This window comes from Musicola paradisiaca NCPPB 2511 (assembly GCF_000400505.1).
GTDB lineage: Bacteria > Pseudomonadota > Gammaproteobacteria > Enterobacterales > Enterobacteriaceae > Musicola > Musicola paradisiaca.
The window spans coordinates 2,751,805-2,809,475 of sequence record NZ_CM001857.1 but is presented as its reverse complement, the minus strand read 5'-3'; the positions used below and the strand labels follow the sequence as shown (position 1 = coordinate 2,809,475).

The 57,671-nt window shown below is 56.0% G+C and carries 49 protein-coding genes, 1 tRNA gene and 2 pseudogenes (2 of these 52 only partly in view); 28 read left to right on the top strand and 24 right to left on the bottom strand.

Annotated features, from left to right (window positions below; genetic code table 11):
- Positions 1-500, top strand: a pseudogene (locus tag DPA2511_RS21700) (helix-turn-helix domain-containing protein); it begins 377 nt to the left of the window's first position.
- Between the two features lie 71 nt (positions 501-571).
- On the opposite strand, the gene pepT reads toward DPA2511_RS21700, so the two are convergent.
- Positions 572-1,822 (bottom strand): peptidase T, encoded by a 1,251-nt coding sequence (gene pepT, locus DPA2511_RS12410; RefSeq protein WP_023638359.1) that lies wholly within the window; start codon positions 1,820-1,822, stop codon positions 572-574.
- Positions 1,823-1,946: 124 nt separating this feature from the next.
- On the opposite strand from pepT, the gene DPA2511_RS12405 reads away from it, so the two are divergent.
- From DPA2511_RS12405 to pbpG, 5 genes and pseudogenes are all read left to right on the top strand, one after another.
- Positions 1,947-3,542, top strand: coding sequence for an ABC transporter substrate-binding protein (locus tag DPA2511_RS12405; RefSeq protein WP_015854100.1), 1,596 nt, complete (start codon positions 1,947-1,949; stop codon positions 3,540-3,542).
- A gap of 115 nt (positions 3,543-3,657) precedes the next feature.
- On the top strand, positions 3,658-4,620 hold the full coding sequence (dusC, locus tag DPA2511_RS12400; protein ID WP_015854099.1) for a tRNA dihydrouridine(16) synthase DusC: 963 nt from the start codon (positions 3,658-3,660) through the stop codon (positions 4,618-4,620).
- 72 nt (positions 4,621-4,692) lie between these two features.
- Positions 4,693-5,106: a VOC family protein gene (locus tag DPA2511_RS12395; RefSeq protein WP_015854098.1), complete on the top strand. Its 414-nt coding sequence runs from the start codon at positions 4,693-4,695 to the stop codon at positions 5,104-5,106.
- Between the two features lie 946 nt (positions 5,107-6,052).
- On the top strand, positions 6,053-6,592 hold the full coding sequence (cyaB, locus tag DPA2511_RS12385; protein WP_015854096.1) for a class IV adenylate cyclase: 540 nt from the start codon (positions 6,053-6,055) through the stop codon (positions 6,590-6,592).
- A gap of 199 nt (positions 6,593-6,791) precedes the next feature.
- A pseudogene (gene pbpG / locus DPA2511_RS21695) lies at positions 6,792-7,738 on the top strand (D-alanyl-D-alanine endopeptidase).
- 128 nt (positions 7,739-7,866) lie between these two features.
- Here pbpG and DPA2511_RS12375 read toward each other — a convergent pair.
- Together DPA2511_RS12375 and DPA2511_RS12370 are read right to left on the bottom strand one after the other, a co-directional pair.
- Positions 7,867-8,550: a glutathione S-transferase family protein gene (locus tag DPA2511_RS12375; protein WP_015854094.1), complete on the bottom strand. Its 684-nt coding sequence runs from the start codon at positions 8,548-8,550 to the stop codon at positions 7,867-7,869.
- A 280-nt stretch (positions 8,551-8,830) separates the two neighbouring features.
- Positions 8,831-9,607, bottom strand: a complete 777-nt coding sequence (locus tag DPA2511_RS12370) for a DeoR/GlpR family DNA-binding transcription regulator (protein WP_015854093.1) — start codon at positions 9,605-9,607, stop codon at positions 8,831-8,833.
- A gap of 533 nt (positions 9,608-10,140) precedes the next feature.
- Between DPA2511_RS12370 and DPA2511_RS12365 the strand changes: the two genes are divergently transcribed.
- Positions 10,141-11,484, top strand: a complete 1,344-nt coding sequence (locus DPA2511_RS12365; protein WP_015854092.1) for an aspartate aminotransferase family protein — start codon at positions 10,141-10,143, stop codon at positions 11,482-11,484.
- Between the two features lie 474 nt (positions 11,485-11,958).
- On the top strand, positions 11,959-14,268 hold the full coding sequence (gene bglX / locus DPA2511_RS12360) for a beta-glucosidase BglX (RefSeq protein WP_015854091.1): 2,310 nt from the start codon (positions 11,959-11,961) through the stop codon (positions 14,266-14,268).
- 219 nt (positions 14,269-14,487) lie between these two features.
- Here the strand turns inward: bglX and DPA2511_RS12350 are convergent, their stop codons facing one another.
- Both DPA2511_RS12350 and DPA2511_RS12345 read right to left on the bottom strand, forming a co-directional pair.
- Positions 14,488-15,132 (bottom strand): LysE family translocator, encoded by a 645-nt coding sequence (locus DPA2511_RS12350; protein WP_015854089.1) that lies wholly within the window; start codon positions 15,130-15,132, stop codon positions 14,488-14,490.
- 48 nt (positions 15,133-15,180) lie between these two features.
- Positions 15,181-16,014: an AraC family transcriptional regulator gene (locus tag DPA2511_RS12345; protein WP_015854088.1), complete on the bottom strand. Its 834-nt coding sequence runs from the start codon at positions 16,012-16,014 to the stop codon at positions 15,181-15,183.
- A gap of 143 nt (positions 16,015-16,157) precedes the next feature.
- Between DPA2511_RS12345 and dinG the strand changes: the two genes are divergently transcribed.
- From dinG to DPA2511_RS12325, 4 genes are all read left to right on the top strand, one after another.
- Positions 16,158-18,305 (top strand): ATP-dependent DNA helicase DinG, encoded by a 2,148-nt coding sequence (gene dinG, locus DPA2511_RS12340; RefSeq protein ID WP_015854087.1) that lies wholly within the window; start codon positions 16,158-16,160, stop codon positions 18,303-18,305.
- A gap of 183 nt (positions 18,306-18,488) precedes the next feature.
- The gene (gene ybiB / locus DPA2511_RS12335) at positions 18,489-19,457 is read left to right on the top strand and encodes a DNA-binding protein YbiB (RefSeq protein WP_015854086.1); all 969 of its coding nucleotides are present in this window, start codon (positions 18,489-18,491) and stop codon (positions 19,455-19,457) included.
- A gap of 29 nt (positions 19,458-19,486) precedes the next feature.
- Positions 19,487-21,346: a M3 family metallopeptidase gene (locus DPA2511_RS12330; protein WP_015854085.1), complete on the top strand. Its 1,860-nt coding sequence runs from the start codon at positions 19,487-19,489 to the stop codon at positions 21,344-21,346.
- A gap of 543 nt (positions 21,347-21,889) precedes the next feature.
- Positions 21,890-23,170 carry an acid phosphatase gene (locus DPA2511_RS12325; RefSeq protein WP_023638357.1) on the top strand — a complete coding sequence of 427 codons (1,281 nt, stop codon included), beginning with the start codon at positions 21,890-21,892 and terminating at the stop codon, positions 23,168-23,170.
- A gap of 115 nt (positions 23,171-23,285) precedes the next feature.
- Here the strand turns inward: DPA2511_RS12325 and DPA2511_RS12320 are convergent, their stop codons facing one another.
- The 5 genes from DPA2511_RS12320 to rhtA form a co-directional block, all read right to left on the bottom strand.
- Positions 23,286-24,914 carry a fibronectin type III domain-containing protein gene (locus DPA2511_RS12320; protein ID WP_023638356.1) on the bottom strand — a complete coding sequence of 543 codons (1,629 nt, stop codon included), beginning with the start codon at positions 24,912-24,914 and terminating at the stop codon, positions 23,286-23,288.
- 371 nt (positions 24,915-25,285) lie between these two features.
- Positions 25,286-26,008 carry a glutamine ABC transporter ATP-binding protein GlnQ gene (gene glnQ, locus DPA2511_RS12315; RefSeq protein WP_015854082.1) on the bottom strand — a complete coding sequence of 241 codons (723 nt, stop codon included), beginning with the start codon at positions 26,006-26,008 and terminating at the stop codon, positions 25,286-25,288.
- Positions 26,005-26,664, bottom strand: a complete 660-nt coding sequence (glnP, locus tag DPA2511_RS12310; protein WP_015854081.1) for a glutamine ABC transporter permease GlnP — start codon at positions 26,662-26,664, stop codon at positions 26,005-26,007. Before glnP ends, glnQ begins: the two co-directional genes overlap by 4 nt.
- Positions 26,665-26,749: 85 nt before the next feature.
- Positions 26,750-27,496 (bottom strand): glutamine ABC transporter substrate-binding protein GlnH, encoded by a 747-nt coding sequence (glnH, locus tag DPA2511_RS12305; RefSeq protein WP_015854080.1) that lies wholly within the window; start codon positions 27,494-27,496, stop codon positions 26,750-26,752.
- A 418-nt stretch (positions 27,497-27,914) separates the two neighbouring features.
- A complete protein-coding gene (rhtA, locus tag DPA2511_RS12295) occupies positions 27,915-28,781 on the bottom strand; it encodes a threonine/homoserine exporter RhtA (RefSeq protein WP_015854079.1) in 867 nt (288 codons plus the stop codon).
- A 372-nt stretch (positions 28,782-29,153) separates the two neighbouring features.
- Here rhtA and ompX point away from each other — a divergent pair, with 372 nt between their 5' ends.
- The gene (ompX, locus tag DPA2511_RS12290) at positions 29,154-29,669 is read left to right on the top strand and encodes an outer membrane protein OmpX (RefSeq protein WP_015854078.1); all 516 of its coding nucleotides are present in this window, start codon (positions 29,154-29,156) and stop codon (positions 29,667-29,669) included.
- 117 nt (positions 29,670-29,786) lie between these two features.
- Here ompX and DPA2511_RS12285 read toward each other — a convergent pair whose 3' ends face one another.
- The gene (locus DPA2511_RS12285) at positions 29,787-30,281 is read right to left on the bottom strand and encodes a MarR family winged helix-turn-helix transcriptional regulator (protein ID WP_015854077.1); all 495 of its coding nucleotides are present in this window, start codon (positions 30,279-30,281) and stop codon (positions 29,787-29,789) included.
- 84 nt (positions 30,282-30,365) lie between these two features.
- Between DPA2511_RS12285 and DPA2511_RS12280 the strand changes: the two genes are divergently transcribed.
- Complete coding sequence (locus DPA2511_RS12280) at positions 30,366-31,520, top strand: MFS transporter (RefSeq protein WP_015854076.1); 1,155 nt, start codon at positions 30,366-30,368, stop codon at positions 31,518-31,520.
- Here the strand turns inward: DPA2511_RS12280 and DPA2511_RS12275 are convergent.
- Positions 31,517-32,431 carry a LysR family transcriptional regulator gene (locus tag DPA2511_RS12275; RefSeq protein ID WP_015854075.1) on the bottom strand — a complete coding sequence of 305 codons (915 nt, stop codon included), beginning with the start codon at positions 32,429-32,431 and terminating at the stop codon, positions 31,517-31,519. The genes DPA2511_RS12280 and DPA2511_RS12275 overlap by 4 nt on opposite strands.
- A 124-nt stretch (positions 32,432-32,555) precedes the next feature.
- Between DPA2511_RS12275 and DPA2511_RS12270 the strand changes: the two genes are divergently transcribed.
- The 8 genes from DPA2511_RS12270 (at position 32,556) to DPA2511_RS12235 (ending at position 39,880) form a co-directional block, all read left to right on the top strand.
- Positions 32,556-33,350, top strand: coding sequence for a 5-oxoprolinase subunit PxpA (locus DPA2511_RS12270; protein WP_015854074.1), 795 nt, complete (start codon positions 32,556-32,558; stop codon positions 33,348-33,350).
- 18 nt (positions 33,351-33,368) lie between these two features.
- Positions 33,369-33,617, top strand: coding sequence for an acetyl-CoA carboxylase (locus DPA2511_RS12265; RefSeq protein ID WP_015854073.1), 249 nt, complete (start codon positions 33,369-33,371; stop codon positions 33,615-33,617).
- Between the two features lie 45 nt (positions 33,618-33,662).
- Positions 33,663-35,051 (top strand): acetyl-CoA carboxylase biotin carboxylase subunit, encoded by a 1,389-nt coding sequence (locus DPA2511_RS12260; protein ID WP_015854072.1) that lies wholly within the window; start codon positions 33,663-33,665, stop codon positions 35,049-35,051.
- A 1-nt stretch (position 35,052) separates the two neighbouring features.
- The gene (locus tag DPA2511_RS12255; protein ID WP_015854071.1) at positions 35,053-35,934 is read left to right on the top strand and encodes a 5-oxoprolinase subunit B family protein; all 882 of its coding nucleotides are present in this window, start codon (positions 35,053-35,055) and stop codon (positions 35,932-35,934) included.
- A complete protein-coding gene (locus DPA2511_RS12250; RefSeq protein WP_023638354.1) occupies positions 35,924-36,901 on the top strand; it encodes a 5-oxoprolinase subunit C family protein in 978 nt (325 codons plus the stop codon). The genes DPA2511_RS12255 and DPA2511_RS12250 overlap by 11 nt, the downstream gene beginning before the upstream one ends.
- Positions 36,902-37,054: 153 nt before the next feature.
- Positions 37,055-38,353, top strand: a complete 1,299-nt coding sequence (locus DPA2511_RS12245; protein ID WP_015854069.1) for a purine-cytosine permease family protein — start codon at positions 37,055-37,057, stop codon at positions 38,351-38,353.
- A gap of 274 nt (positions 38,354-38,627) precedes the next feature.
- Complete coding sequence (locus DPA2511_RS12240) at positions 38,628-39,110, top strand: Hsp20 family protein (protein WP_015854068.1); 483 nt, start codon at positions 38,628-38,630, stop codon at positions 39,108-39,110.
- A 425-nt stretch (positions 39,111-39,535) separates the two neighbouring features.
- Positions 39,536-39,880, top strand: coding sequence for a GlpM family protein (locus DPA2511_RS12235; protein ID WP_015854067.1), 345 nt, complete (start codon positions 39,536-39,538; stop codon positions 39,878-39,880).
- 27 nt (positions 39,881-39,907) lie between these two features.
- Here the strand turns inward: DPA2511_RS12235 and DPA2511_RS12230 are convergent, their stop codons facing one another.
- Positions 39,908-40,438: a hypothetical protein gene (locus DPA2511_RS12230; RefSeq protein WP_015854066.1), complete on the bottom strand. Its 531-nt coding sequence runs from the start codon at positions 40,436-40,438 to the stop codon at positions 39,908-39,910.
- Positions 40,439-41,280: 842 nt separating this feature from the next.
- Here DPA2511_RS12230 and DPA2511_RS12220 point away from each other — a divergent pair.
- Entirely contained in the window at positions 41,281-41,592 is a 312-nt protein-coding gene (locus DPA2511_RS12220; protein WP_015854064.1) for a hypothetical protein, read from the top strand.
- A 601-nt stretch (positions 41,593-42,193) separates the two neighbouring features.
- On the opposite strand, the gene DPA2511_RS12215 is transcribed toward DPA2511_RS12220, so the two are convergent.
- A complete protein-coding gene (locus DPA2511_RS12215; RefSeq protein ID WP_015854063.1) occupies positions 42,194-42,682 on the bottom strand; it encodes a hypothetical protein in 489 nt (162 codons plus the stop codon).
- A gap of 68 nt (positions 42,683-42,750) precedes the next feature.
- Positions 42,751-43,359, bottom strand: coding sequence for a hypothetical protein (locus DPA2511_RS12210; RefSeq protein WP_015854062.1), 609 nt, complete (start codon positions 43,357-43,359; stop codon positions 42,751-42,753).
- Between the two features lie 912 nt (positions 43,360-44,271).
- Here DPA2511_RS12210 and DPA2511_RS21690 point away from each other — a divergent pair.
- Both DPA2511_RS21690 and DPA2511_RS21685 read left to right on the top strand, forming a co-directional pair.
- The gene (locus DPA2511_RS21690) at positions 44,272-44,901 is read left to right on the top strand and encodes a reverse transcriptase family protein (RefSeq protein WP_071597674.1); all 630 of its coding nucleotides are present in this window, start codon (positions 44,272-44,274) and stop codon (positions 44,899-44,901) included.
- Positions 44,902-45,061: 160 nt separating this feature from the next.
- Positions 45,062-46,426 (top strand): AAA family ATPase, encoded by a 1,365-nt coding sequence (locus tag DPA2511_RS21685; protein ID WP_015854060.1) that lies wholly within the window; start codon positions 45,062-45,064, stop codon positions 46,424-46,426.
- A 517-nt stretch (positions 46,427-46,943) separates the two neighbouring features.
- On the opposite strand, the gene DPA2511_RS23705 is transcribed toward DPA2511_RS21685, so the two are convergent.
- The 3 genes from DPA2511_RS23705 to DPA2511_RS23485 all read right to left on the bottom strand — a co-directional run bounded on the left by DPA2511_RS23705 (position 46,944) and on the right by DPA2511_RS23485 (position 50,707).
- Positions 46,944-47,273 carry an HGGxSTG domain-containing protein gene (locus DPA2511_RS23705; protein ID WP_015854059.1) on the bottom strand — a complete coding sequence of 110 codons (330 nt, stop codon included), beginning with the start codon at positions 47,271-47,273 and terminating at the stop codon, positions 46,944-46,946.
- A 410-nt stretch (positions 47,274-47,683) separates the two neighbouring features.
- Complete coding sequence (locus DPA2511_RS12185) at positions 47,684-50,320, bottom strand: TOPRIM and DUF927 domain-containing protein (protein ID WP_015854058.1); 2,637 nt, start codon at positions 50,318-50,320, stop codon at positions 47,684-47,686.
- Between the two features lie 87 nt (positions 50,321-50,407).
- Entirely contained in the window at positions 50,408-50,707 is a 300-nt protein-coding gene (locus DPA2511_RS23485) for a host cell division inhibitor Icd-like protein (protein WP_226376596.1), read from the bottom strand.
- Positions 50,708-50,896: 189 nt separating this feature from the next.
- On the opposite strand from DPA2511_RS23485, the gene DPA2511_RS12170 reads away from it, so the two are divergent.
- Positions 50,897-51,088 carry a YlcI/YnfO family protein gene (locus DPA2511_RS12170; RefSeq protein WP_015854055.1) on the top strand — a complete coding sequence of 64 codons (192 nt, stop codon included), beginning with the start codon at positions 50,897-50,899 and terminating at the stop codon, positions 51,086-51,088.
- A gap of 190 nt (positions 51,089-51,278) precedes the next feature.
- On the opposite strand, the gene DPA2511_RS12165 is transcribed toward DPA2511_RS12170, so the two are convergent.
- The 6 genes from DPA2511_RS12165 to DPA2511_RS12140 form a co-directional block, all read right to left on the bottom strand.
- A complete protein-coding gene (locus DPA2511_RS12165; RefSeq protein WP_015854054.1) occupies positions 51,279-51,491 on the bottom strand; it encodes a helix-turn-helix transcriptional regulator in 213 nt (70 codons plus the stop codon).
- Positions 51,492-51,678: 187 nt separating this feature from the next.
- On the bottom strand, positions 51,679-52,281 hold the full coding sequence (locus tag DPA2511_RS12160; RefSeq protein ID WP_226376595.1) for a hypothetical protein: 603 nt from the start codon (positions 52,279-52,281) through the stop codon (positions 51,679-51,681).
- A 211-nt stretch (positions 52,282-52,492) separates the two neighbouring features.
- Positions 52,493-53,743: an integrase domain-containing protein gene (locus DPA2511_RS12155; protein ID WP_015854052.1), complete on the bottom strand. Its 1,251-nt coding sequence runs from the start codon at positions 53,741-53,743 to the stop codon at positions 52,493-52,495.
- Positions 53,744-53,930: 187 nt separating this feature from the next.
- Positions 53,931-54,007: transfer RNA gene (locus DPA2511_RS12150), tRNA-Pro, on the bottom strand.
- Positions 54,008-54,085: 78 nt separating this feature from the next.
- Positions 54,086-55,858, bottom strand: a complete 1,773-nt coding sequence (yejM, locus tag DPA2511_RS12145) for an LPS biosynthesis-modulating metalloenzyme YejM (RefSeq protein ID WP_015854051.1) — start codon at positions 55,856-55,858, stop codon at positions 54,086-54,088.
- 14 nt (positions 55,859-55,872) lie between these two features.
- Positions 55,873-56,100 (bottom strand): YejL family protein, encoded by a 228-nt coding sequence (locus DPA2511_RS12140; protein ID WP_015854050.1) that lies wholly within the window; start codon positions 56,098-56,100, stop codon positions 55,873-55,875.
- 148 nt (positions 56,101-56,248) lie between these two features.
- Between DPA2511_RS12140 and yejK the strand changes: the two genes are divergently transcribed.
- On the top strand, positions 56,249-57,259 hold the full coding sequence (yejK, locus tag DPA2511_RS12135; protein ID WP_015854049.1) for a nucleoid-associated protein YejK: 1,011 nt from the start codon (positions 56,249-56,251) through the stop codon (positions 57,257-57,259).
- Between the two features lie 130 nt (positions 57,260-57,389).
- A protein-coding gene (locus DPA2511_RS12130; RefSeq protein ID WP_035050192.1) for a LytS/YhcK type 5TM receptor domain-containing protein crosses the window boundary here: on the top strand, positions 57,390-57,671 show its beginning. The gene runs 1,401 nt beyond the window's last position; the window shows 282 of its 1,683 coding nt (coding positions 1-282); it begins with the start codon at positions 57,390-57,392; its stop codon lies beyond the right edge, outside the window.

The window sequence follows — 57,671 nt, the reverse complement described above, 5'->3', positions numbered from 1 at the left end:
TTTTTATCGGAGATGCGCAGTTGGAAGCGCTGTATCGCCACTTTCTGCTGACCGGCAACTGGCGCGATCCCGCCAGCCGGATGATGCTGAGCTCCGCATCTACGCTGGTGATGCTGCATGTGCTGCAACGTTACTCTCAATTGCGTTGGGCTGAGCCGGATGCGCGGGGCGGGCTGGCGCCTGCGGTGCTGCGACGGGTGCAAGCGCGGATCGACGCCGGTCTGGCGGAAGGGTTGACCATCGGCGATCTGGCGGCGGAAGCCGGGCTGAGTGAATTCCACTTTGCCCGCATGTTTCGCCAGAGCGTCGGGATGGCGCCGCATCAATACGTGATGAAGCGCCGGCTGGCGCAGGCGAAGGATCTGCTGCGCCAGTCCCGGTTATCGATCACCGACGTGGCGCTGGCCTGCGGGTTCAGCTCCGCCAGCCATTTCAGCCAGCGTTTCCGCGCCGAGTTCGGCGTCACCCCGTCGACGCTGCGGCGGCAATTATTGCGTTAGCCACGGCTACGTTAACAACTACTGCGTTAACAACTACTACGTTAACAACTCAGTGTTAACAACTACGTCGTTCACAACGGCTGCGCTGAGGCGCTGGCGGCTGCCAGCAGGCACAGGCGTAGCGCGACTTCATAAGACTTGATGAACGACGGCACCGGCAGAAATTCGAAGCGCGAATGGAAGTTGTGCGCGCCGGTGAAGAAGTTGGGCGTCAGAATTCCCTTGGCGGAGAGCGCGGCGCCGTCGGTGCCGCCGCGCATCGGCGTCACTTTCGGTTCAATCGATAACTCCCGCATGGCGCTAAACAGCAGATCGATGGCGCGCCGGTCATCCCCTAACGCATTGCTGATATTGCTGTAAACATCGGTGACGGTGCAGTTGGCCTGCCCGGTGGGGTATTGCGCGGCGATTTGCGCCGTGACGTCGCGGATTTGCTGTTTGCGCGCCTCAAATCCAGCCAGATCGAAATCGCGGATCGAGGCTTTCAGCACCGCCTCGTTGGCGTTGGCGTGGATGTCGTTGAACCAGATGTAACCTTCGCGGCCTTCCGTGTGTTCCGGCGTCTGGCGGCGATCGAAATGGGCGATAAAGTCGTGGGCCATCAGCAGCGGGTTGACCAGCACGCCTTTGGCCGACATCGGGTGGGCGGTGACGCCGGTAAAGCGGATTTCCGCCGACGCGGCGTTGAAGTTTTCGTACACCACTTCGCCGAGTTCGCAGCAGTCGATAGTGTAGGCGAAATCCACCTCGAAACGCGCCAGATCCAGCGCCTTGGCGCCGCGCAGGCCGATCTCTTCATCCGGTACGAACGCCACCAGAATATCGCCGTGCGGCTGGTCGTCCGTCAGGTTCTCCACCAGCGTCATCACCACGGTGACGGCCGCCTTGTTATCCGCCCCCAGCACGCTGGTGCCATCGCCGACGATAATCTCCTGGCCGCGATAAGGCAGGATTTCCGGGTGTTCCGCCGTGCGCAGCCAGATATCCTGCGCACGGTTGAGGCACAGATCGGCGCCGTCGAACGGCAGCACCTGCGGGTGGATATCCGGCGACAGCCCGACGTCCACGGTATCGATATGGGTGATAAAACCGATGCGCGGCGCGCCCGGCGTATTCCCCGGCTTGACGGCGGTGACGGTGGCATGCTCGTCGATCACCACATGTTGCAACCCTAACGCACGCAGTTCGTCTGCCAGCAACTGCGCCATGGCGGTTTGTCCGAGGGTGCTTGGCAAGGTCGCCGCCGCGGCATTGCTCTGGCTGGTCACGGCGAGATAACGGAAAAAACGGGTGGTCAACTGACTGGCCAGCGACTGGGTCATAACGCTTCCTTATTTGTGGATTGTCTGGCAGATTCGCTATGGTGACAAAAGGTTTCCAATAAGAATCAGAGGCTTCGTTGTACGCAGCGACAGACCTTAAAGTCAACAAAAAGTGAGGATGGGGATGAAAAACGCGATAACACGCATCACGCTGGCGGCTCTGGCGCTGGCGGTCAGCTCGGCGGTTTCCGCCAAAACCCTGGTGTACTGCTCTGAAGGTTCGCCGGAAAACTTTAACCCGCAGATCTACACCTCCGGCACCAGCGTGGATGCCAGCGCGGTGCCGATCTACAACCGACTGGTGGATTTCAACGTCGGTACCACCGACCTGGTGCCGAGCCTGGCGGAAAGCTGGGACGTCAGCCCGGACGGCAAGGTCTACACCTTCCATCTGCGTCACGGCGTGAAGTTCCAGAGCAATGCGTTATTTACCCCAACGCGGGATTTCAACGCCGACGACGTGATTTTTTCCTTTATGCGTCAGAAGGATCCCCATCACCCGTACCATAGCGTGTCCAACGGGACATATGCCAATTTCGAAAGCCTGTCGTTCGGTAAGCTGATCACCGCGATTGATCGGGTTGACGACAATACGGTGCGTTTCACCCTGAGCCATGCCGAAGCGCCGTTCCTGGCGGATCTCGCCTGGTATTTCGCCTCGATCCTGTCGGCGGAATATGCCGATAACATGCTGAAGGCCGGCACGCCGGAGAAAGTGGATTTGGAGCCGATCGGTACCGGGCCGTTCCGTCTGGCGCAGTATCAGAAAGACTCCCGCATTCTGTTTCAGGCGTTCGACGGTTACTGGCAGGGGCGGGCGAAGCTTGATCGACTGGTATTCAGCATCACGCCGGATGCGTCGGTGCGTTACGCCAAGCTGCGCAAAAACGAGTGTCAGGTGATGCCGTTCCCCAATCCGGCGGAATTGCCGGACATGAAGAACAACCAAGACATTACGTTGATGCAGAAGGCCGGTCTGAATATCGGCTTCCTGGCGTTCAATACCCAGAAAGCGCCGTTTGATAACGTGAAAGTACGTCAGGCGTTGACCATGGCGATCAACAAACCGGCCATCATCGAGGCGGTATTCCAGGGCACCGGCACGGCGGCGAAAAACCTGTTGCCGCCTGGCGTATGGAGCGCCGCCGCCGATGTGAAGGATTACGACTACGATCCGCAGAAAGCCAAAGCGCTATTGAAAGAGGCCGGGCTGGCAGAAGGGACGGCCGTCGATCTGTGGGCGATGCCGGTGCAGCGCCCGTACAACCCGAATGCCCGCCGCATGGCGGAGATGATTCAGGCGGACTGGGCGAAGGTGGGCGTGAAGGCCAATATCGTCAGTTACGAATGGGGTGAATACCTCAAGCGGGTGAAAAGCGGCGAACATCAGGCCGCGCTGATGGGGTGGACGACCGCTACCGGCGATCCGGACAACTTCTTCGGCCCCTTATTCACCTGTACTTCGGCCAATGGCGGCTCCAACTCGTCCAAATGGTGCTATGCGCCGTTCGATAAACTCGTGACCGACGCGCGGGCCGAGCAGGATCACCAGAAGCGGGTGGAGATGTACCGTCAGGCGCAGTTCATCATGCATGAGCAGGCGCCGGCGGTGATGATCGCCCATTCCACCATTTTCGAACCGGTGCGCAAGGACGTCAGCGGTTACGAAATCGATCCGTTCGGTAAGCATATTTTCTATCAGGTCGATATCCGGCAGTAACGGTCGACGGCATGACGGGAACGCGCATGCTTTCCCGTCGTTTCTTTCTGTTTCCCATTGCGTTGTTTCTCCCGCCGACAGTACCATTGCCTGCCTTTTTGCGATGAGTCGAGCTATGCGCGTGTTACTGGCCCCGATGGAAGGGGTATTGGATTCCCTGGTCAGGGAATTGCTCACCGAAGTGAATGATTATGATCTTTGCATCACCGAGTTTTTACGGGTGGTGGATCAACGCCTGCCGGTAAAGGCGTTCTACCGCCTTTGCCCGGAGCTGCGCCACGACAGCCGCACGCCGTCAGGGACGCGGGTGCGGGTGCAGCTATTGGGGCAATACCCGCAATGGTTGGCGGAGAATGCTGAACGGGCGGTGTCGCTGGGATCCTGGGGTGTGGATCTGAATTGCGGCTGCCCGTCGAAGATGGTGAACGGCAGCGGCGGCGGCGCAACGCTGCTGAAAGATCCCGAATTGATCTATCAGGCGGCGAAAGCCATGCGGGAGGCGGTGCCGGCGGCGTTGCCGGTAACAGTGAAGATCCGGCTGGGCTGGGATTCCGGCGCGCGGCGGTTTGAGATTGCCGACGCGGTACAGCAGGCAGGCGCGACGGAGCTGGTGGTACACGGCCGTACCAAAGAAGACGGGTATCAGGCCGAGCGCATCAACTGGGCGGCGATTGGGGAAATCCGCCGCCGTCTGACGATCCCGGTGATCGCCAACGGGGAAATCTGGGACTGGCAGAGCGCGCAGGATTGCCTGGCCGCTACCGGATGCGATGCGGTAATGCTCGGGCGCGGTGCGCTGAATGTGCCCAACCTGAGCCGGGTGATTAAATACCGTGAGGCGCGCATGCCGTGGGCGGACGTGGTTCGGTTGTTGCAAAAGTACGTGCGGCTGGAGAAGCAGGGGGATACCGGCCTGTATCATGTCGCCCGCATTAAGCAGTGGCTGGGGTATCTGCGCAAGGAGTACGCCGAGGCCGGCTGTCTGTTTAGTCAGGTTCGGGCTTTGGCGACCTCGTCGGCCATCGCCCAGGTGATTGAACACTATCGGCGAGACGAGACAGTGCCAGAAGCGCGATAAGTCGCCCGGTATACGAACCCAAGTTTGGGGGAGTAAGCTGTATGGGTTGGCTGTAACCAGAAGGGATGACCCATGCTATCCGGTTTTAATCATTTAACGCTTTCGGTGTGCGATCTACCGCGCAGCATCCGGTTTTATCATCAGCTCCTGCCATTTCGCCTCGACGCCGAGTGGGCGCGCGGGGCTTACCTGTCGTTACCGGGATTCTGGCTGTGTCTGGCGCTGGAACCCGCACCGGAGTCAAACGCGGGGGCGGCCGGTTATACCCACTATGCCTTTAGTATCGCGAAAGCGGACTTTCCTTCGTTTTGCCAGCGATTGCGTCAGGCCGGCGTGGTGGAGTGGAAGGACAATCGCAGCGAGGGCGACTCTCTTTATTTTCTGGATCCCGATGGTCATCAATTGGAAGTGCATGTCGGCGATTTGCGCTCAAGGCTGGCTGGCTGTCGTCAAGCGCCTTATGACGGCATGACCATTTATACATGAAAGAAATATTTACAGATAATTCGGTACAGTGTTGCAAAAATGTGTGTGGTGGATTGAATTATTACTTTTTCGTATCTATACATGGTTAGCAGGATGACACATTTTTGCAGATAATAGGCGGCGAGCATATGTCGGTTGATTCCGGATGAATATGTCTCTTAATTCCTGGTTGGCCAGGCCCCTGTTTTATTTTTATCGGGAAAGTGATTGCCGGGGGTGTTTTTTTCGCTGTCATGGTGTATAGCGGGAACGGCAACCATTCACTGGATGCATCTCGACAAATAAACATTATCGGAAAGCGTCGTTTATTTTATAGTCTGGTGAGGAAAAGATGGCGGGTTCATTATTGGGAACTTTTTTTATTTTGCCGGGTATTTGTTAAACACCTTCTCTTTTTTGCTGCCATGGCGCAGCATCTTTCTGATGCGCTGGCTTTGCCATCCCTTAAGTTCATGGAGTCGCCGTAGCGTGGGGATGTGGACACCCCCCGGGAGCGTACAACAATAAACACACCGTGTGGCGTGGCCATTGTCGAAGACAGAAGCACCACTGTTGCCAGCTGTCATTTCAATGGGTAGACCCGTCATAGTTCGCATTGCAGGCGCGTTGGCCGCCCTCATGCATCTCCTGACTTACCGATGTAAGCGTCTGGAGAGTCGCTCGATTGTCGCCTGCCTGTCACTCGAATTATTTAGGGGATAACGCGGTCACTGCGTTGTGAGAAAACATAACGGGATAATTGATGCGGGATGAAGAATTAACCGGTAACGACACTGCCTTATTTTTCATCGGATATATCATCGTCATTATCTGTATGTTTCGAAAAATAAACACGTTACGCATACGTAACACGATTTCTACTTGCTGAATATTTATTTTTTATCTTTTTTGAACTTGGTGTGATTTTTTATCGGCGGTAGAAAAACAGCGGAGAGAGAAAATAAAAGTGGTTGAGCATTTTAAAGGGAAGTATGAAGTTGAATTGAAATTTCGTATTCAGGATATAGTCGCGTTTCGTGAGAAATTATTCAGTCATCATCCCGAATCATTCGTATTCGAAAATAGGGAATACGATATCTATTATGATACGGCTGACAAATCGCTAAGCGGGCAAAATATCAGTATGATTCTGCGCCATATGTCGCCGTCGGGCATCAAGCTCTGGATCGTAAAAGGGCCGAAAGCCGGGCGTTGCGAAGCGGTCAACGTCGAGTCATTTGATCGGGCGGACGGCATGCTGAAGACCCTGGGATATCAACCAACCTTCGAAATCAATAAAACCCGGAGCATTTACTTTCTGGGGATTTTTCATATCACGCTGGATCATATCGATGCACTGGGGCACTACGTGGAAATATCCTGCATGACTGAGGAGGAGGACGAGTTAGGCATGTTGGGTGAAAAATGCCAGGAGTGCGCGCTGCGTCTCGGGCTGCTGATGGACAATATTGAAACCCGATCCTATCGGCAACTGCTGGGTTATTGATGGCGGTAGGCGGACGATCCCCTGGCAGGAAGAGGATAATTCCTGCCACAGCAATATGTTATGTCCATTTCGCCATGGCGTGACTGTCAAACTTTGTCACAAAGCTTTCCGGCGCGCCGGATGCGTCAAAAGGCAGAGGCCACTATAATGCTTCGGTTTTCGGTTTCTCTTTAACAGCAGGCTGTTTAAGTAATTGATAATGAATAAAAAATTTCGTTTTTCTATCCTGAGCTTATTATTGTTGTCCGCGCCGGCGTTGGTCTCCTCTCATGCCATGGCGCAAACATCCACCGCACCGCATGCCGCCGCCCGGCAGGAAATCGCTTCCGGTAGCGCAATGGTGGTTGATTTACGCAATAACGAGGTGCTGTATTCCACCAATCCGGATGTTGTCGTCCCGATCGCCTCCGTCACCAAACTGATGACGGCGATGGTCGTGCTGGATGCCAATCAGCCGATGGATGAGCGGATTTCCGTGGATATCAGCCAGACGGCGGAAATGAAAGGGGTCTATTCTCGTGTCCGTCTGGGCAGTGAGATCAGCCGTCACGACATGCTACTGCTGGCATTGATGTCGTCGGAAAACCGGGCCGCCGCCAGTTTGGCGCATCATTATCGCGGCGGTTATCAAGCCTTTATCGCCGCCATGAACGCCAAGGCCAAGGCGCTGGGTATGACCCATACCCGGTATGTGGAACCGACCGGGCTGTCGATCCACAACGTTTCCACCGCACGGGATCTCACCAAACTGCTGATTGCGTCGAAGCAGTATCCGCTGTTGAGCCAACTCAGTACCACGCAGGAAAAAACCGCGACGTTCACCAACCCGTCGTACAGCCTGCCGTTTCGCAACACCAACCACCTGATTTACCGTTCCGACTGGAACATTCAGCTGACCAAAACGGGATTTACCAACCAGGCGGGTCATTGTCTGGTGATGCGCACCGTCATCAACCAACGCCCGGTGGCGCTGGTGGTGCTGGACGCATTCGGCAAGTTCACGCATTTTGCCGATGCCAACCGGCTGCGCAACTGGCTGGAAACCGGCCGGGTCAGCCCGGTGCCGGCGGCGGCGTTGAGCTATAAAAACAGAAAGGGCTGGCTGAGCGTCAGTCAGGCGGTATGTCGGTTACAGCCGTTGACTAATCGACGGACGAGCGGGTGGGCACCGCGTGCCTGACGTACCAACAAAACGGGCGGCCATCAGGCGGCCCGTTTTGGCATGGATAGGCTGTCGTTTGATATGAGCTTGATTCTCGGTTGACGATGGTCGATCAGGAGGCGCGCAGATCCCGCGTAATAGTCCCGAAGGCGGTGGTCTCCTGCTCGTGCGCGTCTTCCCGCCAGGTTTCCGTCAGCGCCTGATTCAGCCATGCCTGCATGGCGGGCTGCGTCAGCATCAGTTGGAAATACGCCTGCGCCGCGCCGCTGAGCGGCAGACCGTAGGTTTTGAAACGGAAGATAACCGGCGCATAGAACGCATCCACCGCGCTGAAATTAGCGCCGGCCAGGAATGGCCCGCCGAACCGGGAGAGCCCTTCCTGCCAGAGCTGGACGACGCGATCGATATCCGCCTGCAGCGCGGGCGTGATGGTGTTTAACTGTACCTGAACGCCGCAGTTCATCGGGCATTGGTTACGCAATGCACTAAAGCCGGAATGCATCTCGGCGGCGGCGCAGCGTGCCCAGGCGCGCGCCGTATTGTCCTGCGGCCATATGTCATCATGGCGTTCCGCCAGATACTCGGTGATGGCCAGCGAATCCCACACGGTGATCCCGTCATCCACCAGACAAGGTACCTTGCCGGTAGGGGAGAATGCCTTAAAGGCGGGTTGCGTCGGGCCTGGGGCAAAGGGAACCAGCGTTTCAACAAAAGGAATATGAAGTGAGGTCATCAGAACCCAGGGGCGCAGCGACCAGGATGAATAATTCTTGTTGGCGATGTAGAGCTGATACATGGTGTTACCTCCGGTAAATAGCGGTTAGATGTACCACGAAACATGACGTATATCACCTGTAGCGCTAACCCCATGGTATTTGTCGGTTTGGCTGGGGCGCGCCCGCTCCCCTCATGCACGGCTACGGCATGTACGCGCCGCGTGATTTGCTACGCCTGCCGTGGGGCCGGCGCAGAGCGGTTCGACAGGCGTCGCGCATGTCCTGATGTTGTACTGCCTGATGTCGTACCACCTGATGTCGTACTGCCTGATGCCGGCGGTGACAGGATGGCGTTAAACATCATGCCAGCAGCACCTGGCCGCAGGCCGCCTGCAACGCGGGCAGGTCGGCGTGGTCGGCGGCGACGGCATCGGTGATCAGGGTATCGATGCGGGTGGGGGGTGCGTAGACGACGCGACTGGTGACGCCCAGTTTACTGTGATCCGCCAGAATGATGCAGTGCCTGGCGTGGTTTGCCATCGCGGCGGCGATAGCCGCTTCCTGATGGGAAAAACTGCTGGCGCCGGATTGACTGGTGACGCCGACCGGCGAGAGCAGCGCCGCATCGGCGCGGTAGCGCTGGATTTCGCCGACGGTCAACGCGCCGGCGGTAGCCTGCGCCGCCGAGCCCATATGCCCACCCAGCAGAATCACTTCGTGTTGCAGGCGTTCGTCGCCGTCGCCGGTGCTCAGTTTCAACGCGACCGGGAGACTGTTGGTGATGATCGTCATCGCCGGTAGCGGCAGCAGTTCGCTGGCCAGTAGCGTCGTGGTGCTGCCGGCGTCAATAAACAGCGTCTGGCCGGCCTGTAACCGTTGCACCGCCAGCCGGGCGATCGCCAGTTTTTCCTTTTCCCGCACGGTATTGCGTACCGCCAGCGGCGGCTCCGGCTCCGGCCCGGTGGCGACCACGCCGCCGTGAACGCGCCGTAACGCGCCTTCCGCCTCCAACTTGAGGATGTCCCGCCTGACGGTTTCACGGGAAACGCCAAGGTGTTGAATCAGCTGTTCGGTAGTGACCCGGTTAAGCGTCGAGATCAGCAATCGGATGCGGTGCAAACGGGTTTCTTCAAGCATGTGTTTATCTCATGTTCGGTGTATGGCGTCAGGACATGGCCGGGAGAGCATTATAGCGGCCTTTGGCGACGGGATCCGTTGGCGCTTGGCTATGCCTGGTTGTGTATTTTTGTGTATTTAAGCATAACATGGGTGCATATATTGACAATGTGCACATTCGTTGCCGCAAGCGTCAGAATAACTCTTTTGTGTTCAAGTAGTATAATTTTTCCCTATGAAACCTAGAAATAGCCTGTCGGCGTTGGACCTGATGCCAGGGCGCCCGCGCGGCATTTTTGCGGTTTTCACACCGTCCGGCTTTAGTGCGTATTTTTGTATTTGTGTATTTTGTTGCTTTTGTGTAGGGTTGTAACCATGACCGCATCCCGGTGCCGATAGGCCATATTGCCGCCATGCGGTTGGTTTAGGGTAAGGGCGAGGCGATGCCGGTGTGGATCGTGGTGCAGCCGTTTCCTGCACCCCCTATGCTCAACGCGGAATCGAACGGTATTGGGCCGCGTCGGACACTTTTTACTTTTCATTCGGGAGTCATCATGGCGACACGTTCAACCATCATGGATACCAACAGCTTTCGGGCGGAGCACGCCGCGGCGCTGACGGAAGATATTCGCACGCTGACGGATAAACGCAGCCGGGTTTTGGGCGATTCCTACCGTCTGTTCTATCGCAATCCGGTGCATCTGGTGCGCGGTGAGCAGCAATATCTGTGGGATGCGGCGGGCGATAAGTATCTGGATGTCTACAACAATGTAGCCAGCATCGGCCACTGCCACCCGGCGGTGATTGACGCGGTGCACGCGCAGATGTGTCAGCTCAATACCCATACTCGCTATCTGCATGAGCGCATTCTGAATTACACCGAAGATCTGCTGACGCTGGTGCCGCCCGAGATCACCAAGGCGATGTACATGTGCACCGGCTCTGAGGCTAACGATCTGGCGATGCGCGTCGCGCGGGCCTACAGCGGCGGCACCGGTATCATTGTGACCCGCGAGGCGTATCACGGCACCAGCGATCTGACTTCCGGCGCGTCGCCGGCGCTGGGCAGCGGCCAACCGCTCGCCGCCACCACCCGACGGGTGCCGGCACCCGACCGTTATCGGGTGGATGCGCCGGATCTGGGCGTCTGGTTCGCCAACGAGATCCAGAAGCAAATTGACGACATGGCCGCCCACGGCATCAAGTTCGCCGGTTTTCTGGCCGACTCCATCTTCTCGTCCGACGGCGTACTGCCGGGGCCGGCCGGGTATTTGCAGGCGGCGGTGGACGTGGTGCACGCCAACGGCGGTATTTTCATCGCCGACGAAGTGCAGCCAGGTTTCGCCCGCACCGGCGATGCCTTCTGGGGCTTTGCCCGTCATGGCGTGGTGCCCGATGTGATCACCATGGGTAAACCGATGGGCAACGGTATACCGGTGTCGGCGCTGCTGGCGCGGCCGGAAGTGCTGGCGGCGTTTAGCGATGAAATTCCCTATTTCAATACCTTCGGCGGCAACCCGGTGGCGATGGCGGCGGCGCAAGCGGTGCTGAATGTCATCCGCGAAGAGCAATTGCAGGCGCACAGCCGCGTGGTGGGCGCCAAATTGCTTAATGAGCTGTCCGGGCTGATGGCCAGACACCCCAGCATCGGCGATGTGCGCGGCGCCGGGCTGTTTATCGGTTTCGAACTGGTGAGCGACCGCGAGAGTAAAACGCCGGACAAACAACTGGCGCTGAACGTGATTGAACATCTGCGTGAAGACCGGGTGCTGACGTCCGTCGCCGGGCCGTATGGCAATGTGTTGAAGCTGCGTCCGACGCTGGCGTTCCAGGAGCACGATATCGACTGGCTGGTCGGCGCGCTCGACCGGGCGTTGACTGCGCTGGCCCCGCGATAAAATCCACCGCATGCCGCCGCCCGAATCTGTTGGGTGGCGGCGTGCGCTGCCTGCTGCTCGTCCTTCTCGTCGACTACCCCTTGGTTCGATGCGCTATCGCCTTGCCGACACCGTTGGCCGTTTCATCGGCGGCGTCGGTAATAGGCTTCGCGTGGCGGGCGAGTTGCCTTGCCGAACTGAAGATTGCCGTGCTGAAAACATTGTCGTGGTGAAAAGATTGTCGTGTTGAAAACATTGCCGCATGCGCACCGGTACGCCCACGACCGAGGCGCATATTCCGTCAAGGTTTGGTCAGGTTTCTGACGATTCTTTGTGATGAATGGCGTTTGTTCTGCGTCACATCCGTACCGGAAAAAACACGATATCCGTTTTGCCACCGTAGGTTTTGTGGCAAATTAGCCGCCTTGTCTTGTCACCATCAGGCAGACCGTCACTCCTTGACCGACGGCTGCACACAGGGATTTACAACCATCCATGAAATGGCTTACTTCACTGACGCTTGCTGTCGGTTTGGCATGCAGCCCGGTCTGGGCGAACCATGTCGATAGCACGCCGCCGGCGGCCACGCTGACATCCCAACAACAGCGCGATGCCTTCGTTAATGATCTGCTTAACAAAATGACGCTGGAAGAAAAAATCGGGCAGTTACGGTTGATCAGCGTCGGCCCGGACAACCCGAAACACGCGATCCGCGAAATGATTCGCAATGGACAAGTCGGTGGGATTTTCAACACCGTCACCCGTCCTGACATTCGGGTGATGCAGGATCAGGTGATGCAGCTCAGTCGTCTGAAAATCCCGCTGTTTTTTGCTTACGACGTGGTGCACGGTCAGCGCACCGTGTTCCCGATCGGGCTGGGTCTGGCCTCGTCCTGGGACATGGATACAGTAGAAACATCAGCACGTATTGCGGCGTATGAAGCGACGGAAGACGGCCTGAACATGACCTGGGCGCCGATGGTGGATATCACCCGCGATCCGCGTTGGGGTCGGGTATCCGAAGGGTTCGGCGAGGACACCTACCTCACCAGCGAAATCGCCCGGGTGATGGTAAAAGGTTTTCAAGGGGATGACTTGACCGGTCGCCATTCCCTGATGACCAGCGTCAAGCACTTCGCGCTGTACGGCGCGGCGGAAGGAGGACGCGATTACAACACCGTGGACATGAGCCCGCAGCGCATGTTCCAGGACTATATGCCGCCGTACAAGGCGGCGATCGACGCCGGCAGTTACGGGGTGATGGCGTCGCTTAATTCGATCAATGGCGTACCCGCTACCGCCAACCGCTGGTTGCTGAAGGATGTTCTGCGCGACCAGTGGCATTTTAAAGGCATCACCATCAGCGATCACGGCGCCATCAAAGAGCTGATTAAACACGGCGTCGCCGCCGACCCCAGCGATGCGGCGCGTATTGCCGTGCATGCGGGTATCGGCATGAGTATGAGCGACGAGTATTTCGAGCGTTATTTGCCGGATCTGGTCAAGCGTGGCGTGGTCAATATTAAGGATATTGAAGATGCCTGCCGCCAGGTGCTGAACATGAAATACGACATGGGGCTGTTTCAGGATCCGTATCGCCATCTCGGCCCGGTCGGTTCCGATCCGCTGGATACCAATGCCGAAAGCCGCCTACACCGCGCTGAAGCGCGTGACGTGGCGCGCCGTAGCCTGGTGCTGCTGAAAAACCGTCTGAATATTCTGCCGTTGGCGAAATCCGGCACCATTGCCGTCGTCGGGCCGCTGGCGGACAGCAAACGCGACATTATCGGCAGTTGGTCGGCCGCCGGGCGTCCGGCGCAGGCGGTGACGGTGTACGAAGGGATCCGTAAGGCGGTGGGATATAACGCCCGTGTTTATTACGCCAAGGGTTCCAACGTCACCAACCACCCCGGGTTAATTAAATTCCTGAACGAGTACGATGAATCGGTCGTGGTGGATCCGCGCTCGCCGCAGGCGATGATCGACGAAGCGGTGGACGCGGCGAAAAAATCCGACGTGGTGATCGCCGTGGTGGGCGAATCCCAGGGGATGGCGCATGAAGCCTCCAGCCGCGCCAAAATCACCATTCCGCCGGAGCAAAAGGCGCTGATTGCCGCGCTGAAAGCCACCGGCAAGCCACTGGTGCTGGTGCTGATGAATGGCCGTCCGCTGGATCTAAGCCGTGAAGATCAGCAGGCTAACGCCATTCTGGAAACCTGGTTCAGCGGCACCGAAGGGGGCAACGCCATCGCCGATGTGCTGTTCGGCGACTACAACCCGTCCGGCAAACTGCCGATGACCTTCCCGCGCTCCGTCGGCCAGATCCCGATGTACTACAACCAGCTACCGACCGGGCGTCCGTATTCGGCGGAAGCGCCCAACAAGTACACTTCGCACTACTTCGACGAGGCCAACGGGCCGCTGTATCCGTTCGGTTATGGCCTGAGCTACACCACGTTCGCGGTGTCGGACGTGGCGCTTTCGAGCCCGACCATGAAACGCAACGGCTCGGTGAACGCCTCGGTGACAGTGACCAATACCGGCAAACGCGCCGGGGAGACGGTGGTTCAGCTCTACCTGCACGATGTGGTGGCGTCTGTCAGCCGTCCGGTGAAGGAGTTGCGCGGTTTCCGCAAGGTGATGTTACAGCCAGGAGAAAGCCAGCAAGTCAACTTTACGATCACGCCGCAGGCGCTGATGTTCTACAACCAGCAGATGCAGCAGGTGGTAGAGCCCGGCCAGTTTGATGTGATGATCGGGCTGGATTCCCAGCGGGTGAAACACGGCAGCTTTACGCTGCAATAAGCGACATGCAGCCCTGATGGCGTTGGCGTCAGGGCAGATTGACGGCCTGAACCTTCCGGGTTCAGGCGCCGTGAACGATGATGATATACCCCACCAATGCCATGCCGCCGATACACCCCAGCGCGCACAGCGCGAACAGGCCGATCATACCCAGTTTCTTGATGTTCATTCGGTTATCCTTTTGCGGGACTCTGCTTGGTGGCGGCGATTATGCCTGCCTCAGCCGAGACACGCCAGCGCGCGATTGAACAGCAGCGCCAGCCCGAACAACAGCAGAATAGCGCCGGACAGGCGGGTCAGCCCGAACAGCAATGGGCGCAGCCGTTGCTGTAGCGGATGCCAGCCGACCAGCGCCGCGACCAGTAAATCCCACAGCAATACCGCCAGAAACATCCATCCTCCCACCAGCCATTGCTGACCGGCGGACACCGGGCCGAGAATCGACGCCATCAGGCTGATATAAAACAACATATTTTTTGGATTCAATAACGCCGAGCCGAACCCCATCAGGCACTGGCGGCCAAAGCCGGGGCAGGGCGCAGACTCACCCTGGGAAGGCAGCGACGCCATGACCGGAGCCCGCAGCAGTTTGATGCCGATGAAGGTCAGATAACACGCCCCCGCCAGTTCAAGGGCGATGAACGGCCCGCCGTCCGGCCGCAGCCCCTGCCAGCCTAACGATGCCAGTGCGATATAGACGGCGTTGCCGGCGGCGATCCCCAGACAGATCCCCGCGCTTCCCCGCAATCGATGGCGAATGGCGTAGGCCAGTATCAGGAAAAAATCCGCGCCGGGGCTGAGCAGGGCGGCGAAGTGCGCGGCGGCCAACGCCGCAAAATGTTCGGGAAACAATAAGGATGACATGCATAACCTCCGTGAATTCTGGAGGCGCATTGTGGGCAGCCCGGCGCGTTATGTATTGCAGGAAAGTGATCGTCCCTGCCGGTATTGGCCCGGCGTGGCGGCGGTGTATTGCAAAAAAGTACGGTGGAAATGGCTTTGGTCGCAAAACCCGCTGGCATAGCCGGTATCCGCCAACTCCGCCCCCTGTTTGATCAGGGATTTGGCGTATTCGATACGCATATTGTTGAGGTAGGCCAGCGGCGTGATGCCGGTATCGCGTCGGAACTGGCGCAACACCGTTTCCCGCCGCAGGTCGAGCTCGGTCGCCAGGGTGGTTAACGGCGGCGCGGCGAGCAGGTCGGCGGATAGGCGTTGCTGAACGTAGCGGGTGGTCGGGCTATAGGGCATCGTCGGCGCGACCGGACGGCAATAATGCATAAACAGGGTGTCGGTCAGCCGCCGTAGTTCTGTTTCCGCCTGCGGCAATTGCCCCTGATGGAGGTGGTTGATCAGGCGGAGCATGCGGGCATAACTGTCCGGATGATTAATAGTGACAACGTCACAGGAAAAATCGGATACCGGCTGCCCCCATAGTGCGGCTAACCGGTGTAGGCACCAGGTTTTGTCCAGGTACAGCATGTAATAGCTACGGTGTTGCCCCGGCAGCGGGTTGCAACTGTGCGCGGTGTCCGGCTCGATGAGCACCAACTCGCCGGCGTTGAGTAGAAAGTCGCCGTCGCGGTAATGGCAGCAGGTGACGCCTTCCAGCATACAGCCGAGGGAAAACTGCGGGTGTTGATGGGTGTGGTAAGGCTGCTGGCTGTGCCAGGTCGAGCGGCATTCCAGCCACGGCAGGCGGGGGGAGAACCAGTAACGTTGATGCGGCAGACGGATGGCGGCCATGGCGATAACAGTCCGGGTGGCAAATCACGGCCCTCAGCCTACTCGCCGGATCGCCGATTGTCGAGGCGGATCCGGTCATCCGGGCTGACGTCGCCGCTCGACTGTGGGACAATGCCGGACAGATTGAAGGACAGTGAAACGGCATGACCCTTACCCCCGCACTTAAGCAGCAAATCGGCCAGTGGTACAAGGCGCTGCAACAGCATATCCCGGATTTTGTCTCCCGCGCGCCGCAGCGCCAGATGGTCGCCGACGTGGCGAAAGCGCTGGCGGGTGATTACCCGCGCCATCTGGCGATCGAAGCGCCGACCGGCGTGGGCAAAACCCTGTCGTACCTGATTCCCGGCATTGCCATCGGCCGTGACACCTTGAAAACGCTGGTGGTGAGCACCGCCAACGTGGCGTTGCAGGATCAGATTTTCAGCAAGGACTTGCCGCTGCTGCGTCAGTTCATCCCCGATCTGAAGTTCACCGCCGCGTTTGGCCGCGGCCGTTATGTCTGCCCGCGCAATCTGGCGGCGATGAGCACCGATGTGTCGTCGCAGGGCGAGCTGCTGCTGTTTATGGATGAGCATCTCCCCTCCAGTAAAGAAGAACAGGCCACCAGCGCTCGGTTGCAACTGGCGTTGCAAAGCTATCAGTGGGACGGGGTACGGGATCACTGTCAGGAGTCGATCGGCGATGCGCTCTGGAGCCGTCTAAGTACCGACAAGGCGAATTGCCTCGGGCGCAACTGTTTTCACTACCGTGAGTGCCCGTTTTTTCTGGCCCGGCGCGAGATCGACGACGCCGACGTGGTGGTCACTAACCATGCGCTGGTGCTGGCGGCGATGGAGAGTGACGCCGTGCTGCCAGACCCGAAAAACCTGCTGCTGGTGCTGGACGAAGGCCACCATATCCCGGAGGTGGCGCGTGATGCGTTGGAAATGGCCGGCGACGTCACGACGACGGCGGCGCAGCACCAGCTCGATCAGTTGATGCAACTGGTGGCGTTGTGTCTGGGCCAGTTTCCACCCTCCTCGCCGCCGCGCATGATGCAGCCGGAGAGGCTGGCGGAGCACTGCGGCGAAATACGCGAACTGTTGCAATCCTTCGAACGCATGTGTGCATTGTTCTTACCTGCGGCGACGCCGGAGGCGGATTACCGTTTCCCGATGGGGCACCTGCCGGAGGAGATGCGCGAAGTCTGCTCCCGGTTGTTTAAATTGCAGGACAGTCTGCGTGGTCTGGCGGAGTACATCCTCAATGATCTGGGGGAAAAAACCGCCAAACACGATGTGGTGAAACTGCATCAGACCATGTTGCGCATGAGCCGGCTGCTCGGTTACTTCGAGGCGCAGAGCAAATTGTGGCGGCTGGCGGCGCTGGAACAGGCTTCCAATGCGCCGGTTTCCAAGTGGATTGTGCGCGAACGGCGGGAAGGCGTGCCGCATCTCTACCTGCACTGCGCCGGGATCCGTGTGTGCGATCAGCTGGATCGGCTGCTGTGGCGCAACCTGTCGCATGTGGTGGTGACGTCGGCCACGCTGCGCTCCCTTAACCGGTTCGACCGCCTTAAAGAGCTGTCCGGGCTGGATGAGCAGGAGGGGGATACCTTCGTGGCGCTGGATTCGCCCTTCCACCACCGCGAGCAAGGCAAATTGGTGATCCCGCAAATGCGTTACGAACCATTGATAACGCATGAAGCGGAACACATTGCCGACATGGCGCGGTTTTTCCGTGCAGAACTGAAGCGGGAGCAGTTTCGCGGCATGCTGGTGTTGTTCGCCAGCCAACGGGCGATGCAGTTGTTTTTGACCCAGGTGCCGGATCTGCGCCTGATGTTGCTGGTGCAGGGCGACCAGCCCCGTTACCGGTTGGTGGAGTTGCACCGCCAGCGGATTAATGAGGGGCAAACCAGCGTGTTGGTCGGGTTGCAATCCTTCTCCGAAGGGCTGGATTTGAAAGGGGAACTGCTGTCGCAGGTGCACATCCACAAAATTGCTTTTCCGCCGGTGGACAGCCCGGTCATTCTCACCGAAGGCGAGTGGCTGAAGGCGCAGAAGCGTCACCCGTTCGTGGTGCAAAGCCTGCCGAGCGCATCGTTCAGCCTGATTCAGCAGGTCGGGCGTTTGATTCGCAGCCATCAGTGCTTTGGCGAGGTGGTGATTTATGATCGACGCCTGTTGACCAAAAGCTACGGCGCGCGTCTGCTGGAGGCGTTGCCGGTCTTTCCCATCGAACAGCGACCGGTGCCGCCGCAAGCGGGCCCGGCGCCAGCCGATGACGACGCGGCGCGCGGCCGGCAATAACCACTCTCTCTCACTGGCGGCGTTCAGCGCCGCTTGATGCTGGTGACAGCGTGCTTTGCGCATGGCTGTCGACCGGGCGCGCATAATTCCCTTGGTCTGTCTGGCGTAACCGGTTTCACTTGTCGGGAAACGTGCTATGTTCGCTGCTATCTGAACAGAACGTGCAAACAGTGGGGCTGCATCATGGATTACACGCTTATCATTAAAGAGGTGGGGCGCGGTAAGAATCACGCCCGCGATCTGGATCAGGACACCGCCCGTGAGCTTTACCGCGCGATGTTGGATCGTCAGGTGCCGGAACTGGAACTGGGTGGATTGCTGATTGCGTTTCGCATCAAGGGGGAGTCGGAAGCGGAGATGCTCGGCTTTTATCAGGCGATGTGTGAACGAACGTTGCGCCTGCAGGCGCCGGCACAACGCCCGTTGCCGGTGGTGATCCCCAGTTATAACGGCGCCCGCCGGCAGGCGAACCTGACGCCGCTGCTGGCGTTGCTGTTGGATAAGCTGGGGTTGCCGGTGGTGGTGCACGGCGTACTGGAAGATCGCACTCGCGTGACCACGGCGACGCTGCTGCGGGAACTGGGCATGGCGTTCGCCGACAGTGCCGATGATGCGCAACGTCAGTTGGACGCCGGCGCGCCGGTGTTTATCCCGATCTCGGTGTTGTGCCCGCCGATGGCGCATCAGCTTGAGCTGCGCTGGCGCATGGGGGTGCGCAACAGCGCGCATACGCTGGCTAAACTGGCCACGCCTTTTGACGACGCCGCCGCGCTGCGCCTGGCCAGTGTGTCCCACCCGGAATATGTGACGCGCGTCGGCGCGTTTTTCCGCGATATTGCCGGCCGTGCGTTATTGATGCACGGCACGGAAGGCGAGGTGTATGCCAATCCGCAGCGCTGTCCGGAAATCCACTTCATTCACCAGCAACAGCAGCAGGTGCTACAGTTGCGTCAGGACATCGCTTCCCCGGCCGATGCGCTGCCGCCCGGCCGCGATGTCGCCGCCACCGTGGACTGGATCCGTCAGTGTCTGGCAGGCGAACAGCCGATACCGCAATCGATACGGCTGCAACTGGCTTGCTGCCTGGTGGGCAGCGGCCAATCGCCGACCATGGAACAAGCGGTAGCCACTGTCCGGCGGCGGTTGGGCTGACTCGCTGCTATCTATTAAAAGGATCGAACATGCAACAGGCTGTGGACTATTTCAACGCCCTGAACCGCGACTATCTGGCGGTTCACCGCGCCAAAGAGGATCTGTTTTGGCAACGTTATATGGGAACCGGCGATGAAACCGTACCGTCGTGTTTTGCCGAAGCGGAGAGCAACTGGAAAGGTTTTATCGCCCGGCCGCAACGGCTGGTGGAATTACGCGAACACATCGCCAGCGTAGAAGCGGCGCCGACAACGCCGGCGCAGCAGGCCTTGCTGCATGGGTTGCGCGGCTGGTACCGCTTTTTCGACTGCAACGTGATCGAGGATGAACAGGCGCAGACATTGATGAATGCGCTGGTCGCTGCGGAAAACGATCTGTTTTCGCGCCGTAAAACCTATCAGACCACCCATATCAACGAGCACGGCGAACGGGTGCCTGCGTCGCTCGGTGAGTTGCTGACCAACCAGACCACCAACGACAACGAAAGCTGGCGTCAGAGCTCCCAGCAGGCGCTGCGCGAGCTGGAACAATGGTTGCTGCGGCACGGCTTTCTGGAACTGGTGGCGTTGCGTAACCGGTTTGCGCGACAGATGGGCTATCGCAACTATTTTGACTACAAGGTGAACAAGACCGAGCGTATGACGCCGGAACAACTGTTCGCCATCCTCGACCGGTTTGAGGAACAGACGCGGGAGGCGAACCAGCGCAGTCTGCAACAACTGGCGACGGAAAAGGGCGCCGATGCGTTGGCGCCCTGGAATATCCGTTATGCCAGCACCGGCGATGTGACCCGTCAGCTCGATCCGTACTTCCCGTTTGAGGATTCGCTGACGCGCTGGGTCGACAGTTTCAAACGCCTGCATATCGACTTTGGCGGCGCCGAGTTGCAACTCGACCTGCTGGTGCGTCCCGGCAAGTATGAGAACGGTTTTATGCATCAACCGGTGCCGCCGTTTATCGATCAGGGGCAGTGGCGACCGGCGCGCATCAATTTCACCAGCCTGGCGCGGCCGGATCAGATCGGTAGCGGCGCCAGGGGGTTGAATACGCTGTTTCATGAAGGCGGCCACGCCGCGCATTTCGCCAATATCCGCCAGAACGCGCCCTGTTTTGCTCAGGAGTTTCCGCCGACTTCCATGGCTTACGCCGAAACCCAGTCGATGTTCTGCGACAGTCTGTTGCAGGATGCTGACTGGCTGAAACGTTATGCCCGCACCCGGCAGGGCGAGCCGATACCGGATGCGTTGATTCAGGCGGAGATCCGTACCCGCCAGCCGATGCGGGCGTTCGACGAGCGCCATATTCTGCTGGTGCCCTATTTCGAATGGCGGCTTTATAGCATGAGTGACGAGGCGCGCACGCCGGAGGCGATTACCGCATTGGCGCGTGATATTGAGCAGCATATCCTGGGGATCAGCGGCAGCCCGCGTCCGACGATAGCGATCCCGCATTTGTTGTCGATGGAGTCGGCCTGTTCGTATCACGGCTATCTGTTGGCGATGATGGCGGTAGAGCAGACGCGCCATTTCTTCCTGCAGCGGGATGGGTATCTGGCGGATAACCCGGCGATCGGCCCGGATTTAACCCGTCACTATTGGCAACCCGGTAATAGCCTGACTCATGATGAGACGCTGCGTAGCCTGACCGGCGAAGGGTTCAACCCGGATTATCTGGCCCGCGAGTGCAATCTCACCGTGGAGGAAGCCTGGCGGCAGGCACAGGCGGTGATGTCGGCGGCGGCGGCGCGTCCGCAGCCCGCGGCGGATTTCCCTCTCAACGCCCGAATTCGAGTGGTGGATGGTGATCAGGTGCTGGCGGATAACCAACAGGGCGATGAGGCCATGAGCCACGACTTCGCGCGCTTTATCAACCAGACTTACCGCACCTGATTGTCGCCTGCCGCCTGTGTGCGGGTGATTCGCGCCGTCGCGGTTGTTTGGCGGCGGCGCCATTCGTTTTCCCCCTAGCCGTTGTTCTGTCGTTGCCCTGTCGCATTTGTTGGCTTGTCGCATGGTTGGTCTGTCGCATGGTTGCCCTGTCGCATGGTCGGCCTATCGTACAGTTGCCCGCTAGCGTTGCGCCGCGGTGGTTAAGCGTGTGCGCTGAAATGCTGTTCAGCATTGGGAGCGGCGACGGGAGAAAACGCCATTTTTGCATTATTTTTCATTAACATTCGCTATACCAGAACCCGCATATTTCACACCCTTTCCTTGTTCGCTGTACTACACTGGCTGCGGTAGTACCGGTGGTGTCCGGCAATGAGGCGTGATGGTTGCGGGCGTTTTGTCCCGGCGTCGACGACGGGAGGTCGCACCATGCATGCTGGCGGGCGCCGTCTCGCGTTGTTGTTATCAGAAAAATTCACAGAACTGTCATCGTTTCCCATTAGCCTGATGCAGTTTCCTGTTCATGACAATAAAAAGGACATACCAATGCGCTACACCTCTCTCTTCATGGCCGTTACCTGCGCGCTGACCGCGGTGCAGGTTCAGGCGGCCGCCACCAGCGATTCCCAGATCCCGCAGGTGCGTCTGTTGCAGACCACGACCGAAGCCAGCAACAGCGCGCCGGTGATTGAAATGCAGCAACGGGTTCAGCAACTGTTGCAGCAAGCATTACAAGGCACGGCGCCGAAATTGACCCATGCGGTGATGGAAAAAGCGCCGGATCAGGATGCGCCGCAGGGTGACATGAAGTGGCTTAAAGCGACAGGCTATAAGTTCAATGCCAAAGAAGATCAGCAGGCCAGCGTCAAGCTGCTGGAGGGTTTCAAAACGTTGCCGGAAGCGGTGCTGAAGCAAAACCTGGCGACGGTGGAGCGCATCAACTTGGAAGCGACGTTGCCGTTGCGCCAGAAAGCGTTGATCGATGCGGAAAACACCCGTTATCTCTACGCGCTGGCGGAAGCGCTGGGCCCGCGTCTGGGCAAAGCATTCCTGGAGGTGTATCAGAAAGGTGAAATCGGCAAGGCGGCCGCGTTGATCAAAGCCACCAACGTCAGTACGTCTGCGGCCAAAAATGCCTATAACTATTTGCGTCCGTTTAAACAGCCGGGCAATAGCATCCATCTGGTGCCGGATACTGCGGTGGTGGGCGACGGTTATCGCTATACCGCGTCCGGCGGTTCGTTCCCGAGCGGCCATACCAACGGCGGCTATAATGATGCGCTGCTGCTGGCGCAGATGTTGCCGGAGCGGTTTGTTCCGCTGATTGATCGCGCCGCCACCTACGGCTATTCCCGTCTGGTGCTGGGGGTGCATTTCCCGCTGGATGTCATGGGCGGCCGTATGACCGCGCAGCGCAGCGTCGCTAAATTCCTGAACGATCCGAAATATCGCGTGCTGTTTGCCGAGGCCAAGAGCCAGCTGCGCGCCGCACTGGAGAAAGCCTGCGGCGTGAGTCTGGCGGAATGTGCCAAACCGCAGGGCAAGAACGATCCCTATACCGATCCGGCGATGCGGACGTTCTACACCTACACCATGACCTACCATTTGCCGCAGGCGAAGGTGAAGGCGCAGCCGGTGAGCGTTCCTGCCGGGGCGGAGGTACTGCTGGAAGGGCCGTTGCCGAATTTGAGCGCGGCGCAACGGCGCGCGCTGATGGCGAAAACCGCGCTGGCGGATGGCTATCCGTTATCCAATGGCGGCGGCGAGTCCAACTTCTGGCAACGGCTGAATCTGCATGATGCGGTGGCGCTGGCAGGTAAACATTGATGATGGCGGTCGAGTGACAGTGGTGTCCGCACCCGACATTCGACGCGGCTAGGCAATCATAAAGGCCGTCTCCTGGGAGGCGGCCTTGGTGTTTATGGACGTTATCGTTACGGTTTTAGCGCTCGACGCTCACATTGTCGAAGCTGACTTTGCCGCTGCTGTTGTTACGGGAAGAGAGCACCAGGCCAACGTACAGCGTGTCGTTGAAGTTGACGAGGGTGCGTTTGCTGAGTAGGGCCCAGTTTTTGCCGTCGTCGGACGCTTCCGCCAGGAAGCTATTGCCGTCGCGCGTCACACGCAGCCAGGTGGGTTGGCTGCCGTTGCCGGATGGGGAGAAATGGCCGCTGTTGCCGGTGGCGTTGCCGGTGTTGCTGCGCCATTGTGATAGCGCGCCGATTGATGCGCTGTAGCCGGCCAGCACGTAGCCGCTATTGGCGGCGAGGGTGTTACGCATCATGACCCCGGCTTTGGCGTAGGGATCGCTGTAGCGCAGATCGACAAGCCGGGCGGTGATGCGCCCATCGCCTTTTAGTTCGCGGTAGACAACATGGATGGAATCCTCCGCGCCCCAGACATCGCCGTTGTGCGCCTCCAGCGTGATCACGCCGTTATCTTCGGTTGCGGCGCCGGCGGTGCCCATCTTGCCGATGTCCTGCTGTTTCCAGTTATCGCTCAGTGGCGTCGGTGCCGGCGTAGTGACGCTCACTTCGTTGGAGTAGGCGGAGTCGCCGGCCTGGTTGTAGGCTTTCACCCGGAAAAAGTAGGTGGTGCCGGGTTGCAGCGTTCCCAGCTCCAGCGATTCCGAGCCTTTGCCGAGCGACTCGGCGCTGGTATAGGCCCTGTCGCTACCGCCGCTGTCCTCAGCGTACTCGACGATGAAACCGCGCGCGTTGTCGGCGCAGTCGCGCCAGTCCAGTTTGACGACCGAGCTGGCGATCGCCGTCGCGGTCAGGTTGCCGGGCGAGGCGGGCGGCGTATCTTCGCCAAGGTAGGGATCCAGCGAGATGCCGCTGCGCAGGGTGTTTCTTCCGGCATGGTTGCGCGTGGAGGATAGCTGAGCGTTGACCTCCGCCAGCGTCAGCGGCGTGATGCCCAGTTTGTAGTCTATCTCGCCCTGACGTTGGGTAAGGGTGACGGTGCCGTCGAGGTAGAAGATTTCATTGCGCCACAGGCTGGGCATGATCTCGCCCTGGCCGGCCGGCGTGCCGGGGGCGATAAGGGGGCGGCCTACCGCATAACCGATGCCGGTAAGGCCGGGCTCGCCGTCAAGACGATAATCCGGCATATAGCTGTCCGTTAGCGCCACCCGTTTTAAGGTGCCGTTACTCAATGCGAACAGCGGGGCGTTTTCCGCCGGCAAAGTACCGCCGCGGCCGGCAGAGTCGATATCCCAGCGCACGCCAAAATACCCTTGGCCGGTGAGCGTGATGTGGTCGCCATTGCGCTGCAACGGGTATTTGCCGTTTAACGCGCCGCTGGCGGATTCGACGTATTGGTTGGCGTCACCCGTCAGACTGACGCCGGCCGCCGCCGGGCGTTGGTATAACCCACCGATTTTGGGATACGGCAGATCCTGTTCATCTTTGCTGAATGCGGCTGTGTGGGGGGATTCAACCGACGCGCTGCATTGCTGGGTATCGATGTCGGCATGAGCAGGCGTGGCGAATCCGCATACGCCAACCAGTAATCCGCTGATGAGGGCGCTATGGCGGCGTCGGGTAAGGGAAGTGCTGATGGTTTTCATGGATATCAACCTGACAAAATAGGGGTAACTAATTGATTCGCTAATGAACAGGCCGGTCTGCCCGCAGATGGCTGCGAGCAGCGTATCGGAATTGGCGGAAAATACCAAATGCATCCGCTGGGTATCGGGTGGTTTGCTGTTGGCTGTGCGGTTACGGGGAGTACGCCGGGATGTGTGGCGGCGGGCGTTAACACGGCGGCACCGGCTTGCCAGCGCTCAAAGGCTAACACTGTCGCGATGTAACACTGTTGCGATGTAGCACTGTCGCGATGTAGCACTGTCGCGATGCAAAAACGACGTGCGACACGCGGACAAGCCTTTCCCTGTTGAGAAAGCGCCTGAGTGTGTCGCACGCCGGGCCGGCGTGATGCCTAGGCGACGTGTTGCAGGAATTCCCGCAGGCGATCACTGGGGGGATTGGTGATCAACGCATCCGGGTCGCCGTCTTCGGCGATACGCCCCTTGTCGATGAAGATCAAACGCGACGCCACTTTCTGCGCAAAGCCCACTTCGTGGGTCACGATAACCATGGTCATCCCTTCATCCGCCAAATCCTTCATTACCGTCAGCACTTCGTGCCGCAGTTCAGGATCCAGTGCCGACGTGGGCTCATCAAACAACATCATCTTGGGTTTGACCGCCAGCGCGCGGGCGATAGCGACACGTTGCTGCTGACCGCCCGACAGTTCGGACGGGTAGTGGTGCGCCCGCTCCGCCAGCCCCACCTTGCCCAGCAGTTCACGCGCCAGCTTCTCGGCATCAGCCTTGCTGGCGCCGCGCACGCGGATCGGCCCGAAAGCCACGTTTTCCAGCGCAGTGAGGTGCGGGAACAGGTAAAACTGCTGGAATACCATCCCGGCTTCCTGACGAATCAGCCGCTCGTCCACCTTGGGATCGTTGACGGTTAAGCCGTCGACCACCAACTCGCCGCTGGATATTTCTTCCAGTTTGTTGATGCAACGCAGCAGCGTCGATTTTCCAGAACCGGAAGGCCCGATGATCACCACGACTTCGCCCTGCTCAATCTTCAGATTGATATCGTGCAACACCTTGGTTGGGCCGTAGTGTTTAGAAACGTTTTTAAATTCAATCATATAATCTTAAGCTTTCTTTCCAGCCAACGCATGCCGATGGTAAGAATAAGGGTGATGACCAGATAAATAATCGCCGTAGCGGTCAGTATTTCCAACGCGCGGAAATTGCCGGCAATGATTTCCTGTGCCTGACGAGTCAGCTCGGATACGCCGATTACGATACACAGCGACGTGTCCTTGATACTGATGATCCACTGGTTGCCGAGCGGCGGCAGCATCCGGCGCAGAGCCAACGGCGTAATGACATGACGCAGTGTGGCGCGGTGCGATAACCCCAATGCCAGGCCGGCTTCGGTAAAGCCTTTATGGATCGACATCACCGCCCCGCGTGTAATCTCGGCAATATAGGCGCCTGAGTTAATCATGATGGTGATGATGGCGGCGGTGACAGGGTCGATACGAACCGATGTCAACACCATGGGGATGGCGAAATAGATGTACATGATCTGTATCACCATCGGGGTACCGCGGATGATTTCGATAAACACCAACGCGATGCGATTCGATAGCCAACCGCCATAGACGCGGGCGAACCCGGCAACGACGCCGATGACCAGGCCGCCCAGCAAACCCAGCACGGAAATCAGCAGAGTCATTTGGGCCCCTTCCAGCAACTGGGGGATAGACGGCCAAATGACACTCCAGTCAAACTGCATGAACATTCTCCAGCAATGAATAACGCCACAAACAACGCGGCGCCGCATGGGTTATCCAGCGACGCCGCGGCAGCGGTTTAATGTGTTACTTCGGTTCGGTGCCGAACCATTTTTTGTAAATCTCAGCGTAGGTGCCGTTGTCGCGCAGGGTTTTCAGCGCGCCGTTGACTTTTTCACGCAGGTCGTCGCTGCCTTTAGGGAAGGCGATGCCGTACTGCTGTGCTTTGATGGAGTCGCCGACGGCTTTGAACTTACCGTTGCCCGCCGTCTTGATGAAGTACAGGATGTTCGGGGTGTCGTGCAGCACCGCGTCGGCGCGGTGAGTACCCAGCTCCAGGTAGGCGTTGTCGATGTTCGGGAACTGACGCAGCTCTTTCGTCTTGATGTTGGCTTTGGCGTAGTCGACAGAACCGGTGCCGCTCTTCACGGCCACCACCTTGCCCGCCAAATCCGCTTCGCTTTTAATCTCCTGATTTTCGCTGCGTACCATCACCAGCAGGCCGCTGTTGTAATACCCCTCAGAGAAGTCGATTGCGCGCTTACGCTCTTCCGTGATGGTAATACCCGCCAGCGCCAGATCCACGTTGCGCGTCTGCAACGCCGGGATAATGCCGCTGAAATCCATCGGTTTCAGGGTGTAGGTGAGGTTCAACTGTTTGGCGATCGCATCCCACAGATCGATATCGAAACCGACGTATTTATCGCCCTGTTTGAATTCAAACGGCACAAAGGCGGTGTCTGTTGCGACAAGAAGTGGTTTTTCCGCCGCGTGGCTGGAAATGCTGAACGCCAGCGCAAGTGCGGCGACAGATGCTTTAAATAGTGATTTCATCAAAGCGTCCTTCCTCGTTGTTGGTTATGTGTCCACTGTTTTCACCGGCGTGGGTAACGATACCGGCCGTCATTCGCGCGATACGCCGGATACGCATATCCGGGCGGTGCGTCAGTTGTGGTACGGCGGCCGTATGCAGTGAGTCGGTGCAGGGAAAATAAGGGGTACCGTTGCCAAAATGCGATGAGTATCCCGCTTGTTGTGTTGGCGCGTCCGGTTTGTCATCTGAAACACTTATGAAACGCGCTGCTATGAATAACTGAATTGTGCTGGGGAAACAACCGTTGATTGCCATTGATGGGCAATATTGCTGGCAAACGCTAATTTTTTGTCCACCTTGTGCACAACAAGGCATCAGCATGCATAATTATGCACAAAATTCGTGAATGAGTGAGTGTAACCTCACGACGTGCAGCTATCACGCCGCCGACTTTCTGGCGCTGAGCGTCGTGCCGAGAGACGCCGTAATGATAAATACCAACGCCAGCCATTGGGCGATGCTGAGGTGTTCATTCAAAAACAGGATGCCGGAAACCGCCGCGATGGCGGGTTCCAGGCTCATCAGCGTGCTGAAAGTCCGGGTGGGCAGGCGGGTGAGCGCCAGCATCTCCAGCGAGTAGGGCAAGGCGGTAGACAGCAACGCAACGCCGATGCCGACGGGCAGCACCGCCGACGAGAAGAGGGCGCTGCTGGAGAAAAACGCGCCGATCGGGCAATAAATCAGCGCGGCGATCAACGACCCCATCGCAACGGTACCTGCGCCGTGGCGGGCTCCCGCTTTCTTGCCGAACAGAATGTATCCGGCCCAGCAGGCGCCGGCGCCGATGGCGAAAAGTATACCCAGCGGGTCGAGATCGCCGGTGCCGCCGCCCAGCGGCAATAGCAGCCATAAACCGCTGGCGGCCAGCGCTATCCACAGAAAATCCAGCAGGCGGCGTGACGACAGCACCGCCACGGCCAGCGGGCCGGTGAATTCCAGCGCAACGACCACCCCCAGCGGCACGGTTCGCAACGCCAGATAGAACAGGTAATTCATCCCTCCCAGGGTGATGCCGTAGACCAGCAGCGGCCAGCGATCAGATCCCAGATGCATGCGCCAGGGCTTAAAGATTACCAGCAGGATGAGCGTGCCGATCGCCAGGCGTAGTGCGGTCATCCCGGATGCGCCGATCGTCGGAAACAGGGTTTTGGCCAATGCGGCGCCAACCTGTAGCGAAATCATGGCGATCACGATCATTAACACCGGGATCAGGACGGATGTTTTGGTCGAAGAATATAAGGTCATAATGGGCCTTAAATGAGGTAATTAATGGGGGAAAAAACTCAGGCAATAAATGATCAAATTATCCGCAGCTAGTTTACTCTTATTGACTTTAATTTACGCTAGGAATAAGTGCTTTTCCCAGAATATAATTTCAGACTGAAAAGTAATCAGAAAATTAAGAAAACTCTGTATTCAGAGGGGCGCGGAATTAATATTTTCGTATTTTTGTTTTTTTTATAAAAATATAAAATTCAATAAGTTGCCTATATTTTGAAATGTAATGTTACATGTTTTACTTAATTGAAAGATAATAACCAGGCAGCATCCACCCTAATTTTTTGTTATATTTAGGCCGCTTAATTATTCTTTCGTAAGATAGATTCGAGGCATATTATGAAAAAAATCGCGTGTCTTTCCGCTTTGGCTTGTGTTTTAGCCGTAAGTGCTGGTAGTGCAATGGCCGGTCAGAGTACCGTGTCTTTGGGTTATGCTCAGGGCGATGCCCAGGGCGTTATGAATAAACTGCCGGGTTTCAACCTGAAATACCGTTATGAATTCGATGACAGCCAACTGGGCGTTATCGGTTCTTTCACGTATTTGCAAGATAGCAACACGTCTGACGATGTTTATCACAAAGCGCAGTATTACGGCTTCAGCGCAGGCCCGACCTACCGCTTTGCTGATTGGGCCAGCATCTATGGCGTGGTGGGCGTGAGTGCCGCCAAGTTCACCAACAATGAAACCAGCGGTGATGCTAATCACAGCAACAGCGATGCCGGTTTTGTATACGGCGCCGGTCTGCAGTTCAATCCGGTTAAAGACGTTGCATTTGATGTTGGTTACGAACAGAGCCGCATCCGCAGCGTTGACGTAGGCAGCTGGAACGTCGGCGTAGGTTATCGTTTCTGATCCGCTTGCGTGTCCTGAAAAATCCGCTCTTCGGAGCGGATTTTTTTATGGGTGCGCCCAGATGCCCGCTCGTCACCGGTTGACGTGGATGCCGTTGCAAAGCGTGGTCAACGCTTCTTATGCCGTGGGTAAACCGGCGAGCAGTTTGGCGAGCAGTCCATCCAGCAGCCGCTGCTCTTCTTCGCTCAGCGACGACAGCAACTGTCGTTCATTCTCCACATGCCGTTCCAGCAGCGCCTCCATAACATCAAACCCTTTGTCGGTCAGCACCACCAACGTGCCGCGTCGATCCTGCGGATTACGGCGTCGTTCTACCAGTTTCGCCTGTTCCAGGCGGTCGAGACGGTTGGTCATGCCGCCGGACGAGATCAACAATGCTTCGTACAACTGTGTCGGCGTCAGCGCATAGGGCGCGCCGGCGCGGCGCAACGTCGCCAGCACGTCAAATTCACCGGGGCGCAGCTCGTGCCGGGCAAACAGCGGGTTGAGGTTATCCCGTTCCAGACGCAGCGCAGCTTCGAAGAGCCTGCCAGTGACCCGCATCGGAAACGGGTCGATATCCGGTCGTTCACGTCGCCATTGTTCATAGGCGGTATCAGCGCGAGTTTTCATGAGCGTTATTTATCTTGACGTTAAGATACTTTGTGTAAAGATATTCTAGAACGTAATAAGCTGCCATGCCAATAAGGGAATGTTATGACGACCACCGTCCGTTCAGGATCACCATTTTTCGCCATGTTGACCATTATTTTGCTGGGATTGAACCTTCGCCCGGTGCTGGCGGGGATCGGGCCGCTACTGAATCAGATTCAGTCGGCGACGGGGATGAGCGATGCCGAAGCCGGTCTGCTGACCACCCTGCCGGTTTTCGCGATGGGGCTGTGCGCGCTGGCCGGCGGCTGGTTGCAGTCGTGGCTGGGCGAGCACCGCGGCATCGGCTTCGGCATTATCGGGATTGCGGTGGCCTGTCTGCTGCGCGCCTGGCTGAACGATGCGGCGGGGCTGCTGTTTACGGCGGCGCTGGCGGGTATGGGGATTGCGTTGATCCAGGCGCTGGTGCCCTCTTTCATCCGCCATTGCTTCAGTACCCAGAGCAGTCGGTTGATGGGGCTGTATACCACCGCCATCATGGGCGGTGCGGCGATGGCGGCCGCCAGTGCTTCGCCGATGGCGGCACGTATTGGCTGGGACGGCGCGTTGTCCTCCTGGAGCGTGCTGGCGACGGTGGCGGTGATAGCATGGTTGATCACCGTTTCGTTCCAGCCGGAAGAGCGCAGGATGCGGAAAGTCGAAGCGCCCCTCAACCGCAGCTGGGCGCTGATGGTTTTCTTCGGCGTAGGCACCGCCGCCTATACGCTGGTGCTGGCCTGGCTGCCGCCTTACTACGTACAACTGGGGGTGAGCCCGGTGCGTAGCGGGTTGCTGCTGGGTGGGTTGACGCTGACGGAAGTGATGGCTGGTTTGCTGGTTTCCGCGCTGATCAACCGTTTTCCTGATCGGCGTTATCTGTTGTTGCCGGTGCTGGCGCTGCTGCTGCTGGGGTTGATCGGGCTGCTGCTGGCGCCGCAGGCGCTGGTGATCCCCATCATGCTGGCATTGGGGCTGGGGATCGGCGCGTTGTTTCCACTGTCGTTGATTATCGCGCTGGATCATGTGGAAAACGCGCAACAGGCCGGATCGCTGATGGGCTTCGTGCAGGGCGGGGGCTATCTGATCGCCAGCCTGATGCCGTTGCTGGCCGGGTTTATCCGCCAGCATACCCACGGCCTGGAGAGCGCCTGGGTCATTATGGGCGTGGGGGTTATCGGCTTGATGCTGATGGCGCTGCGTTTCACGCCGCGCCCGGCTTAACGCCGCGTCGACGCCAACTGCGGCGTCAAAAAGACATTACGGAAATACTCCCTGATGGCCTGCATCGCCGGCGTGAAGTCGGCGTCGCGATACCAGGCCAGCCCGACGCTCATCGGGTGTACCCGATCCGTCAGCGAGCGGGTTTCAATCCGCCGTCCCTCCAGCGACCAGGGGCGGTACACCAGATCCGACAGGATCGCCACGCCCAGCCCATTCGCCACCATGCTGCGTACCGCCTCCACGGAACTGGTGCGCAGCATCACTTTCGGGCGGTGCCCGCTCTGTTCCCAATAGCGCATGGCGCTGTGATCCGCTTCATCGACGGTCAGCATGATAAAGGGTTCGTTCGCCACATCCGCCAGGCTGACCTCCGGTTGGTCGCACAACGGATGGCGGCTGGGCAGCCACAGGCGGCGCTCTGAGTTGAACAACGTCTCGGCGGTGATGGCGGGGTGAGTCAGGTTGGCGGTCAGCACCAGCGACAGATCCAGCGAGCGGTCGAGCAACCCCCGTTCGATATCGCTGCGTTCCCGTTCATTCAGATTGAGGGTGAGGTGGGGAAAACCATAGGACAGGCGTTGCAGATGGAAGGGCAGGAAGTAACCCATCACGGTATAGCTGGCGGCCATGTTTAGCGACCCTTTCATCCGGTCGTCGGTGAGCGGAATGTTGGTGGCGTCGTCGACGCTGCGCAGGATGGCGTAGGCGTGGTTGAGAAAGTAGTTCCCATTTTCCGTCAGCGTCATGCCGTGCACTGAACGCTGGAACAACGCTTTGCCCAGCATGCCCTCCAGCTCCTGAATCGCGGTAGTGACCGCGGATTGCGAAATGTTGAGTTGAATGGCGGCCTGAGAGATCTGCCCCATCTCGGCGGTGGCGACGAAGTAGCGAATCTGACGCAGCGTAATCATGAGGTTCTCCGCAACAAGCGTTCTGTTTTTCAGATAGTCAGTCATCGAAAAATACGTCTTTCCGAATGGAAAAAAGTGACCCTATATTATTTTTAAACATGTACGTCACAAATAAGAAATAATTATGAAATATGAAATCGATCTGAATTCCGATATGGGCGAAAACGTTGGGCCGTGGAAAATAGGTGATGATGTTGATAAAGAAATAATGAATTACATCAGCTCGGCAAATATTGCCACCGGTTTTCATGCCGGCGATCCCAATATCATGCGGCACACCATTGAATTGGCGAAATATCATCAAGTTGCTGTTGGCGCGCATCCGGGATTCCGGGATTTCGTCGGTTTTGGTCGGCGTCATATTAATGTACAACCGCACGAAATAGTGAATGACATTATTTATCAGATCGGTGCATTACGGGAATTTTCGCGCCTGTCGGTATTGCCGTTGCAGCATGTCAAACCGCATGGCGCGCTGTATATGCATCTGGCCCGCGATCGGGATGCGGCGCGGTTGTTTGTTGAGACATTACACCGTCTCGACCCGACCTTACGCCTGTACTGCATGCACGGCTCGATGGTCTGGCAGGAAGCGGTTGCTCTGCAACACCCTGTTATTTGTGAATTTTATGGTGATAGGGAGTATGACGTCAGCGGTTCTATCGTGTTTACCCGCCGGGTTGAGGCGCTGGATCCGCAGCATGTCGCCGCCCGGGTGGTTCGTGCCTGCCGCGAGGGGAAAGTCACCACCGTCGAGGGGATGGAGATTAATATTGAATTCGACTCAATTTGTATTCATAGCGATACGCCGGGGGCATTGGCATTAATCAAACAGACGCGCGAAGCGTTGGCAGAGGCCAATATCCAAGTCTGTTCTCCTTTGCGGCGTTATTTATCTGAATCGGTTATTAATAAATAATTATAAGGGGTTGTGGTAATGAAAAATTATGAAGTCTGCTCTCCTTTGCCGGGTATTTTTTATCGTCAACCCGCGCCGGATGCGCCGCTGTTTATTCAGGAGAATCAACCGGTCAGTGCCAATACGGTTATTGGGCTGATTGAAGTGATGAAACAGTTTAGTGAAGTTTATGCTGAGCAGGACGGTGAATTGATTTCTTTCTGCGTAAATAACGGCGATGCGCTCGAACCGGGCCAGGTAATAGCCATCATAAAAACCGATAGATAACTGTTTTCGCCTGCGGCGTCAGGTTAAAGAGAAGAGGAGGCGGAAATGCATCAGCCGATCAAAAAACTGCTTATTGCCAACCGGGGCGAGATCGCCGTTCGTATCATTCATGCCGCCCGCAACCTGGGAATTGCCACCGTGGCGGCGTGCAGCGAGGCGGATGCCGATGCGCTGCCGGCGCGTCTGGCGGATGAAGTCTGTATTTTAGGGCCGGCACGGGCTGACCAGAGCTATCTGAATCAGGACGCACTGCTGCGGGCGGCGCAGACGCACGGCGTCGACGCCATTCATCCGGGGTATGGTTTTCTTGCTGAAAACGCCGCCTTCGCCGAAGCGGTGGAGCAGGCCGGTCTGATTTTCGTCGGCCCGACGGCGGAGACGATCCGCCTGATGGGGGATAAAGCGATGGCGCGCCGCACCGCGCAGGCGGCGGGGGTGCCGGTGGTGCCCGGTTCCGATGCGCTGCACTCGCTGGAGGACGCAAAGCGCTGCGCGCAGGAGATCGGCTATCCGCTGTTGGTCAAGGCGGCGGCGGGCGGCGGTGGCCGCGGTATCCGGGTGGTGCGCAACGCCGATGAGCTGGCGCGGGAGTTTCCGATCGCCCAGAGTGAAGCCCGGGCGGCGTTTGGCAGCGGCGAGGTGTATCTGGAACGGTTTATTCAGCATGCCCGTCATATCGAGGTACAGATCCTGGGGGATGGCGAACAGGCCGTGCACCTGTACGAACGCGAGTGCTCGTTGCAGCGTCGTCGGCAGAAAGTGTTCGAGGAGGCGCCGTCCGCCGCGCTGAACACGCAGCAGCGCGAGGCGCTGTGTCTGAGCGCGTTGCAACTGGCGCGGCAGTTGCGCTACCGCAGCGCCGGTACGCTGGAATATCTGTACGACGCCGAACGCGACGCCTTCTATTTCATCGAGATGAACACCCGTATTCAGGTGGAGCACCCGGTGACGGAAATGGTCACTGGCATCGATCTGGTGCAGTGGATGCTGCGCATTGCCGGCGGTGAACCGCTCGGTTTACGTCAGCAGGATATCGTGTTGTCGGGCTGCGCCTGCGAAATGCGCATCAACGCCGAAGATCCGGCGCGCAACTTCTTTCCCTGCCCCGGCGTAGTGGAAAAGATTGTCTGGCCGCAGGGCGACGGGATCCGTATCGACAGCCATCTGTTCAACGGCTACAAGGTGCCGCCGTATTACGATTCGCTGCTGGCCAAATTGGTGGTCTACGGCGAGGATCGCCCACAGACGCTCAACCGTGCCGAGCAGGCGCTGCGACAACTACGGATTAGCGGCGTCACCACCACCCAATCGTTGCATCAATGGTTATTGGCGGACTCGCGCCTGCGCGCCGGCCGGTTTGATACCACCTCGCTGGAACAATGGCTGCTGGCCGACGATAGCCAGCCCGTTCAGGTTTGCCGGGGAGGACGCTGAGATGGATGCGCGCGAGATCCGTTATACCTTCGGCGGTGATGAGCATCTGTTCGCCGAGATCGACGAGGCCATGTCGTTGTCCGCGTTTTTCCGCGGGCTGGCGATGACCCGGGCGCTGGAACAGCAGGCGATCCCCGGCGTGCTGGATATTTGTCTGGCGAATGCGTCGTTTCAGATTCGTTTCAATCCGGATGTGGTGGCGCCGTCGGCGCTGCTGGAACAGGTGAAACAGCGGGAGCTTCAGGCGCAGCATATGACGCGGTTGGAGACGCGCATCATCGAAATTCCGGTGCTGTACAACGACCCCTGGACGCACGACACCTTGATGCGGTTTCGCGACCGGCATCAGGAGCCGGACGCCACGGATTTGGAATACGCCGCCCGTATCAACGGTTATCAGGATGTAGCGGCCTTTATCGAGGCGCACAGCGGTACGCCGTGGTTTGTCTCGATGGTCGGGTTCGTCGCCGGGCTGCCGTTCATGTACCAGATGGTGGATCGCCCGCAGCAGATCCAGGTGCCGAAGTACCTGCGCCCGCGTACCGATACGCCCAAACTGGCGTTGGGACACGGCGGCTGTTTCGGCTGTATCTACTCGGTACGCGGCGCGGGGGGATATCAGTTGTTCGGCGTGACGCCTGCGCCGATCTACGATCCGGCGCAGCGTCTCGACTATCTGCAATCGTCGATGGTGTTTTTCCGCGCCGGCGACATCGTACAGTTCACGCCGATCGATCTGGCGCGTTACCAGCAGGATGTCAGCGCGGTGGAGGCGGGGGCGTTCAGCCTGCGCATCCGACCGGTGACGTTTGAGCTGGATGTGTTTCTCGCCGATCCCGCCGGTTACAAACACTACCTTCAGGGGGTGCTGTATGCAGATTAATGTCATCAAACCGGGGTTGGCGACGTCGGTGCAGGACGGCGGCCGTGAAGGGTTTTACCATCTGGGCATTCCGCCGTCCGGCGGGCTGGATCAATACTCGCTGCGGCTTGCCAATCTGCTGGTGGGTAACGCAGCGGATGCGGCGGTGCTGGAAATGACGCTACTGGGGCCGGAGCTACAGTTCGCCGGCGAGGCAACCGTCGCGGTCAGCGGCGCGCGCATGAAACCGGTGCTGGACGGTATGGAGATGCCGCTGGATACCGCCTTTGCCGTGCGTGCCGGCCAGGTGCTGCGTTTCGGGCCCGCATCGGCGGGCTGCCGGGCTTATCTGGCGGTGGCGGGCGGTATTGCGGTGCCGGAAGCGTTGGGCAGCCGTTCCACCTATACCTTGGGCGCGTTGGGCGGTTATCAGGGACGGCGGCTGGCGGCCAATGATGCGTTGCCGCTAGGAACCGCGGCTTACCCGTCGAGAGCGGGAACCACGGTGCCGGCGGATTGCCTGCCGGTGCTGGAGAAGTCGGTGACGCTGCGCATGGTGCCCGGTTTGTATATCCATCGGCTGACGCCGGCGGCGGTCGCGCGTTTTTTTGCCGATGAGTGGACGGTCGGCACCGAAGCAGACCGCATCGGCTATCGCCTCAAGGGCGGCGCGCCGCTGGCGTTCGAACCACGCACGCCGCCGTTTGGCGCCGGTTCCGACCCGTCGAATATCGTCGATGCCTGTTATCCCATCGGGTCGGTGCAGGTGCCGGGCGGGTTGGAGCCGATCATTTTGTTGCGCGACGCGGTCTCCGGCGGCGGGTATATGACGCTGGGGACGGTGATTAGCGTCGATCTGGATATCGTCGGGCAACTGCAACCCCATCATCGGGTGCGTTTCGTGCCGGTGACGATGGAGCAGGCGCTGGCGGCGCGCCAGCATTATCAGCGCCGACTGGCGCGACTGGCGCATTTGTTGACTCACTGATCCGGTTTTCGCCATGGCATAGCAGCCAACACCCGGCGCCGTGGCGGATAACCGTCTGACACCCCGGACGTCATCGCCTACCGTGCTGACGGGTTCAGCATGGCGGGATCGTTCGGCCTTTACTCGTTGATATCGGTATCTGGAGGTTGTGCGATGACTGACTTATCTCAAGTTCAGGGGGCCGTGAATACGCCCGCCGAAACCGTGACGGTTGCGGAGCGGATGGGGAAACTCTCCCTGACGATGGCATGGTGGGCGGTATGCAGCGCCATTTTCTATATTGTGGTGGGCGCGTCGCTGGCGCTGAATTACGGCGCGCGTAACGCCATCATCGGTATGGCGTTGTCGGTGGTGTGCTATGGGTTGATCAACGCGGTGATCAGCCGCTTCGCCATCCGCAGCGGCCTGTCGGTGGCGGCGTTTTCCGGCCAGTTGTTCGGCCGCGTCGGTTCGGCGTTGGCGACGCTGATTTTCTTTTCCACCGCGATTTACTACGCGGTGTTTGAAGGTTCGGTCATCGCCTTTGCCATTAATCATCTGTTTCCGCAGTTGCCCTATCACTGGGCGGCGCTGGTGGTGGTGCTTTATAGCGTGCCGCTGATTTTCGGCAGCGTGCAGCACTGGCTGGACAAGTTCAACGGCGTACTGCTGCCGTTCTATTTGCTGGGGTTGGGCGTGACGGTAGCGGTGTCCATCGGCCATTACGGTTATCAGCCGCAGTGGCTCTCCTTCGGCCCGGCCGAGCCGCCCCAGTACGGTTGGTGGAACTGCTTCACGTATTACATGGGGGTGTGGATTTTGATGATGTACACCTTCGACTATGCGCGTTTCGGCCGCCATGAAGACAGCGATTACCATGCCCGCGTCAACTTCGGCATGCCGTTTTATGTGATCACTTTTCTGCTGAACGGCATCGCCGGCATCTATCTGGTGAGCAGCTTCGCTCAGCAGAATGGGGTGAGCGAAACGGCGGTGGTGGTCAATATTCTCAATCTGTTGGGATTTTGGGGGTTGCTGTTCGTGTGGGTCACGCAGACGCGCATCAACACGGCTAATTACTACCTCGCCACCATGAATATGCAGGTGTTTTTCGATCGCCTGTTCCGGTTGCGTTACCGCAAAATCGTCTGGGCCTGCGTTGCGGGGGCCGCCGTGTATGTGCTGATGCTGGCGGATGTCTTCGCCTATATTTTGCAGGCGCTGGCCTATCAGGGGGTGTTTGTGGTGGCGTGGGTCGGCGTGGCGCTGGCGCATATTTTTCTCGCACGGCCGCAGTCGAGCCCGGAGACGCCGGCCACCTTCAATCTGGTGGGGTTGAGCGCCTGGTTTTTCAGCGTGGTGGTCGGCATTATCCTGATGCACGGTACGCCGCTGATGCAGTCGTTATCCGCGCCGCTGACTTTCCTTATCGCATTGTTGTTGTACGGCGTTTTGCGTCGGCAGGCGGTTTAACGCGGTGTCATGTCTGCCGGTTGCGCAGCGAATAGGCAGGAGGGCTTCTTCGGGAGCCCGCCCTGAGGGGGCTGTCGTCACCGATCGTGAACGGGCAACCATTAGCCCGGCATGTTTTTTGGGGTAACGGACTTGAAAAAAACGGCGTTGGATCTATATGGGATTATGAATGCAAGACAATGTTGCTGCCTTGCGGTTGGTACTTTTTGAATGTGCATCAGGTCGTGTTCCGGTATGTGTCGGGAACGACTTTAGGATACTCAGGAGGTTAACCATGGCATTCAAACCTGTGTCTTTACTCCCCGCTTTCGCGGATTCCCTGTTTTCCGACCGTTTCAACCGTATCGACCGGCTGTTCAGCCAATTGACGGGGGATACGCCGTTAGCCACCGCTCCCGGTTATGACATCCGCCAGATAGATGCCAGCCATTATGGCATTACACTCAGCGTACCGGGCTGGCGGGAAGAGGATCTGGAAATCAGCGCCGCCGGCGGTCAGTTGACCATCAGCGGGAAACGCAAGGATGACGTGAAGAAAGAAGAGAAGGAAGGATGGTTGTATCGCGGCATCAACCATACCGACTTCAGCGTCAGCTATACGCTGCCGGCGCATATGAAAGTGGAAAGCGCGCATCTGGAAAACGGCCTGTTGACGGTCAATCTGTTGCAGGACATTCCGGAAAGCGAAAAGCCGAAAAAGATCGCCATAGAGAATCGCGGCAAAGCCACGTCTCAGACGTTCGACCATACCCATTGATGAACATCGTCACGGGTAAATTGATGGGGTGATCGCCCCAACCGTAATCGCTGTTTATGTCCTGAAACGAGCAGGGTAGGTGCTGGGAACCGAAGGTTTCTGTGCGCTTGCCCTGTCCAATCATGTTTACCCCCTCGCTATAGGCACCTGCCGGTTTTGATATTCGATACCCTGTTTAATCTGCGGTCTTTGGCGCGCGGCATCGGCCTTGCCCGGCCTGCGTGCTGTGGTGAAAAAATGCAAAGTCCGGGCTGTCAATGACTTACCGCGGTAAGATACCGACGTGTGCGGACACGGCGTCAGTCGGCTGTGCTTTGTGGCGAGGTTGTTGAGCGCGGGTGTTGCCGGGCGGTGGTGTTGCTGAGCGATGGTGTTGCTGAGCGATAGTGTCGCCAGGCCGGAACAAGAGACAACGGAAGGATGATATGGCGTTATTGATTAAGGCAGTGTTAGGGGCGGTCGTGGTGGTGTTGATTGGGGTGCTGGCCAAAACCCGTAATTATTATATTGCCGGGCTGGTGCCGCTGTTCCCGACGTTTGCGCTGATAGCGCATTACATCGTCGGTGCTGAACGGGGAACGGACGCGCTGCGCACCACGATTCTGTTTGGCATCTGGGCGGTGATCCCGTATCTGATTTACATGATTTCGCTCTATTTTCTAAGCGGTGTACTGCGCCTGCCCCAGGCGTTGTTGCTGGCGGTAGCATGCTGGTGCGTGGCGGCGTTGCTGCTGGTGAAACTGTGGGGATGGTATCACGCCGGCGGCTGACCGGCGTGGTAACAGACAGAGCCTGGATTAGAGATCGTTTTTGGAGACGCTGGAACTGCTTGAGCTGCCAGTCCCTGCGGAGCTGTAGTTATCCGCGGTGTACACCAGAAAGATGGTTTTTTGGCCGTTGGCATCGTTATCGAAGACCAGCGTGATGTGGTTTTTATCGAATCGGGCGACGACGCGGCTGTTCGGCGTATTCATGAAGGTGTTGATGTCGGCGGATGATAACGGCGTCGTCATGCCGTATTTGCTTTTCAGCCCTTCAACCACCGAGGGCAGATCATCCATGGTGACGGAGATGGCCAGGCGGACGAACTTATCGTTGTTGAAGCCGAACATCGCCAGCGTTTTTTTGCTGCCGAAAACAAAATTTTTGCAGCTGTAGACCGACATGCCGTCAACGGTTTCCGGCCCGCTCAGTGAACAATCCGCCTGCTGTTTAATGGTGCTGTACGATGAACCGAATTTCATATCTTTATAGCCGTCCGCTGCAACCGCCGTCAGTGACAGTAGCGACAGGGTAAGAGCCAGCAGGGGTTTTTGTAGCCTGTTCATGACATCCTCATGATGTGCGGTGTTGATGAATAATCGACGTGGCGCCCGCCAGACGGGGGATGCAGAAACCACCGGGCCGGCAATTGGCTGTGTCTTTCGTGGGCCGCAGCGCGGGCGGGTTCAGCCGCCTTCGTCACGGGGTGCGTATATAGACACAGCTGCGCTCTATCTTACGTCGGGAGTTGGCTGCGCTGAACGATTTCTTCGCCCTGCAATCGCGGGAATAACGGGTGAACTGCCGGGTTATTCAAAAGCGCTCCCACGGAACCAGAAATAGCACCAGCTCAATGACAATCACCAAAACCAACAGAGCGATCAGTTTATTGCGCCATAACCATTCGTTGGGGAACATACGGGCTCCTTTTCTGCCATACCGCTGTGATTATTGACGATATGGGCGAAAAAAGCGCACGAGAGGCGTTGAATTATTTCATTGATTGATATTTAACGTATTAATTTTAAAAAATGTTATGGATATGCCCATCGTGTGTTTAAAAGGAAACATCATTCGAAAAATGAGCGTGGCGGGGTTTTTATTACACCGGGTGTGACGTTGGTTAGCCGGTGCCTGATTCGGTCGTTTGTCAGGCGCGGCAAGCATCCACTCGAACTGAAAACCGCCAATAGGTTAGCCGATGACTACAGCACAGCGCGTTTACGTTCTGAACGCAGCCGGTAAACGATCGGTATAGCGCGAGACGCTGAACGACATCAGGGGTACAACTGCCTGTGCCGTCACAATAGAGATATGTCGAACTACCGGAGCGTGCTCTTCGGAAATCAACCGATTAGGCGCCATCCAGTGGCAGGGTGATGTGTCTACCACAAAAAAGGAAAAGCTAATGATTGTAAGAACTTGGCACGGCTGTGTTCCACTTGAGCATTCGGAGGGGTTTGCGAAACATCTGGAGAGGACGGGGGTGGAGCATTCAAAGAGTATACCGGGGAATCGGGGCGCGCTTGTGCGCAGGGAAATTCAGGGGGAGTGGGCGCATTTCTTTTTGGCAACTTACTGGCAGGATTTGCAGTCGGTAAAGGCATTTGCTGGAGAAAACTACCATGTGGCGGTGACTTACCCGGATGATGAACAGTTTGGGCTCCTTTCCGACCCTTACGTTTTTCAGCATGTCGTGGAAGCTATTTCACCGCTTTAACCTTCCTTTCGGGAAAAGATGCTTGCACCGTGGTACGCACTGAAATGACGCATGATGCTGCGTACTTGATTGCGTACCGTTTTGCTATCGCTGGTGAACGGGCAAGCTAAACGCTCGCCCATTGGATGCTAAACGCCGGTGGGTGTGGAAAATGCGTAAGATCTGAATGGTGTTGTTTTTGACACGGTGGGAGAGGACTCGGGGTGGTGCGGTAACTATAGTGTTGATTTTGCATACATCGTGGTTTCTGTGGGCGAATGGAGCAAGTCAGCAGGAGAAAAGAAGGGGGCAACCGTGTGTCCGTTGCGTTTTTAAAGCGATTTCCACTTAAGGGGCGCCAAAGTTTCCGGCTGTAAACGCAGGACACCGGCAGATAACAGGCAACAAAAAACCCGCAAACTCAGAGAGGATGCGGGTTTCTGTGGGGTTTCCGTCAGTAACCGGTACTTCCCCGAGAGAAATTGAATTTATCACTCATATTATTGATTTTAATTGTTTTTGTTTTTTACAATTTAACATTGTAGTCCCAATCGTAGTCCCATAGAGAAAAATCACGTTGAAACGGGCACCATAAAAACAGGTACACCTCTTCAGCGTTCGACTAACAACCTTCACTGTCAGACGGGGTAAATGAAGGATGCTTCCCTTGTTTCACTGCCTCAAAATATTGGTAATAGACCCTGTAAACAGCCATAAAGATATCCCGGATATCAACTCCATCAACGGTAAAGTACGTTGATCCTAGGGCGTCAGCTACCCTCATCAGCCCTGTTCTAGCCCCTTTAATGACGTTCAAATTTATATCGCCGTTTTGTTTCTTGAAATGCTTCGTTCGATTGCAAAGCTCTCTGACTACCTCATAGGGTGGATAGGTATACAGAAAACTGTGTAATTTTTCTTCGGCTGATAACTCATACTTGTTTTTGTAGCTTGCTGAGCCACCTGGGCATATCCATTCCCTGAGGTGGTACAGCGGGAGCAGCGTATCAATCAGCCTTTCTTCTGAAGGGTGGTGGTAAAACGACTCCCATTTTTTCTGAAGATGCACGAACATATTGGATGAATCGAGCGTGTTAAATAGTCCAGACATAGTTAATCCTTGCTGCTGGCTGCCTGTTTTTTAATATCAGATAGCGGTAGATTCAGGGTACATCGCTACTAATCTATGAACGATGTACACCATTTCTCATACCGCTGAATGAGGTTTTTTGTCATTCTTGTCATTTTCGCATCTGACACCCGCCAATATGCGGTTTCGGTTTTTATCAACCTGGCTAACTTTCTTTCAAAGGTTTCCCAGCGCATCCGGGCTGGCTTTGCAAGCCACCGGGCGTGGTTAAGCAGGTTGTCTGCGGGTGGGAAATCATCACCCCAAATTGCCCGGCGCTGCTTGCGCGCACTCAGTAATAAACGGTCGGCTTCGTCTTTGCTTTGACTGGCGTAATGAAGATGCCAGCATTTTCGGCAGCCGATATCTTTACACCCGATATACAGTTTTGCTGCCCGTTCGCCACAGTGGGGGCAAACATACCATTCACGTACACCATACCCCATGCGTGTGGCCGTAATACCGATCCTTCGCGTGACACCGTTAATGGTGGCGCTGTAGCCATCTGAATATCGTGATAAATAGAGTCTTCCGCTCTCTGTGTCGCAGTAAACCTGCGTATTGGGTGCTGCATTGCCCAACTTATCGCGCAAATGGGCGAGAAATTGCAGGTTAATACGCGGCAAATCGGTGGTGTAACTTCTCGTCTGGTCACGCATTATCCGCCTCCAGTGCGCATCAACATGCGCAGAGTTCGCAATCTGAATACGAAATAATATGATTCTGGCAAAAATGGAAACCGGTGCGCAATATCTGCCAAATCCAGTCATAGCAAGGGCTAGAGTCCGATTTGCGAATGGCTACCGTTCGGTTTCGTTTTGCGCACTTGGGTTGCGCATTGTGCAATTCAGATTGAGCTGTCATGGTGTGCAATCAAAGTTCTTTCAGCCCGGCAAGTGTCAAGATAGTTGGCCCCGGTTAATTTAGGTTGTCTGTATTTCCCGTTCTGGATTCAGCATGGCCTCGCCTAAGCAGGGGGCCAGTTCCGTGCCCTGCATGACCAGCGTTCAGGGCGTTGTGCTTGGCTGACTGGCATAGTCTGAAATACGCTTCACGATCTATTCCCATCCTGTCATTGGTGTTTTCGATGGGGTGACAACTATCTTTACAGAGGGTAATTGCGCCAAAGCCGGAGTTCTCAAACCTCCAAATACTTTACATGTGGCTTTTTTGGATTATACTAAATCCATGCCGTGACTAGTGAGAATCTCCGGTCAATTGACAACGGCCTCTACAGGCTTTAATGCACTTACAATGCCGCTTCGCTTACTCGTAGTTAGTTGAAAAACCTACGATGTAACGAGGCGGTTTTTGTATGTATCATACCAGCTACCCATACATCTCACATCAAAGTGTCTTTCCAAACCAGATATAGGTATGATATCTATATAAAATGATAAAAATTAGTGGTGCCTCATGAGCATAAAGATAAAAGAAATATTTGATATTTATTTCAATAACTCAATGGATTTTAATGATTTTTTCAATTTGAATAAGATGGAGTATTTGGAGAAAAAGATTTTCAGGGGTAGAGAAATAGTAGCATATAAAAAGGTTTTAATAAACTTCGATTGCTTCATCGCTTCCTTAATGAGGCTATCTTTAACAGGGTTGACATCATGGATGATGTTGTCTTTTCTTATAGAAAAAAAGTTAACGTATTTGATTGTGTTTATCCGCACAGAGCGAATCCATTTATATTTAAAACAGACATTAAGAACTTCTTCCCTTCTTTCAATCGTGATTTCATCGAAAGTAAGTTAGAAAGTGTTTTTAAAGAATTTATCATATCAGACATTAATGAATATTTATTCAAAATAGTTGAGCTTGTAAGTTATAATGATTTTTTACCAGTAGGTTTTTCTACATCTCCTTCGTTAAGTAATATCCTTTTTAGTGATGCTGATAAGAAATTGAAATCATTTAGCATATCTAATGGATATATATATACACGATATTCTGATGATATAATCATATCCTCAGAGAGCGAAATCCATAAAAAAGATATATTCACTACTGTTCAAGGCATAATAAACTCTGAATGCGATTCGTTTGTTTTAAATTTTGATAAGACCAAACTTTTAAAAAAAGGTGGTGTCAGAAAAATCATGGGGGTCAGCATTATGCCTGATGGATATATATCTGTCGACAAAACGATAAAAACAATATTGAAACAAAGTTACATTATATATCAAAATTAAATAACGTTAACTCTCAAGAGCCAGAGCTAATAGAAATAAAAAGATACTTATCAGGCATGATTAATTACATAAGTACGATTGACGATGGTTATATAAACAAACTGAAAAGAAAGTATGGTTCAACTATAGTGGAAATGTTTCTTAGGAAGAGCCTTGTAAAATGAAATTCGAATTATCAATAAGTAAAATACAGCATCTATCTAATCTAAATGCAAGCTTTGATTTTAGTGAAAGTAAAATATTTTGCATTGTTAGTCATAATGGGATTGGGAAAACAACTTTAATAAAATCAATGGGGATTTTATTCCAGCCAACTATTTTTGTAAAAACATCCAACCCATTTATATTCAATGCAAACAGTGAATTGTTGATAGATATCGATGATGATCATTACGAATATAAATACAATTCCTCTATCAATCAAATAGATTGCAAAAGCATTATAAATCAAAAAAATTTAGGCGTTGTCGAACTTCCAGTACCATATGGAAAACGTTATGGTTCATATTCAAGATTGAATGAAATAGACGGAAGCTTAAGAATTAAAATAGCATTTCGCGAATATTCAAGTCCCGATAAATTGATTGAATTTTTGAATTTTATATATCCTTATAAAAACTTCTCCGACCTGAAATCGGTAGAGATAAATGGAGAAGAATATTTCTTCAGGATAGTTGGTACTACTAACTATATCCGAGAGGACTATTTCAGCTCCGGGGAATATTTTGTAATTAATATATTTAGAATAATAAATTCAGATACAAAGCTGATTATAATAGATGAAATAGATATGTCGTTAGATTCATATGCCCAAATAAGACTTGTGAAGCTCATCAAGAGATCTAGCGAAGAAAGTGGAAAGTTTTTTATATTTACAACACACTCTCTTGCAATGTTAAAATCCATTGATGACATTGGCATAGATATTTATTATCTCGAAAATTCAAACGGAACCGTTGACCTAAAAAAAAGGGGCTACAGTTATATAAAAGGAGTTATGTTTGAGTTTAAGGGCAGCGATAAATACATTCTAACCGAAGACTCAGTTTTAAAAGAATATATTGAAATGAAAATGCAAGAAATCATAAATGAGTCAAGATTCAACAAAAAAGAAAAAATTGAGGTTATTAGCATAGGTGGCTGCGAGAATGTTATTGATTTTTATAGGGGAAACAAGAAAGAGTCTTTTCTGTGTGAGAGAGATGAGAAGGTGCTGGTTGTTTTAGATGGAGACGTTAGATCTAACATTTTAGAAAAAAACAAAGACATTGCATCCAAGTTGCTTTTTTTACCTTTCGAGTCAATTGAAAAAGAAATTTTTAAAAAATACTCAGATCAAAAATATAAACTACCTTTTGTTGGAAAGTTAAAAGGAAAACCTGAAAAAAGAAATAAAAAATACTTTGAGAGATTAATTAAAAGGACAGGGTTTGATATGGAAAAAATTTTCGCAATTGCAGAAAAAGATAATTTTGAGGCTGTTTTAAATTTTAAAAAAAGACTCTCATCTTTTTTAAAAATGTAGCAGCATGGGCACGAGAAAACACTATTTATAATAACATTGCCAGCCTTCGAACAGGCTGTAAACTCTCTTCTACATCTGAATTATTGATACAATTGAATATCAGTTGCTTGCACATTGCTATCGTTCAGTTTCGTTTTGTACAATTGTCCTATCTGACAGCAGGTTGAACGTTTAGCGCAGGACGAGACAGGAAATACACTAACAAAAGCTAACAGTGCATGGGGTAGGATGCTTGCATTGTGGTACGCACTGAGGATGACGCATGGTGCTGCGTACTTTATTGCGTACCGGCTCTAGTTTGTGAGCTGCCAGGCTAAACGCTCACCATACGGGTTGTGGTGAATGAAGTAAGTTAGGAAGCAAAAAACCTTAGCATTTCTTAGCATGTTTCCACGCCGTACAAATTGATTTCAATTTGCTGTCAATTTGAAAAATTTAGCTATGACAATATGTTAGCCGATTTCCCAGTAGGTTCGCAGTTCGCACCCACCAATGCTGGTGCGAACCACTGTGCACGTTATGCCGTAGCGGCTTCGTTTTTGCGTTTGTTCTCCAGCCAGCGGCGGTAGCCTGCTAACTGGCGGGCTTTGCCTTCCGGCGTTTTGGCTCCGGTACTTTTGCCGCCGTGGTATTTGCAGCGGCCATTACGGTAAATGTCCGTGCGTTTGCAGGGTGTGCCAGCACGGGTGGTAGCGCAGCATTGCAGGCCGCGCAGTTCATCAGGATAAGGCTCTAGCGGCGGTCTGTGTTGTGGGTCATAGCCGGTAGCGGCCCAGGCCCGGTGTTCGGCCATCTTGCGGTCATGGTGCGCCTGATAGCGCTTCAGTAATCTTTTACGCTCGTTCATTGCGGTACTCCAATCTTCTGCCATCCTGCCGACGTTCACCGTAAAACCTCTATATTTCTCTATGATGCATGGAGTAAGGCGGCATCGGTCGGCGTGATTTTTACGCCAGCCGTATAACACACCATGCGCCGGTGGTTCAGGTGGTTTTGTGGTTCACGTTAGTAGGCTAAGTTTTTTAGTGATGTAAAATCATTAGGTTATATTTTACAGTGGTGAAATATTCACCGATAATGAACCCCTTCCCGCCAGTAAAACGGGGTTCACCGGGTGGTTCAGTGGATGGGGGTTCAAAACAGGTAAAACGGGGTTCACCGGTGGTTCAAAAAATTCACTCACTGAGTGATAAAACAGGTAGTTACCTGTCATGAACCCCCTGAACCACGTGAACCCCGTTGTTCGTCGCGTTAGCGTCAGTCGGTCGTTTCCGCCTCTTCCGGCAGGTACATCAGCACGTAAAAACGCGGCTGGCGACCGTCCACCCGGATGGATTTACGGGTGTGTTTGCCGTCTGCGCCGGGCTTCAGCATCCCGCTTTGTGCCAGCACGCGGGCAAAGTGGCGCACGTTAAACCCTCTGGCGATTTCCGCTTCAAAGGTGGCCGGGAAGGTGTAGAACACCATCGGTTCATCGTCGTGTTTGCCCTTGTCGCGGTAGCCCGCCAGCTCCCGAATCGGTAAATCACGCGGGTCATACCCCACTGGTGCATAGCGGCTGAGGCCGTAAGTATTCAGAAAGGCTTCCGCCTGGGCGGTGATTTGCTGGTGCTCCTTGTTGCCGGTGCCGAATTCCTTAATCCAGGCATTGAAGCTGTGCTGTATCGCATCCCGGCACGCCTGCGGCTCCCAGCCGGTGACGGTCCGGCCCACCAGTAGCGCCGCTTCCAGAATGGCGAAGCGCTCCGCCACCCGGTGAACCTGCTCGCCGTAATCGGCAGGAATGAGGCTGCGCCAGCGGGTTTCCGCCTCGCTTACCGCCTGTATGGCGTCCTCGCGGTGTTCGGCCAGATAGCGTATCCATGCCCGACCGGCTGCGCCGTAATGGGTGCGATACGCCGCTTTCAGCGCATCGGCGTGCACCTTGCCGTCCGGGTAGCCGTGGAATTGCCGGGCCTTCTCCAGCGGCAGATTGAGCAGGCGCACCAGTTGCCCGGCTTTGGGGGGAATGCCTGCGCTGGCGAGAAAGGTTTCCATGTCCATTTCCCCGGTGCTAATCGCCACCGTGCGCCAGCGTTTCAGCTCCCGGTTGCCGCCTTCCCGAGCGCCCTGCAATTTGCCGACGCCGTTAAACAGCGTGTAGGCTGAGGTGGACACCGAGCGCGCATCACTTCCCTGGCCGACTTCATCCAGCGGCAGTAGGCCATCGTTATGGGCTTCGGCTTCGTTGGCGATACCGAGCGCGGTGCCGTACCAGGTCAGCTTCAGTGCCTGCGGGTCACCGTACAGGCTGGTGGCGACGTTGGCGGTGGTGGTTTTCCCGGCGCTCGACTGTTCATAGAAATGCAGCCCAAAGCCGTCCGAACCGGACAGGCCAATCAGCGGCGCGGCCAGAGCGGCGGCAATGGCGGTCATCATCGACGGGTTGCCGGATGCCAGCCGGGCCACCGACTCGCGCCAGCTTTCCGCCGTGCCACTGATGCCGTAACCGGACGCGGTAGCGCTGCGGCCCCGGAACAGTACCGGGCGCGACGGGGTGCCGATGACTTCGCCATCCGGCATCAGGTACGCGCCGCACTGCCAGCCGGTGCTGTGGGCGATATGCCAGACCTCGCCGCTGTGCTGGCGCTGGAGCCAGTCGGCCAGAATGGCGCGCAGGTAGGGACGGGTGGTGACGGTCACACCGCCCGCCTTGAGCGTGCGCCAGCCTTCGCGCTCGCCCACGTCTGCCAGCGGCAGGGCAGCGGTTACGGCCTGTGTCGCTCCGGCAGGCTGCCAGCGCAGGATAAGGTATTGCTCGGCGTCATCGCGCCCGACACCCGCCACCGCCAGCGGGGAGCATAACCACTGCTCGTGCTGGATGATGTCGCCACTGTCCCGGTCGGCTTTGGGCGTCACCCAGTACACCCCGGTGGCGCGGCTGTCCACAAACGGGGCCAGCGGCTCGCGTCTGGCCGGTGGGGTGTCGTCGGTCGGTTGATACAGCGATGCCTGAAAGGCGCGGGTTGCCGCCTCGATACCGGCCTGCTGGCGGTAATCGTCCCAGTCAGCCTTTTCATCCGTCGGCGGCAGGGCCACCCAGCCGTTCACTTCGCGGGCGGCTTTCTCCGCCCACTGTTTGCCGGTGTTGGCCTTGCCCGGTGCGGTGTCGTTATCCGCCGCCACTATCAGCCGGGCAGCGGGAAAGCGCGTGCGCAAGGCGCGGGCCACTGGCAGCAGGTTTCCGGCGTCGATGGCGGCCACCGTCATGGCCGTTGGGTTCATCTGGCTGACACTCAGCGCGGTTGCCAGCCCTTCCGCCAGAATAAGCGTGTCGGGGTGAGTGGGCGCAGTGACCGGGTGATACGCGCCGGTTTTGGCCGAATCGGTCAGCAGTCGCTTTTTACCGTCCGGGGCGAGGGTCTGCGCTGCCGTGACGGTGCCTTCCGCTGTCTGTAACGCCAGCAACAGGCGGCCATCCGGTAGCAGCGGGTACGTGGCTGCCAGCCCTTTCCCGGCCAGATAAGCCGATACGCCCGGCACGGCCTGACGCGCCAGCGCCTGATAGCGTTGCAGAAAGCGCTGACGTTTGGCGGCGGGGGCGTCTGCTGGCGCGGTGACAGAAGACGCTGGCAGCGTGCCGACCACCTCCGCCACCAGCCGGGCGGCAGCGGTGATATCGCACTGCCTGACTTTCTGCACCAGTTCAAGACCGTCACCGGCCCCGCACTGGTTACAGAAATGCGCCCCGCGCCCGTCATCATCAAAACGGAAGCGGTCTTTACCGCCGCACGCCGGGCAGGAGGCGTGCTGGCGGGCATTGTCGGGAACCGTAATCCCCAGTTGGGCCAGTACCGCCCGCCAGCGCCCTTGCGCCGCACTGGCGGTGTCGCGGATAAGGTCGATATTACGCATCGGCCCGCTCCTCCAGCATCAGCGGGGTTTGTTGCTCCTGCAAATGGGTGTGGTAAAGGCAATCAAGGCGCTCCCACAGGATAAACATCAGGATCTCTTTGGCTTCTGGCTGCTCCAGTTCGACGATGGCATACGCCAGCGCCCGGCACTGGTCGATAATTTCTTCCAGCTCCAGAGGGGTGTTATCAAACATGGCGCACCTCCTGAACTGGCAGGCGACCGGCAAAGACCAGAATAAAAATCCGGCTCCAGATAGCGACGGGCTTCGGCTTCGCTGTGGGCTTCAACGGCAAGCGGGCGGGGAGCAGTATTTGGCGAGTGACGCCGCAGCGCCAGGAAGCGATACTGAAATTTGGGGCGAGTTTGGGTAGACTGTAAACCAGCCATGACGTTACTCCTTTTAACGTTGCGGTTAGAGGCCCGGTATGTGTTGCTGCACTGCCGGGCTTCGTTATGTCAACCTTGAATGAAACCAAGGTGTGCGCACACATTAAGTTATGGTGTGTGCACACGTCAAGGTTTTTAATCCTCACCGCTTTACGTATAGTGTTATCACCTTCTTTAACGGAGTTAGGCATGGCAACCGGTAATAACAACAATAAATCCATTAAAAAAGGAATTCGCTTTCCGCATGAACTTATCGACGAGATCGACGCCAGCGTAGAGCGGGAGAAAGCCGATAACCCGAACGCCAATTTTTCCGCCTGGGTGCTGGATGCCTGCGGGCGTAAGCTGGATGCTGAAAAGCGCGAGAAATCAAAAAAATAAGCACCGCTGGTGTGGCTGGCAGAATAGGGCGTTGTTCTGTTTTGGGCGTAAGTCAGCCCCTGGCCGCGAACGGCCATAAATGGCGATGACATCATGAGTCAAACTCCGGTTAGTCGGTAATTGAATCGAAATAAGATCAAAAAGGTGGCGACGGCGGTGTTATTAAGCCTCCGCGCCTATGCCTGACAGGTTAATTCCCGGATTGCTGATCGCGTTCAGCAATCCGTTGTGACAGCCAGGTGTTAACCTCATCTTCAAACCAACCTACGCGGCGCAGGCCAATGCGAAAGCCTTTCGGGAATTCCCCGGCGTTGATCATTTCCTGAAAGCTGCTGTCAGAGCTGACGCGCAAAATGGCTTTCACTTCTTTTTTCAGCAGGATTTTTCTTTCTAACAGACTCATAAACAAGGATCTCCAGTAAAACCGATGCTATCCGTTCGGTACGAATAGTTAACCGGGATTACCGGTCAAAGTGTGGTAAGTCGGGGGAAATAGTTGGCTGGGTCAGAAATAGAGTTAGGTGATGAGTGGTGTTGGTTTGGTAACGGCCAGAATCTGATCTAGCCGTTACTCTGTCTGTGATCGTCAATTATGCGTCTGAGCTAAGCGACACGGCGGCCAGCGCTTCGCCAATTAACTTACGAAAAGATTCTGTTTTGTCGGGTTCACCGGTGCCAAGTGCGCAACTCACCGCAAGCGCTGCATCTTCCGCCAGTTTTTTCTGGTTCAGTTTGTTACCCCACTTATAAACACCACCACTTTTACCTTCAAGCGCCTTTGCCAAACCCGCGATAAGAAGTAATGCGGTATCACGATTGGCGAATTCACCCCAATTTTCTGGTAATGGCGTGTCTTTTTTGGGATCGGAAAAGCTATACCAGGGTGAATCATCAGAAAGTAATTGGTTAGCCCACGGCCAAATCTCGGTAGCCAGGAAGGTGGCATCGTGAATTTCCGTGTTTTGATTGATAGTGTCTACGTCAATCTTGGTTGTCCATATGTTGGTGGTGTCGCCCCATGCGTGCGTCGCTGAGGCGCGGATCGGTTTTATTACGCCAAATCTGACCGCCTGAAAAATGGTTTGTAGATAGTTTTCGGTTTCAGCTTCATGGTGGTAATAGGGAACGGAGTCAGGCAGGAAGTCATCAACGCAGTAAGAGACAGGCGCATCTTCGTTACCTTGCGATGCCATAACGCTAGCAACCTGTTGTGCTGTGACCTCGAGCAGTCCCCGCATGTGTCTGGGTATTTTCAGCATATTCCCTCGGCTAGAGTGTCGAATGCAAAGGCCCGTGGTGATAGGGCCAGTGCAATGTACTAGTTTCTATCGGTTTTCACCGGATAGCGCCATTTTAGGAAGTGCTGTAACAGGAATCAACAAATAACTGTATAAATAAACAGTATTAGGCGTTAATCACTCGTAGCCCTTTTGCGCCGTCTGCGGCCATCGCCTTACCGGTGGCGGCGGTTTCAACAAACTCACCCCACCAGCACATCAGTACCTTGCGTTGCTCCAGATAGGTGGAGCGGTTGTAAGCGCGGCGCACTTCATTGGTGTCAACGTGAGCTAGCGCGGCTTCGATGACGTCTGGCGGGAAGCCTGCTTCGTTGGCGGCGGTACTGAAGATAGCGCGCAAGCCGTGGGACACCAGCACGCCTTTGTAGCCCATGCGACGCAATGCGGCGTTAGCGGTTTGGCTGTTCATTGGCTGTTTGGGGTCTTTAGCGGAAGGGAACAGATATTCCCGGTGCCCGCTGATTGGCTTCATGGCGTCCAGAATGGCTAACGCTTGTGGGAGCAGGGGAATGACGTGCTCGCGGCGCATCTTCATGCGGCCTGCCGGGATTGTCCAGGTGTTCTGCGTAAGGTCTATCTCGCTCCAGCGGGTTTCTGCGGCTTCAGCCGGGCGAGCAACGGTCAACAATTGCCATTCAATCAATAACCGGGTTTGTAGCTCGATGCTGGCGACCGATAGCGTTTTCATCAGGCTAGGTAATGCCTCTGGCCGGATGGTCGGCATATGGGTTTTCACCGGCGTCTGAAATGCTTTGCGGATCTTCGCCGCCGGGTTAGCCGGTATCAGACCTGAGTTAACGGCATAATCCATCACTTCGTTAATACGCTGGCTAACCCGTTTAACGGTTTCCAGTTTGCCGCTGGCCTGTATCGGTTCCAATGCGGTGATGAAATGGCGGGCGGTAAGCTGGCTGATAGGCTGGTTTGCGATGAACGGGAACACGTACTTTTCCAGGGAGCGCCAGATATCTTTAATGGTGTTTGCGGCCAGCGGTTGAGATTTTTTCACTTCATACCAGTCGGCGGCGACTTTGGCGAACGTGTTCAGGCTGATTGCCTGTTCTTGTTCGCGCTGCTGTTGCTGGTGGAATTGCGGATCGATGCCTTTTTCTAAAAGTGCTTTGGCTGCTTCGCGCATTTGGCGGGCGTCGGCCAAAGAGAGCGCTGGATAACTGCCAAAGGTGAGCGTAGTCCGCTTTTTGGTCTGTGGATGGTAATAGCGAAAGCGCCAGGTTTTTGTACCAGATGGTTTGACGAACAGCAGCAGCCCGCCGCCGTCATGCAATGACAATTCTTTATCCGTCGCTTTGGCGGCTTTGACTTCCGTGTTGGTGAGGGGCTTTGCCTGAATTGCCATGATCGTTTCCTTTGGGACTACGGTTTTATGGGACTATGCCGAGTTAGTCCCAAATGTAGTCCCAAAGTTTCCGGCTGTAAACGGGGTATCCCGGCAGATAACAGGCAACAAAAAAACCGCAAACTCAGAGAGGATGCGGGTTTCTGTGGGGTTTCCGTCAGTAACCGGTACTGACGGAAGTGGTATTTGGTCGGCACGAGAGGATTTGAACCTCCGACCCCCGACACCCCATGACGGTGCGCTACCAGGCTGCGCTACGTGCCGATGTTATGGGCCGCTATACTACCGTTTCCTGTTGTGATTGCAATAGCCATACTGAATGACTGCTTTAGATTTAGGCAGTTAGTTAGCAATAAATCGCCGTTCGCTCGTTAAGACCTGCAATAACAATCCAAGCTGTGGTTTTTCATCTTTCAGTTCTTGCCCTTGCGCATCGTAAGCACGATAACTGCCGTTATTATTCAACAGGATAATTTGCTGCGGCGTGATAATGGTGAGATTACCGTTGGTGCCGTTAGTCAGCCAATTCAAGCGTCGTTCAGCGCCGAAGAGATCCTCTCCCTGAGAATAATCGTCTGTAGGATTCTTCACATGCAGCAAGCGTTGCATCAGCGTAGCCATAACATCTTTAGGGTCGGTCATTTTGCCGATAGTCTGCACCGGCGTTTCCGGCCAGTGGATGACCAGCGGTACCTGACGATGCTCACGGTTCATCGGCGTTGGATCGCTGTCGCCCTGCCGTTCTTCGGGGCTTTGCTCGGCCGTCACCACGACGACGGTGTTATTCAGCAGATCTTTATCGCGCAACGTGTCGAGGATGCGCTGCAGTTGCGCGTCGATGTCGGTGGTGCCCTGTTGATAACGGCGTTGTTGCTCTGCGTTCGATAACGGCTTGGCATTGCCGTTTCGATCATCGTGCTTCAGTTCTATAAACGAGAACCAAGGGGATTTGGTGTCGGTGTTGCCATCCAGCCATTTGACCCATTGAGTGGTGATGGTGCTGTTGCCTTGTGGATCGTCCGGCGGTAGTGAAAAATCGGACAGCAATGCCTGACGATACAGCGGGCTGCTGAAGCCGCTGGCGGAGAACAGGCCAAACTGATAACCCTGCCGGCTCAGCGCAGCGATCAATGCGGACGGCTTGCTGCTGGCCAACACTCCATCCATATAGGTGGTGGAAATACCGTAGAACAGGTTGAACAACCCGCCATCTGCCTGGGTACCTGCGCTGAAATGATTGCTGAAACGCACGTTACCTTCGCCGAAACGGGCCAGATTCGGCATGGTGTGCGGTGTGTCAAGATTAGGCGTGCTATCCATCACCACCATCAGCAGGTTGTAACCGCTGCCGGTATCGCGAAAACGGATCTCGCCCAGCGGGTACTCGACGGAAACCGCATCCGGGTTGCCCTGGAGAGCCAAACGCCGTTCGTATTCCTGCGCGTCGAGCAGGCCGTGTTTCTCCAGAAAACGCCGGGCCGTCATCGGGTAGGAAAGCGGCAGGTTGGCGCGCTGCATGGTGATTGGGCGATAGAAGTTGGCATCGGCCCAGATGTACATCAGATGCGAGGCGCAAAAGGCGACGATGAACACGCCCGCCAGCGGTTTGCCGAAACTGCGGCGGTTCAGGCTGCGCAGTTTTTGCCACGACCAGGTGCCGAACAGCATCTGCGCCATAAAAATGATGGGCGCGCTGATAAACAACAGCTGCCAGTCCCGTACCATTTCGCTCTGTTCCGGGTTAGTAACCAGTTCCCAGACAGTAGGGTTAAGGTGCAGATGGAAGCGGTTGAACACTGCGGCGTCGACAATCAGCAGCGTCTGCCCGGCGGTAGCAAGCGCGGCTGACAAAAAACGCAACAACCGCTGCGACATGACGATAAAGGTCAGCGGGAAAATGATCAGCAGATAGGCGGAAAAACCGATGAAGCTGAAGTGTCCCAGCCAGCTAATCAGGGCATAGGCGCGGCCCGCCAGTGATGCCGGCCAGTCGGCTACCCACAGATAGCGACTGCCGAGAGCCAATGCGAGCAGGATGTTGAACAGCGCGAACCAGTGCCCCCAGCCAATCATCTGGGAGACTTTTTCCCGGTAGCGCGGACGGTTGGTTACCATGCCGAAAGCCGCTATCAGTGGGTTTTTTCAGTGCTGACGGACGCCTGTAACGCACTCGCGAAAGTCCGGGCCAGCGCCGCACGTTGCTCTGGGGCGACACTGGTATTGATCAGGTTAGTGACCATATTGCCCAGCACCATCAGCGCAAGATCGGTGGGGGCGCGGTGCGTCTCCAGTACGCCGACCAGGTCTAGTAGCAGTTGTTCAATCAGTTCGTCACTGTAGCGGGATGATTGCGGCATATAATCGTCATTCTCAGATAATGAAAGGCCAACATATTACCGTATAGGGATGTGGTTTTCCGCACTTTTATCATTTGTCCGTATGACGGCGTTGCGGCTAATGGCAGGAGGTGTTTGAATACGCTCCTTGCTAAAAGGAGAGTGTACCATGAGTCTGGATATCGACCAGATTGCCCTGCATCAGCTGGTTAAGCGCGACGAACAGACGCTGGAACTGGTGCTGCGCGATTCTTTGTTGACCGTGAACGAGGCCGTCAGCGAGATGATGGCGGAACTGCACCGCGTTTACAGCGCCAAGAACAAGGCCTATGGCTTATTCAATGAACAGAGCGAGTTGGCGGACGCCCTGCGCGCCTGCCGCCGCGGGGACGATGATTTTCTGGCGTTTTCTCGTGCCGCCACCGGTCGTCTGCGCGATGAGCTGTCCAAGTATCCGTTCGCCGAAGGCGGCGTAGTGCTGTTCTGTCAATATCGCTATCTGGCGGTGGAGTACCTGCTGGTGGCGGTACTGAATAGCTGCAACAGCATGCGGGTCAACGAACAGCTCGATATCAGCAGCACGCATTATCTGGATATTCACCATGCGGACATTGTCGCGCGCATTGATTTGACGGAGTGGGAAACCAATCCGTCGTCGACCCGCTATCTCACCTTCCTGAAGGGGCGCGTCGGGCGAAAAGTATCTGATTTCTTTATGGATTTTCTTGCCGCAGCCGAAGGGTTGGATGCCAAAGCGCAGAATAAAGGATTGCTGAAAGCGGTGGATGAATACTGCGCCGAAGCGGAGCTGGATAAAAGCGAGCGCCAGCAGTACCGTCAGCAGGTTTACAGCTACTGCAATGAGCAACTGCAAGCCGGCGAGGAAATTGCGCTGGCCGCGCTGTCGCAGGAGTTGCCGCCGCTGGGTGAGAAGAGTTTCGAAGCGTTTACCGCAGAACAAGGCTATGAGCTGGCGGAAAGCTTCCCGGCGGATCGCGGCACCCTGCGCCAATTGACCAAATTTGCCGGTAGCGGCGGCGGCATCAGCATCAATTTCGATGCGTTGCTGCTGGGCGAACGTATTTTTTGGGATCCGGCCACGGACACCCTGACCATCAAGGGCACGCCGCCCAACCTGCGCGACCAACTGCAACGCCGTCTTGGCGGCGGTAATCGCTGATCCCCCCGGAGGGAGCCGGTGTTGCTTCCTCCGTCCATAAGTAACCGTATTTGGCGGGGCCGACACGCTGTTTTATGATGAAAGCCTGCCCTTTCGGTGAGTGAGAGTTCCCGTGCGTTCCAACTTTGAAATGCTGCTGGCGGTCTACGACCGCGCGGCGCTGATGTTGATCTGCCTATTTTTTCTGACGCGCACGCGCCATTTTCGTCAACTGCTGCAACAGGATGAGCATTCCCGTTTTGATTTGGCGGTGGTGACGGCCATTTTCTCCCTGTTTGCGCTGTTCAGTACCTGGTCCGGGATTAATGTGGAAGGATCGCTGGTGAATGTGCGCGTGGTGGCGGTGATGTCCGGCGGTATTCTGTTTGGCCCGTGGGTCGGTATTCCGACCGGGGTCATTGCGGGTGTTCAT

Coding starts and splice junctions, on each gene's coding strand:
- pepT (WP_023638359.1), bottom strand. CDS start 1,822: ATGACCCAGTCGCTGGCCAGTCAGTTGACCACCCGTTTTTTCCGTTAT.
- DPA2511_RS12405 (WP_015854100.1), top strand. CDS start 1,947: ATGAAAAACGCGATAACACGCATCACGCTGGCGGCTCTGGCGCTGGCG.
- dusC (WP_015854099.1), top strand. CDS start 3,658: ATGCGCGTGTTACTGGCCCCGATGGAAGGGGTATTGGATTCCCTGGTC.
- DPA2511_RS12395 (WP_015854098.1), top strand. CDS start 4,693: ATGCTATCCGGTTTTAATCATTTAACGCTTTCGGTGTGCGATCTACCG.
- DPA2511_RS12375 (WP_015854094.1), bottom strand. CDS start 8,550: ATGTATCAGCTCTACATCGCCAACAAGAATTATTCATCCTGGTCGCTG.
- DPA2511_RS12370 (WP_015854093.1), bottom strand. CDS start 9,607: ATGCTTGAAGAAACCCGTTTGCACCGCATCCGATTGCTGATCTCGACG.
- DPA2511_RS12365 (WP_015854092.1), top strand. CDS start 10,141: ATGGCGACACGTTCAACCATCATGGATACCAACAGCTTTCGGGCGGAG.
- bglX (WP_015854091.1), top strand. CDS start 11,959: ATGAAATGGCTTACTTCACTGACGCTTGCTGTCGGTTTGGCATGCAGC.
- DPA2511_RS12350 (WP_015854089.1), bottom strand. CDS start 15,132: ATGTCATCCTTATTGTTTCCCGAACATTTTGCGGCGTTGGCCGCCGCG.
- DPA2511_RS12345 (WP_015854088.1), bottom strand. CDS start 16,014: ATGGCCGCCATCCGTCTGCCGCATCAACGTTACTGGTTCTCCCCCCGC.
- dinG (WP_015854087.1), top strand. CDS start 16,158: ATGACCCTTACCCCCGCACTTAAGCAGCAAATCGGCCAGTGGTACAAG.
- ybiB (WP_015854086.1), top strand. CDS start 18,489: ATGGATTACACGCTTATCATTAAAGAGGTGGGGCGCGGTAAGAATCAC.
- DPA2511_RS12330 (WP_015854085.1), top strand. CDS start 19,487: ATGCAACAGGCTGTGGACTATTTCAACGCCCTGAACCGCGACTATCTG.
- DPA2511_RS12325 (WP_023638357.1), top strand. CDS start 21,890: ATGCGCTACACCTCTCTCTTCATGGCCGTTACCTGCGCGCTGACCGCG.
- DPA2511_RS12320 (WP_023638356.1), bottom strand. CDS start 24,914: ATGAAAACCATCAGCACTTCCCTTACCCGACGCCGCCATAGCGCCCTC.
- glnQ (WP_015854082.1), bottom strand. CDS start 26,008: ATGATTGAATTTAAAAACGTTTCTAAACACTACGGCCCAACCAAGGTG.
- glnP (WP_015854081.1), bottom strand. CDS start 26,664: ATGCAGTTTGACTGGAGTGTCATTTGGCCGTCTATCCCCCAGTTGCTG.
- glnH (WP_015854080.1), bottom strand. CDS start 27,496: ATGAAATCACTATTTAAAGCATCTGTCGCCGCACTTGCGCTGGCGTTC.
- rhtA (WP_015854079.1), bottom strand. CDS start 28,781: ATGACCTTATATTCTTCGACCAAAACATCCGTCCTGATCCCGGTGTTA.
- ompX (WP_015854078.1), top strand. CDS start 29,154: ATGAAAAAAATCGCGTGTCTTTCCGCTTTGGCTTGTGTTTTAGCCGTA.
- DPA2511_RS12285 (WP_015854077.1), bottom strand. CDS start 30,281: ATGAAAACTCGCGCTGATACCGCCTATGAACAATGGCGACGTGAACGA.
- DPA2511_RS12280 (WP_015854076.1), top strand. CDS start 30,366: ATGACGACCACCGTCCGTTCAGGATCACCATTTTTCGCCATGTTGACC.
- DPA2511_RS12275 (WP_015854075.1), bottom strand. CDS start 32,431: ATGATTACGCTGCGTCAGATTCGCTACTTCGTCGCCACCGCCGAGATG.
- DPA2511_RS12270 (WP_015854074.1), top strand. CDS start 32,556: ATGAAATATGAAATCGATCTGAATTCCGATATGGGCGAAAACGTTGGG.
- DPA2511_RS12265 (WP_015854073.1), top strand. CDS start 33,369: ATGAAAAATTATGAAGTCTGCTCTCCTTTGCCGGGTATTTTTTATCGT.
- DPA2511_RS12260 (WP_015854072.1), top strand. CDS start 33,663: ATGCATCAGCCGATCAAAAAACTGCTTATTGCCAACCGGGGCGAGATC.
- DPA2511_RS12255 (WP_015854071.1), top strand. CDS start 35,053: ATGGATGCGCGCGAGATCCGTTATACCTTCGGCGGTGATGAGCATCTG.
- DPA2511_RS12250 (WP_023638354.1), top strand. CDS start 35,924: ATGCAGATTAATGTCATCAAACCGGGGTTGGCGACGTCGGTGCAGGAC.
- DPA2511_RS12245 (WP_015854069.1), top strand. CDS start 37,055: ATGACTGACTTATCTCAAGTTCAGGGGGCCGTGAATACGCCCGCCGAA.
- DPA2511_RS12240 (WP_015854068.1), top strand. CDS start 38,628: ATGGCATTCAAACCTGTGTCTTTACTCCCCGCTTTCGCGGATTCCCTG.
- DPA2511_RS12235 (WP_015854067.1), top strand. CDS start 39,536: ATGGCGTTATTGATTAAGGCAGTGTTAGGGGCGGTCGTGGTGGTGTTG.
- DPA2511_RS12230 (WP_015854066.1), bottom strand. CDS start 40,438: ATGAACAGGCTACAAAAACCCCTGCTGGCTCTTACCCTGTCGCTACTG.
- DPA2511_RS12220 (WP_015854064.1), top strand. CDS start 41,281: ATGATTGTAAGAACTTGGCACGGCTGTGTTCCACTTGAGCATTCGGAG.
- DPA2511_RS12215 (WP_015854063.1), bottom strand. CDS start 42,682: ATGTCTGGACTATTTAACACGCTCGATTCATCCAATATGTTCGTGCAT.
- DPA2511_RS12210 (WP_015854062.1), bottom strand. CDS start 43,359: ATGCGTGACCAGACGAGAAGTTACACCACCGATTTGCCGCGTATTAAC.
- DPA2511_RS21685 (WP_015854060.1), top strand. CDS start 45,062: ATGAAATTCGAATTATCAATAAGTAAAATACAGCATCTATCTAATCTA.
- DPA2511_RS23705 (WP_015854059.1), bottom strand. CDS start 47,273: ATGAACGAGCGTAAAAGATTACTGAAGCGCTATCAGGCGCACCATGAC.
- DPA2511_RS12185 (WP_015854058.1), bottom strand. CDS start 50,320: ATGCGTAATATCGACCTTATCCGCGACACCGCCAGTGCGGCGCAAGGG.
- DPA2511_RS23485 (WP_226376596.1), bottom strand. CDS start 50,707: ATGGCTGGTTTACAGTCTACCCAAACTCGCCCCAAATTTCAGTATCGC.
- DPA2511_RS12170 (WP_015854055.1), top strand. CDS start 50,897: ATGGCAACCGGTAATAACAACAATAAATCCATTAAAAAAGGAATTCGC.
- DPA2511_RS12165 (WP_015854054.1), bottom strand. CDS start 51,491: ATGAGTCTGTTAGAAAGAAAAATCCTGCTGAAAAAAGAAGTGAAAGCC.
- DPA2511_RS12160 (WP_226376595.1), bottom strand. CDS start 52,281: ATGGCATCGCAAGGTAACGAAGATGCGCCTGTCTCTTACTGCGTTGAT.
- DPA2511_RS12155 (WP_015854052.1), bottom strand. CDS start 53,743: ATGGCAATTCAGGCAAAGCCCCTCACCAACACGGAAGTCAAAGCCGCC.
- yejM (WP_015854051.1), bottom strand. CDS start 55,858: ATGGTAACCAACCGTCCGCGCTACCGGGAAAAAGTCTCCCAGATGATT.
- DPA2511_RS12140 (WP_015854050.1), bottom strand. CDS start 56,100: ATGCCGCAATCATCCCGCTACAGTGACGAACTGATTGAACAACTGCTA.
- yejK (WP_015854049.1), top strand. CDS start 56,249: ATGAGTCTGGATATCGACCAGATTGCCCTGCATCAGCTGGTTAAGCGC.